Origin of the sequence: Streptomyces uncialis (genome assembly GCF_001905345.1) — a bacterium.
Classification (GTDB): domain Bacteria; phylum Actinomycetota; class Actinomycetes; order Streptomycetales; family Streptomycetaceae; genus Streptomyces; species Streptomyces uncialis.
Window position 1 is genome coordinate 805,878 of record NZ_LFBV01000002.1, and the last position, 54,161, is coordinate 860,038.

Annotated in this window: 59 protein-coding genes and 3 pseudogenes (2 of these 62 cut by a window edge); 32 read left to right on the plus strand and 30 right to left on the minus strand. The window is 71.4% G+C overall.

The window, feature by feature from the left end; translation table 11 throughout:
• Both AB852_RS11730 and AB852_RS11735 read right to left on the minus strand, forming a co-directional pair.
• On the minus strand, positions 1-351 hold the start of the coding sequence (locus AB852_RS11730) for a class I SAM-dependent methyltransferase (protein ID WP_073787743.1). The gene continues 516 nt to the left of window position 1, outside the view; only the first 351 of its 867 coding nucleotides appear in the window; it begins with the start codon at positions 349-351; the stop codon falls past the left edge of the window.
• 295 nt (positions 352-646) lie between these two features.
• Entirely contained in the window at positions 647-1,363 is a 717-nt protein-coding gene (locus AB852_RS11735) for a hypothetical protein (protein ID WP_073786767.1), read from the minus strand.
• A gap of 390 nt (positions 1,364-1,753) precedes the next feature.
• Between AB852_RS11735 and AB852_RS11740 the strand changes: the two genes are divergently transcribed.
• Complete coding sequence (locus AB852_RS11740) at positions 1,754-2,059, plus strand: bifunctional ornithine acetyltransferase/N-acetylglutamate synthase (protein ID WP_073786769.1); 306 nt, start codon at positions 1,754-1,756, stop codon at positions 2,057-2,059.
• Positions 2,060-2,181: 122 nt separating this feature from the next.
• Here AB852_RS11740 and AB852_RS40660 read toward each other — a convergent pair whose 3' ends face one another.
• Entirely contained in the window at positions 2,182-2,355 is a 174-nt protein-coding gene (locus tag AB852_RS40660; RefSeq protein ID WP_245876724.1) for a hypothetical protein, read from the minus strand.
• Between AB852_RS40660 and AB852_RS40665 the strand changes: the two are divergent.
• Positions 2,336-2,578, plus strand: a pseudogene (locus AB852_RS40665) (arginase family protein); the annotation flags it as partial. The gene AB852_RS40660 and the pseudogene AB852_RS40665 sit on opposite strands and share 20 nt — an antisense overlap.
• Here the strand turns inward: AB852_RS40665 and AB852_RS40670 are convergent.
• Positions 2,510-2,959, minus strand: coding sequence for a peptidase inhibitor family I36 protein (locus AB852_RS40670; protein WP_073786771.1), 450 nt, complete (start codon positions 2,957-2,959; stop codon positions 2,510-2,512). The pseudogene AB852_RS40665 and the gene AB852_RS40670 sit on opposite strands and share 69 nt — an antisense overlap.
• 45 nt (positions 2,960-3,004) lie before the next feature.
• Between AB852_RS40670 and AB852_RS39670 the strand changes: the two genes are divergently transcribed.
• Positions 3,005-3,316, plus strand: coding sequence for a hypothetical protein (locus tag AB852_RS39670; protein ID WP_178390966.1), 312 nt, complete (start codon positions 3,005-3,007; stop codon positions 3,314-3,316).
• A 194-nt stretch (positions 3,317-3,510) separates the two neighbouring features.
• Here AB852_RS39670 and AB852_RS11755 read toward each other — a convergent pair whose 3' ends face one another.
• The 5 genes from AB852_RS11755 to AB852_RS39685 form a co-directional block, all read right to left on the minus strand.
• Positions 3,511-4,515, minus strand: a complete 1,005-nt coding sequence (locus tag AB852_RS11755; RefSeq protein ID WP_073786773.1) for a CU044_5270 family protein — start codon at positions 4,513-4,515, stop codon at positions 3,511-3,513.
• Positions 4,512-5,156, minus strand: coding sequence for an RNA polymerase sigma factor (locus AB852_RS40675; protein ID WP_079184596.1), 645 nt, complete (start codon positions 5,154-5,156; stop codon positions 4,512-4,514). Before AB852_RS40675 ends, AB852_RS11755 begins: the two co-directional genes overlap by 4 nt.
• 416 nt (positions 5,157-5,572) lie before the next feature.
• Positions 5,573-5,785 (minus strand): hypothetical protein, encoded by a 213-nt coding sequence (locus AB852_RS39680; RefSeq protein ID WP_178390992.1) that lies wholly within the window; start codon positions 5,783-5,785, stop codon positions 5,573-5,575.
• 315 nt (positions 5,786-6,100) lie between these two features.
• Positions 6,101-6,379 carry a hypothetical protein gene (locus AB852_RS11770; RefSeq protein ID WP_073786779.1) on the minus strand — a complete coding sequence of 93 codons (279 nt, stop codon included), beginning with the start codon at positions 6,377-6,379 and terminating at the stop codon, positions 6,101-6,103.
• Between the two features lie 397 nt (positions 6,380-6,776).
• On the minus strand, positions 6,777-7,028 hold the full coding sequence (locus AB852_RS39685) for a hypothetical protein (protein WP_178390967.1): 252 nt from the start codon (positions 7,026-7,028) through the stop codon (positions 6,777-6,779).
• A gap of 327 nt (positions 7,029-7,355) precedes the next feature.
• Here AB852_RS39685 and AB852_RS40680 point away from each other — a divergent pair, with 327 nt between their 5' ends.
• Positions 7,356-7,913, plus strand: a complete 558-nt coding sequence (locus tag AB852_RS40680; protein WP_245876725.1) for a hypothetical protein — start codon at positions 7,356-7,358, stop codon at positions 7,911-7,913.
• Here AB852_RS40680 and AB852_RS11780 read toward each other — a convergent pair whose 3' ends face one another.
• Both AB852_RS11780 and AB852_RS11785 read right to left on the minus strand, forming a co-directional pair.
• The gene (locus AB852_RS11780) at positions 7,914-8,144 is read right to left on the minus strand and encodes a hypothetical protein (protein ID WP_073786781.1); all 231 of its coding nucleotides are present in this window, start codon (positions 8,142-8,144) and stop codon (positions 7,914-7,916) included.
• A complete protein-coding gene (locus AB852_RS11785; protein ID WP_073786783.1) occupies positions 8,141-8,536 on the minus strand; it encodes a hypothetical protein in 396 nt (131 codons plus the stop codon). The genes AB852_RS11780 and AB852_RS11785 overlap by 4 nt, the downstream gene beginning before the upstream one ends.
• 185 nt (positions 8,537-8,721) lie before the next feature.
• On the opposite strand from AB852_RS11785, the gene AB852_RS11790 reads away from it, so the two are divergent.
• Together AB852_RS11790 and AB852_RS11795 are read left to right on the plus strand one after the other, a co-directional pair.
• On the plus strand, positions 8,722-9,489 hold the full coding sequence (locus tag AB852_RS11790; RefSeq protein ID WP_073786785.1) for an SDR family NAD(P)-dependent oxidoreductase: 768 nt from the start codon (positions 8,722-8,724) through the stop codon (positions 9,487-9,489).
• 26 nt (positions 9,490-9,515) lie between these two features.
• Entirely contained in the window at positions 9,516-9,887 is a 372-nt protein-coding gene (locus tag AB852_RS11795) for a MerR family transcriptional regulator (RefSeq protein ID WP_218623251.1), read from the plus strand.
• Between the two features lie 145 nt (positions 9,888-10,032).
• On the opposite strand, the pseudogene tpg reads toward AB852_RS11795, so the two are convergent.
• Positions 10,033-10,385 (minus strand): annotated as a pseudogene (tpg, locus tag AB852_RS40685) (telomere-protecting terminal protein Tpg); the annotation flags it as partial.
• A gap of 51 nt (positions 10,386-10,436) precedes the next feature.
• Between tpg and AB852_RS39690 the strand changes: the two are divergent.
• Positions 10,437-10,694 (plus strand): hypothetical protein, encoded by a 258-nt coding sequence (locus tag AB852_RS39690; RefSeq protein WP_073786789.1) that lies wholly within the window; start codon positions 10,437-10,439, stop codon positions 10,692-10,694.
• A 260-nt stretch (positions 10,695-10,954) separates the two neighbouring features.
• Here AB852_RS39690 and AB852_RS11805 read toward each other — a convergent pair whose 3' ends face one another.
• Positions 10,955-11,341, minus strand: coding sequence for a nuclear transport factor 2 family protein (locus AB852_RS11805; RefSeq protein ID WP_073786791.1), 387 nt, complete (start codon positions 11,339-11,341; stop codon positions 10,955-10,957).
• 486 nt (positions 11,342-11,827) lie between these two features.
• On the opposite strand from AB852_RS11805, the gene AB852_RS11810 reads away from it, so the two are divergent.
• Positions 11,828-12,064, plus strand: coding sequence for a hypothetical protein (locus AB852_RS11810; RefSeq protein ID WP_073786793.1), 237 nt, complete (start codon positions 11,828-11,830; stop codon positions 12,062-12,064).
• Between the two features lie 5 nt (positions 12,065-12,069).
• Here the strand turns inward: AB852_RS11810 and AB852_RS11815 are convergent, their stop codons facing one another.
• Complete coding sequence (locus AB852_RS11815; RefSeq protein WP_073786795.1) at positions 12,070-12,948, minus strand: alpha/beta fold hydrolase; 879 nt, start codon at positions 12,946-12,948, stop codon at positions 12,070-12,072.
• A gap of 137 nt (positions 12,949-13,085) precedes the next feature.
• Here AB852_RS11815 and AB852_RS11820 point away from each other — a divergent pair, with 137 nt between their 5' ends.
• Complete coding sequence (locus AB852_RS11820; protein WP_073787746.1) at positions 13,086-15,023, plus strand: AfsR/SARP family transcriptional regulator; 1,938 nt, start codon at positions 13,086-13,088, stop codon at positions 15,021-15,023.
• A 318-nt stretch (positions 15,024-15,341) separates the two neighbouring features.
• Positions 15,342-15,714, plus strand: a pseudogene (locus tag AB852_RS11830) (Tn3 family transposase); the annotation flags it as partial.
• A 53-nt stretch (positions 15,715-15,767) separates the two neighbouring features.
• On the opposite strand, the gene AB852_RS11835 reads toward AB852_RS11830, so the two are convergent.
• Complete coding sequence (locus AB852_RS11835) at positions 15,768-16,526, minus strand: SDR family NAD(P)-dependent oxidoreductase (RefSeq protein ID WP_073787748.1); 759 nt, start codon at positions 16,524-16,526, stop codon at positions 15,768-15,770.
• Between the two features lie 210 nt (positions 16,527-16,736).
• Between AB852_RS11835 and AB852_RS11840 the strand changes: the two genes are divergently transcribed.
• The 3 genes from AB852_RS11840 (at position 16,737) to AB852_RS11850 (ending at position 18,443) form a co-directional block, all read left to right on the plus strand.
• Entirely contained in the window at positions 16,737-17,084 is a 348-nt protein-coding gene (locus tag AB852_RS11840; protein WP_073786797.1) for a VOC family protein, read from the plus strand.
• Between the two features lie 59 nt (positions 17,085-17,143).
• Positions 17,144-17,884: a class I SAM-dependent DNA methyltransferase gene (locus tag AB852_RS11845; RefSeq protein ID WP_073786799.1), complete on the plus strand. Its 741-nt coding sequence runs from the start codon at positions 17,144-17,146 to the stop codon at positions 17,882-17,884.
• A gap of 283 nt (positions 17,885-18,167) precedes the next feature.
• Positions 18,168-18,443, plus strand: a complete 276-nt coding sequence (locus AB852_RS11850) for a hypothetical protein (protein ID WP_073786801.1) — start codon at positions 18,168-18,170, stop codon at positions 18,441-18,443.
• Between the two features lie 211 nt (positions 18,444-18,654).
• Here AB852_RS11850 and AB852_RS11855 read toward each other — a convergent pair whose 3' ends face one another.
• The 4 genes from AB852_RS11855 to AB852_RS11870 all read right to left on the minus strand — a co-directional run bounded on the left by AB852_RS11855 (position 18,655) and on the right by AB852_RS11870 (position 22,175).
• A complete protein-coding gene (locus AB852_RS11855) occupies positions 18,655-19,398 on the minus strand; it encodes a class I SAM-dependent methyltransferase (RefSeq protein WP_073786803.1) in 744 nt (247 codons plus the stop codon).
• Positions 19,399-19,640: 242 nt separating this feature from the next.
• A complete protein-coding gene (locus tag AB852_RS11860) occupies positions 19,641-20,444 on the minus strand; it encodes an ABC transporter permease (protein WP_073786805.1) in 804 nt (267 codons plus the stop codon).
• 10 nt (positions 20,445-20,454) lie between these two features.
• Entirely contained in the window at positions 20,455-21,213 is a 759-nt protein-coding gene (locus AB852_RS11865) for an ABC transporter permease (protein ID WP_073786807.1), read from the minus strand.
• A 2-nt stretch (positions 21,214-21,215) separates the two neighbouring features.
• Entirely contained in the window at positions 21,216-22,175 is a 960-nt protein-coding gene (locus AB852_RS11870; RefSeq protein WP_245876726.1) for an ABC transporter ATP-binding protein, read from the minus strand.
• Positions 22,176-22,400: 225 nt separating this feature from the next.
• On the opposite strand from AB852_RS11870, the gene AB852_RS11875 reads away from it, so the two are divergent.
• Entirely contained in the window at positions 22,401-23,321 is a 921-nt protein-coding gene (locus AB852_RS11875; protein ID WP_073786811.1) for an isopenicillin N synthase family dioxygenase, read from the plus strand.
• A gap of 87 nt (positions 23,322-23,408) precedes the next feature.
• Here the strand turns inward: AB852_RS11875 and AB852_RS11880 are convergent, their stop codons facing one another.
• From AB852_RS11880 to AB852_RS11890, 3 genes are all read right to left on the minus strand, one after another.
• Positions 23,409-24,401, minus strand: a complete 993-nt coding sequence (locus AB852_RS11880) for a fatty acid desaturase family protein (RefSeq protein WP_073786813.1) — start codon at positions 24,399-24,401, stop codon at positions 23,409-23,411.
• 1,342 nt (positions 24,402-25,743) lie between these two features.
• Positions 25,744-27,258 carry a class I adenylate-forming enzyme family protein gene (locus tag AB852_RS11885; RefSeq protein ID WP_073786815.1) on the minus strand — a complete coding sequence of 505 codons (1,515 nt, stop codon included), beginning with the start codon at positions 27,256-27,258 and terminating at the stop codon, positions 25,744-25,746.
• The gene (locus tag AB852_RS11890; protein ID WP_073786818.1) at positions 27,255-28,358 is read right to left on the minus strand and encodes a sugar phosphate nucleotidyltransferase; all 1,104 of its coding nucleotides are present in this window, start codon (positions 28,356-28,358) and stop codon (positions 27,255-27,257) included. Before AB852_RS11890 ends, AB852_RS11885 begins: the two co-directional genes overlap by 4 nt.
• A gap of 207 nt (positions 28,359-28,565) precedes the next feature.
• On the opposite strand from AB852_RS11890, the gene AB852_RS11895 reads away from it, so the two are divergent.
• The 5 genes from AB852_RS11895 (at position 28,566) to AB852_RS11915 (ending at position 33,993) form a co-directional block, all read left to right on the plus strand.
• Positions 28,566-28,937: an ectoine synthase gene (locus tag AB852_RS11895; protein WP_245876756.1), complete on the plus strand. Its 372-nt coding sequence runs from the start codon at positions 28,566-28,568 to the stop codon at positions 28,935-28,937.
• Between the two features lie 9 nt (positions 28,938-28,946).
• Entirely contained in the window at positions 28,947-30,386 is a 1,440-nt protein-coding gene (locus AB852_RS11900) for a condensation domain-containing protein (protein WP_143201217.1), read from the plus strand.
• A 103-nt stretch (positions 30,387-30,489) separates the two neighbouring features.
• Positions 30,490-31,968, plus strand: a complete 1,479-nt coding sequence (locus AB852_RS11905; protein WP_245876757.1) for an amidase family protein — start codon at positions 30,490-30,492, stop codon at positions 31,966-31,968.
• Entirely contained in the window at positions 31,952-33,298 is a 1,347-nt protein-coding gene (locus tag AB852_RS11910) for an ATP-grasp domain-containing protein (RefSeq protein WP_073786824.1), read from the plus strand. Before AB852_RS11905 ends, AB852_RS11910 begins: the two co-directional genes overlap by 17 nt.
• Before the next feature lie 245 nt (positions 33,299-33,543).
• Positions 33,544-33,993, plus strand: coding sequence for an SRPBCC family protein (locus tag AB852_RS11915; RefSeq protein WP_073787753.1), 450 nt, complete (start codon positions 33,544-33,546; stop codon positions 33,991-33,993).
• 181 nt (positions 33,994-34,174) lie between these two features.
• Here the strand turns inward: AB852_RS11915 and AB852_RS11920 are convergent, their stop codons facing one another.
• Positions 34,175-34,678, minus strand: a complete 504-nt coding sequence (locus AB852_RS11920; RefSeq protein WP_178390994.1) for an STAS domain-containing protein — start codon at positions 34,676-34,678, stop codon at positions 34,175-34,177.
• Between the two features lie 427 nt (positions 34,679-35,105).
• On the opposite strand from AB852_RS11920, the gene AB852_RS11925 reads away from it, so the two are divergent.
• Positions 35,106-36,128 (plus strand): GAF and ANTAR domain-containing protein, encoded by a 1,023-nt coding sequence (locus tag AB852_RS11925; protein ID WP_073786829.1) that lies wholly within the window; start codon positions 35,106-35,108, stop codon positions 36,126-36,128.
• Positions 36,129-36,175: 47 nt separating this feature from the next.
• On the opposite strand, the gene AB852_RS11930 is transcribed toward AB852_RS11925, so the two are convergent.
• Complete coding sequence (locus AB852_RS11930; RefSeq protein WP_079184529.1) at positions 36,176-36,445, minus strand: hypothetical protein; 270 nt, start codon at positions 36,443-36,445, stop codon at positions 36,176-36,178.
• 456 nt (positions 36,446-36,901) lie between these two features.
• Here AB852_RS11930 and AB852_RS11935 point away from each other — a divergent pair, with 456 nt between their 5' ends.
• The 6 genes from AB852_RS11935 (at position 36,902) to AB852_RS11960 (ending at position 42,786) form a co-directional block, all read left to right on the plus strand.
• Positions 36,902-37,624 carry a helix-turn-helix domain-containing protein gene (locus AB852_RS11935; protein WP_073787769.1) on the plus strand — a complete coding sequence of 241 codons (723 nt, stop codon included), beginning with the start codon at positions 36,902-36,904 and terminating at the stop codon, positions 37,622-37,624.
• Between the two features lie 243 nt (positions 37,625-37,867).
• Positions 37,868-38,941 carry an iron-siderophore ABC transporter substrate-binding protein gene (locus tag AB852_RS11940; protein ID WP_073786831.1) on the plus strand — a complete coding sequence of 358 codons (1,074 nt, stop codon included), beginning with the start codon at positions 37,868-37,870 and terminating at the stop codon, positions 38,939-38,941.
• Complete coding sequence (locus AB852_RS11945; protein ID WP_073786833.1) at positions 38,938-39,981, plus strand: FecCD family ABC transporter permease; 1,044 nt, start codon at positions 38,938-38,940, stop codon at positions 39,979-39,981. The genes AB852_RS11940 and AB852_RS11945 overlap by 4 nt, the downstream gene beginning before the upstream one ends.
• Positions 39,978-41,033 carry a FecCD family ABC transporter permease gene (locus AB852_RS11950; protein ID WP_073786835.1) on the plus strand — a complete coding sequence of 352 codons (1,056 nt, stop codon included), beginning with the start codon at positions 39,978-39,980 and terminating at the stop codon, positions 41,031-41,033. Before AB852_RS11945 ends, AB852_RS11950 begins: the two co-directional genes overlap by 4 nt.
• Positions 41,030-41,992, plus strand: a complete 963-nt coding sequence (locus AB852_RS11955; protein WP_079184531.1) for an ABC transporter ATP-binding protein — start codon at positions 41,030-41,032, stop codon at positions 41,990-41,992. The genes AB852_RS11950 and AB852_RS11955 overlap by 4 nt, the downstream gene beginning before the upstream one ends.
• A 167-nt stretch (positions 41,993-42,159) precedes the next feature.
• The gene (locus AB852_RS11960; protein WP_073786837.1) at positions 42,160-42,786 is read left to right on the plus strand and encodes an MSMEG_1061 family FMN-dependent PPOX-type flavoprotein; all 627 of its coding nucleotides are present in this window, start codon (positions 42,160-42,162) and stop codon (positions 42,784-42,786) included.
• Positions 42,787-42,849: 63 nt separating this feature from the next.
• Here AB852_RS11960 and AB852_RS11965 read toward each other — a convergent pair whose 3' ends face one another.
• The 4 genes from AB852_RS11965 to AB852_RS11980 form a co-directional block, all read right to left on the minus strand.
• Entirely contained in the window at positions 42,850-43,260 is a 411-nt protein-coding gene (locus AB852_RS11965) for a VOC family protein (protein ID WP_073787771.1), read from the minus strand.
• 10 nt (positions 43,261-43,270) lie between these two features.
• Positions 43,271-43,711: a helix-turn-helix transcriptional regulator gene (locus AB852_RS11970; protein ID WP_073786839.1), complete on the minus strand. Its 441-nt coding sequence runs from the start codon at positions 43,709-43,711 to the stop codon at positions 43,271-43,273.
• Between the two features lie 381 nt (positions 43,712-44,092).
• On the minus strand, positions 44,093-44,932 hold the full coding sequence (locus AB852_RS11975; protein WP_079184532.1) for an ABC transporter permease: 840 nt from the start codon (positions 44,930-44,932) through the stop codon (positions 44,093-44,095).
• Positions 44,929-45,864 (minus strand): ATP-binding cassette domain-containing protein, encoded by a 936-nt coding sequence (locus AB852_RS11980; RefSeq protein WP_073786842.1) that lies wholly within the window; start codon positions 45,862-45,864, stop codon positions 44,929-44,931. Before AB852_RS11980 ends, AB852_RS11975 begins: the two co-directional genes overlap by 4 nt.
• Before the next feature lie 291 nt (positions 45,865-46,155).
• Between AB852_RS11980 and AB852_RS11985 the strand changes: the two genes are divergently transcribed.
• The 4 genes from AB852_RS11985 to aac(3) all read left to right on the plus strand — a co-directional run bounded on the left by AB852_RS11985 (position 46,156) and on the right by aac(3) (position 50,315).
• Positions 46,156-47,403 (plus strand): sensor histidine kinase, encoded by a 1,248-nt coding sequence (locus tag AB852_RS11985; protein ID WP_143201218.1) that lies wholly within the window; start codon positions 46,156-46,158, stop codon positions 47,401-47,403.
• Positions 47,400-48,047: a response regulator gene (locus tag AB852_RS11990; RefSeq protein WP_073786846.1), complete on the plus strand. Its 648-nt coding sequence runs from the start codon at positions 47,400-47,402 to the stop codon at positions 48,045-48,047. The genes AB852_RS11985 and AB852_RS11990 overlap by 4 nt, the downstream gene beginning before the upstream one ends.
• Before the next feature lie 316 nt (positions 48,048-48,363).
• On the plus strand, positions 48,364-49,344 hold the full coding sequence (locus tag AB852_RS11995; protein WP_073786848.1) for an alpha/beta fold hydrolase: 981 nt from the start codon (positions 48,364-48,366) through the stop codon (positions 49,342-49,344).
• A 122-nt stretch (positions 49,345-49,466) separates the two neighbouring features.
• Complete coding sequence (gene aac(3) / locus AB852_RS12000; RefSeq protein WP_073786850.1) at positions 49,467-50,315, plus strand: aminoglycoside 3-N-acetyltransferase; 849 nt, start codon at positions 49,467-49,469, stop codon at positions 50,313-50,315.
• 108 nt (positions 50,316-50,423) lie between these two features.
• On the opposite strand, the gene AB852_RS12005 is transcribed toward aac(3), so the two are convergent.
• Positions 50,424-51,131, minus strand: coding sequence for a TetR/AcrR family transcriptional regulator (locus AB852_RS12005; RefSeq protein WP_073786852.1), 708 nt, complete (start codon positions 51,129-51,131; stop codon positions 50,424-50,426).
• 223 nt (positions 51,132-51,354) lie between these two features.
• On the opposite strand from AB852_RS12005, the gene AB852_RS12010 reads away from it, so the two are divergent.
• Positions 51,355-52,404 carry a saccharopine dehydrogenase family protein gene (locus AB852_RS12010; protein WP_245876727.1) on the plus strand — a complete coding sequence of 350 codons (1,050 nt, stop codon included), beginning with the start codon at positions 51,355-51,357 and terminating at the stop codon, positions 52,402-52,404.
• Between the two features lie 365 nt (positions 52,405-52,769).
• Complete coding sequence (locus AB852_RS12015) at positions 52,770-53,480, plus strand: class I SAM-dependent methyltransferase (protein WP_079184533.1); 711 nt, start codon at positions 52,770-52,772, stop codon at positions 53,478-53,480.
• A 143-nt stretch (positions 53,481-53,623) separates the two neighbouring features.
• Here AB852_RS12015 and AB852_RS12020 read toward each other — a convergent pair whose 3' ends face one another.
• A protein-coding gene (locus AB852_RS12020; RefSeq protein WP_079184534.1) for a cytochrome c biogenesis CcdA family protein crosses the window boundary here: on the minus strand, positions 53,624-54,161 show its 3' portion. 452 nt of this gene lie beyond the right edge of the window; only the last 538 of its 990 coding nucleotides appear in the window; its start codon lies beyond the right edge, outside the window; its stop codon occupies positions 53,624-53,626.

The following is a 54,161-nucleotide window of genomic DNA, read 5'->3' on the forward strand; positions in this document are numbered from 1 at the left end:
CTGGGCGAAGGCCGCGACGGTGAAGGTTCCCAGTCCTGCCGGGAGATCCTCGGCCCGGGCCCGGACCCACCGCGCCTTCCCGGTCACGCCGCACTCGGCTGCTGCGCGGGTGGCTTCGGCGATCATCCCGCTGTCCGGGTCCACGCCGACGATCTCGCTGAACAGGTGCGCCAGGCTCAGGGCGAGGGTGCCCGGTCCGCACCCCACATCGATGAGGCGTCCCCGCCCGTCGAGTCCCAGAACCTCGGCGAGCACGTCCGTCAGCCCGGGGGCGTAAGGGAGCCTCCCGCGCCGGTAGTAGGTGGCCGTACCCGAGAACAATGTGTCGTCCCATTCCCAGTCGGCAGCCATGCCCACCCACCACCCCTCCACAGAGATCACGTGCCTGTTCGGCAGCCGGACAATTCCACAGCTTGACAGGAGTCGAGGGACCTGCTTCACGGAAGCGGTCTCGCGGCCCGCAGAACCACCTGCAGAGAGGATCCTGGGCTCCAAGGGCGAGCGGGGACCATCCGCCACCGAAAACCAGCACGGTGACGGGCAGAGAACCACCCTCACGCGGGCGGGGACGGCTTCTCCCCAGACCCAGGACGCCGTCAGATGCCTCTGAGCTGGGGGGAGCTACCCCCGCGTGGGCGGGGCGACCTCAGTCCGCCAACAGTTGCTGCTTGACTTCGGCGATCTGAGGGCCAGCGTCCGTAGCCGGGATCTTCCACCGGTAGGCCGCGCCGTCACCGTCCACGTACTGGAGCGTGCCGCCCTTCGCCTGTGCCGCGGTCAGGTCGAACACGGTGCTCTGCCACTGGAATGAGCCGGGCTGGATGTCGCCCCCGCCATCGAACCTCTCTGTTTGAACGGTGATCGAGTCTCCGCTGTTCCAGCCGATGGCCTCTCCGTCGGGGGCGACCCATTCCCAGCCCTTGCCAGTGATGGGAGCGGGGACCGCAGCGGCGGCACCCGTGGTCGGCCTGGCCTTGACGGTGATGAATACGAAAGTGCCGTGCTCGGAGGTACCACCACCTCCCTCCTTCATGTAGACGACGCTGGTGGGAGTGATCTCCAGGACACCACCCTCGCCGCCTATGGTCTCCGCCGATCTGCCGAGCGCGAGCGGCTCTCCAAGTGCTGCGCCTGCGCTGGCTGAGCCGTCAGTGGCGACCTCGTCCGAGCAGTGTGTGTTCCATGTCAGCTGGTCGATGTTCTCGGCCGTGCAGTCGACTTCGGTGCCCTTCTTGTCGGCGGCGGGCGGCGAGCTGCTCTGCGGCTTCTCCCCAGCGTTACTGTCCCCGCTGTCCCCGCCGCAGGCGGTGAGTGGCGCGGCGAACAGGAGTGCGGCAGTTGAGACGATGATGCGAGTACGCACGGGATTCCCCCAGATGTGACGATCCCGCCACGGTAGGGCGGGCGTGCAGGAGGTGTGTTCATCGTGATCGACCTGTGACAGGTGCGGCGCGAAGGCTGGAGACCAGGGACGACCTCCAGCTCTTCCTGTCGGAACGGGCCGGCTCGTCGGCCGCGCGGTCGTCACCGAGCGCGGGACAGTCCAGTGGCTGTCGCCCGGCAGCAGTGGACGACGAGTCACATGGGCCGATCTACCCAACAGAGCTACTCCCGCGTAGCGGGGCCGACTCGTTTCCTGACCGCACGGCGAGGTGGAGTGCCTTTGGGATGGCACTCGACGGACAGCCCACACTCAAGTGCAACTACATGCCTCATAACGCATGATCATGCATTAGCTCAAGACTCTGACCTCTTGGCGTGGCCGACAGGCTTCCGGGCCTGCACAGGGCACGGCGGACTGCGCGAGCACGGCGACGACATCTCAATCGTCACCGGCGACACCGACATCGCGCCGGGCAGCGTCACCGTGAGATTCGGCGACGCCGAGGTGTACCCCGGAGAGCCCGAGGCCGACACCCTCGACAAACTCGTCGGCATCATGCGCCAGGACGAGGTCGACATCGTCATCACACTCGGCGTCGGGGAGGCCGAAGCCACGGTCTACGGCTGCGACCTGTCCGCCGGCTACATCCGCATCAACGCGGACTACACGACATGACCGGGCTCGACCGCAGCAACGGATCCCATACCGTTGTCTTGATTCCTCAGTGGCAAGGGTCGGCTGTACGCAATCCTCAACTGCTGGCTGAGGGTGCGCAACGGCTGAGCGCGCTGCTCTCCTCAGCGCGACGCACCGTCGTCGACATCGACCCCCGCCCCGGACAGGACCAGGACGGCGTACGCCACCTCGATGTGCTGACCCGATGTGCTGACCCGCTCGCTGGAAGCAACCAGGGCCGCACTGGGCCGGAGCGACGACGACACACTGCTCGCTGTGGGCGGCGACTGCGGCATCGAGCTCGCGCCTGTCGCCCGCGCCGTCGCTCGCCACGGCGACAGCCTGGCAGTCGTCTGGTTCGACGCCCACGCGGACCTCAACACCCCCGACACCTCTCCCTCGGGGGGCTTCCACGGAACGGTGCTGCGCACCCTGCTCGGCCAGGGGCCGTCACCACTGTTGCCCAGACCTGAGGAGCGCCTTTCCACCCGGCAGACAGTGCTCGCGGGCGCTCGTGCCCTCGATCCCGCCGAGCTGGACTTCATCGAGTCCGAAGGAATCCGCACCCTGTCCGTTCAGGCTCGTCTGAACGTAGTCGGCCTTGTCGTTCCAGTTGCCGCCGGTGGGATAACCGGCGCTGGAGAACTTGCAGCAGTAGCCGTTGCCGAGAGCCATGTACGGGTCGGGCAGTGCGGTGCGGCTGTCGTAGACGAGGGCGCCGCCGATCCTGCGATTCACGCATCCGGAGCTGGCTTCGTCCCGGAAGTTCCAGTCCCCGAGTTTCTTCGTTCCTCCGGCGGACCACTTGAGCATCCGGCCCGAGTAGTTCGAAGGTGCGAACAGGCAGACCTGTCCGTAGACGCAGTCGGCGATCGCGTTGGGTCCAGCCTCGTTCGGCACCGGCGGCTTGGACGCAGCTTTCGAGGCCGGGGAGATCCTGACGACGTGCTGGTTCGCCTCTGCGGCCGTCGTGTAGCAGTAGACCTTCGCGTTTGGGTCCTCGATACATGCCTGGGCTCCCTGCCACCCGTCGGCGAGGTTGATCTCTCTGCCCTCGTAGGTAGCGATAACAGGCTGGCTCTGATCGAGGATTTCTTGGAGCCGAACCTCTTCCTCCGGCGTGAGAACCCCGGTCCCGGGGCCGGGCCCTCGGTCGGAGTGCTGGCGGTTGCCGAACCGGCCAGCGCGAAGAGCGCTGTGGCCACAGCCGCGGCGGTCACCGTTGATCGTGAGAAGCGTATGCCCATTGCCATGTGATCCCTGTGCTCGATTAAGGGGGACTCGTGAATCACACAGGATCAACCAGCCTCTCACTATGGGCTGTTGGTGAATGAGCCGCAGAATGTCGCACCGGGTACGGTTGCGCGGTGCCGGTACCCGTGCGCGCCGATCTGTCCAGCACGGGCACGGGTACCAGGACCAGGTGACAACCAGCGTCGTGGACGAGCCGGCTACTGGAGGGTGTGGCCGGCCTTGTCCACGACGCCGGTCTTCATCACGGCGATGGAGGTCACCGTGTCGCCCGCTTCACCCCAGGCGTTGTCCTCCAACAGGACAGTGCGTTCACCGAGCAGGCGCATCGTGCTCCGGTCGAAGATCCACTCGGTGCGTTCGCCGTCGTGGTTCCGGGCGACGGCCACCCCGGTCCGGCCCGCCGCGTCGACGGCCTCGGGGACGGTGAAGACACCGGGGATGAGGGCGGCGGCGCGGTAGAGCGCGGCGACGGTATCCGGGGGTGCCGCCGAGCCACGGAGCAGATCGCCGATCGTGACGAACGCCTGCTGGTCGGGGCCGGTGGTAGAACCCGAGCCCGATCCGTGGTTGCGCTCGGCGTCCTCACGGATCATGTCGAGCAAGGCCCGCGAGTCAGTAGGCAGACCGGCCAGGAATTCGAAGGTCGGAGCGTTGAGACTGCCCTTGCCGGGCGATTCGGGGATCAGCGTGTCCTCGCCGCCCTTGCGTTCCAGGGTGCGCCCACTGCCGTCCACGGATGTCCACTGCTCCAGGTTCTGGCTCGTGCGCTCACGGTCCATCCGCCCGTCCTGGTTCTCCGACAGGGCGGTGCTGTGGCCGATGGTCCTGACGTACGTGTACCCCTGGGGCGGCGCCTTCGGAAGTGGCCGTGCGTCGGCCGCGAGTGCGGCCTTCTCCAAGAGCCGCACCGATGCCGCGGACGCCGGCGGCACATCCGGTCGGGACTGCGCACCACTGAGCCCGAACGTCAGAGCGGCCGCCGTCGCACCAGCGGCCGTGAACGTCGCCCACGCGACGGCCATGGGCCGGCCCGGCCGCAGTACCGCGGTGACACCCCTCCGCCCGGAGGGACGGCCGATCTCGTTCAGAAGATGATGCCGACGCACACGTACCCGCTCCGGATCCAGCTCAGGAAAGGACACCGCGGGCAGTACCTCCGAGGCCTCTTCGATCTCCACCCGCTCCTGCCGCTCCCGATTCATGATGCGTTCCTCCCCCGGAACGGACGTCCTTGCGGTGTCCGGTCGGCTGATGTGCGTTCCTGGCCGGCCCGTGATTCTGGTCGCTGTGGGTTGTCCAGTTCCTCCGTGGTCAGCCGACGCAGTTTCTCCCGTGTCCGGGAGAGCCGGGACCGTACCGTTCCCGTGGGAACACCCAGTGCCTCCGCGGCGTCGGCATAACCCAGACCGGACCACACGACCAGCGCGAAGACCTCGCGCTCACCGCGCTTCAACCGGTTCAGCGCCCGGGTTGCCGCGGCCAGCCGCTGACTGTCGACCATCTGGCCGACCACCGCTTCCGAGAAGTCGGGCATCGGCTCCGCAGGCGGCAGACGGGCCATCGCAGCCCGGTGCCGCCGAGCGGACCGCGCGGTGTTCCGAAGGACGTTCGTGGCGATACCCAGTAGCCAGGCCCGTATGTTCCGCACGTCCTTGCGCAGCTTGTCGCGCTGCCGCCACGCTTCGAGAAACGTGAGCGACATGACGTCCTCGGCCAGAGCCCGGTCGCCCGTGGTGCGGGCCGCGTGCGCATAGATCACCCGGGAGTGCTCGTCGAAGACCGCAGCGAACGCTGCCTGATCACCGGACCGGATCCGATCCCTCAATTGCGAGTCCACGCCCAGAAGTGTCCGCACACGCAGACCAGTTCCACCATTCGCCGAAGAAATCTGCCCCCGAGCTCCGCGTCCCAGGCAGGGCCGGATGCCTTCCCATGCCGTACCGACGGCATCCGCTGCGGCGCCGATCGCGGTGTCCCTGCTTCCTCCAGCCACCCTCGCAGCAGGGCCGGCCGCCTCATACGCGCGCGCACGACCGGCCCCGCAGCGCGGAAACAACCTCACGAGTTCGACTTCGACGCAGTCGGTGTACACCCGGTACGCGCGGGAGGCGGCGGCCTGCGCCAAGGCGAGCCAGCGGAGCGCTCCGGGGTCGCTGCCCTCGAACTCCTTGCCGACCTGGAGCGGCCGTTGGGCGAGGGGGCCCGCTCGGCCTGGAGGACGGCCTGCCGGCATTGGGCGGTGAGGCCGGCCATGTCGCGCTAGGCCTTAACGCTGTAGACGACGCGGTAGGTCATGCCTCCCGCCCCCGGCGACACCGGGCCGGTGAGAGGTTCGAAGGTGATGGGGTCGTAGTCGGCCCAGACGGTCCCGGGCGGGATGGGGTGGGCGGTGCCGCCCTCGGACTCGGCGGTCGCGGCCTGGATCTCCGGGTGGACGAGGGCCATCCACACCACCCGGTACTCGGTGACCACGTTCAGCACCTCGGCGAACGGCGCGGCCTCCAGCTCCGCTGTGAACGCCGTCAGATGCTGCGGCCACGGGACGAGAGCGGCCTTGAGCGCGGCGATACTCTGCGGCCCTCGTCCTCACCGAGTTGGTGCGGCGAGCGGGTCGGTGTCGGCTCTTCGCCGGTATGCGGACGTGGCTCAGTCATCGAAGGGTTCTTCCCAGCTTGGCGGCGGCAACCCCTCAGTCTCGCTCCTGCGCGGGCCCGCGCTCGGGGTCGTCACCCGGTCGGATGACAAACATGGCGCGCTTCAAGATCTACGGGACCGGGCCGCTCGGCTCTACGGCTCAGGGATGACGGTCAGCCGAAGGTGATCGACGCCGTCGAAGTCCTCTGCCTGGACCTCGACGGCTGAGGTGTCGAAACGAAGGGTGAAGCAGGGGTCCGCGTCGATGAGCTGCTCCACGTGCTCGCGAAGGCCGTGGTCGAGAGGGGGCGAGAACACTGCGTCCCACTCGCCCATGTTTGCGGTGGCCGTCGCTCTGACCGGGATCCGAGCCAGGCAGGTGAACGGGCTGGCCCACCACTCCAGATGCGCCGCCCTCTCGTAACGCTCCATACCCCGAGCGTAGACGCCACTACTCCCCCTCGGGGCTGCTCGTCGTTCCGGGCATGGGGCCGGGTGATCTGAGTGATGCCGAGTGCCCGCGCCCGGCTCGCAGCGGGCGGGGCCTGTAGTAGGGGCGCACACCAGGCGCAGGGTGGTGCCCGGGTGACGGTGCACCGGCCCAAGGTCGGCGAAGGAGGATGACTCCCGCCGCGCGGCGGGAGTGGAGCTGCCGACGGGCTCGATCGCGCCCATATCCGACTGCACGAGCTGGGCCTGGTGAAGATCGTGCACCCGGCCAACGGTGAGCGGGCGGACCTTGTTGTCATCACAGAGGCCAACCGCGCCGCACTCCCGTAGAGAGCGCTCCCCGAGCGGCGTCCGGCTCGCCGTACGGCCGGAACGGCCGTCAACCGGCGGCGCGCAGGATGCCCTCCTGGAGGCGGTTGTCGTGCGCCGAACCGGTGACATTGGCACAACCGGAGCGCAGGTCAGCGCCATGGTGACGGGAGGAGACAGGTTCCGGACGGCGGGACTCCAGCAGAATGACGTTCGAAGCGGTCACGCTCGACATGGCCACCCTCGACTTCCCCACGGCCGCCGACATCGGCACCCTGAGCGGCGCGCCCCTGCGCTCCTGGGTGGACACAGGGATCGACACGGTCGCCGCGAGCGTGGGCAAACCCGCCGAGCGGGTCCGGTCCCGGCTCACCAAGACCACCGGCGCCAAGGACCTCACGGCCGCCGACGAAGAGGATCTCCGCGAATGCCTGCGTGTTCTGCGGGCCTGGGCCAACAACCCCGCCTCCTACATCCCACCGGCCCGGAAGCCGAAGGTCGAGCGGCCCGAGGGTATCGGGCCGCTCCCCGTTCCCCGCGTCATCAAGCAGGCCCACACGGACACGGTCTGCGGGCTGTGCGCCGACCCGGTCAAGACCGGCGACCTCACCGGCCGGATACGTGACCCCAAGCACAAGCTGTTCACCCGATGGGCTGGCTGTGCGCCCGCTGCCTGTACGAACGGCGCGAGAAGCCGCGCCGCCGCGACGTCGTCCTGCGGATCTTCCACCACCTCTTCGCCAGCAGTGCCGTCGGCCTCAACGCTTATGAGTGCTGCATCCTGCACGCCTGGCTCACCGAAACCGAGGCACCCGCCGCCTCCACCGCGTGGCGGAAGGACCCGCTCGACACCACCCTGGTCCGGCTGGAGACCGCTGTCACAGAGGGCAAGGGGGCCACCTGGATCGCGTTCCCCACCGCCCACACGGTCATCGCCGCCCTCACGGCCGCGCCCGGAGGTTCCGCGGCGGAACGCGAACTCCTGCACGCTGTCGCCCAGCACCTGGACGAATGGCATACCAACCCCCGCGGCGTCGACGTCCGCAGGTACGGGACCGGCCCCCGCTGCCGCGCCCAGGTCCTCAAGGCGACGGACCGCCCGACCGTGCTCTCCGAACGTGGAGGACCCTTCGACCTCCACCACACCCCGCCCCCCACCACCGAACAGGAGAGCGGGACGGACGCCAGCGTCGCCGACGATGCCTGACTACAGCACCCCGCCTACGGCGTCGCCGCTGCTGCGGCCGAACATGGCGAACACCCGACTCAGCTCGTGAAGGTTGTGCGTGAACGCCGCAGTGAGGAAGGCCGCCAGTGCGAACACCGCGAGGGGGATGAACAGCAGCCCCGCCCCTTGCGCGCCGACCGCGGGAGCGAGGACGAGGGACGCCAGCGCGGCGACACCGGCGATCGTGAACACCCGGCGCAGCCCGTTCACGTCCCCTGCCTCCGGGCCGCTGACACGGCCGCGGTCTGCGTCTCCTTCCCCGTCGTCTCCAGTCCGACCTCAATGGTCAGCAAGGCCAGGATGAGGAAGCCCACCACGAGCGAACCCTCGACAGCTGCCATGCGGGCTTGGCCCGCGAGCTTCTGGAGTGCCTTCCAGGTGGTGCGGGACGGCCGGGTGCAGGCGGCGCGGATGTCGTCCCACGGCACCGGATCGGTGTGGCCGAGCTCAAGAGCGGCGGCCCGCGCCCTGCCGATGCGCTCCTCCGCCGCTCTCGCGTAGTGGGCCAGCAGCCGGTCACGGTATCCGGGGCGCGGCACGGGGGCCGGTGGCACGGGGACGGTCGGCGGGTCCGAGGTGGTGGGCGGCGTGGTCAAGGCCATTGCCCTCTCTCCTGGTTACCGGTGTCACACCCCGGGTGAGGGGATCGGTTGCGCGCCCAGGCGCACAACCTCCAACTGCACGGTGATGCCGGACGCCGACCGGACACCAGAACGAGCTGAGGCAGGAGTACAGCAATCGCCCGTCAGGCGCTGCTTGACCTTGCCGCTGGCGGCAGGGTTGAACGATGACCGGCATGAACAGCACCGAACCGCAGACAAGCAGGATCGTCGTCGTCACCGGAGCCGGCACCGGGATCGGCCGGGCCACCGCCCGCGCCTTCGCCGCCGAGGGCGCCCACGTGGTCGCGATCGGGCGGCGAGTCGAGCCGCTCAAGGAGACCGCTGCCGAGAACGACAAGATCACACCGCTGACCGCCGATATCACCGCCGAGGGCGAGCCCTGCCGGATTCTTCAGGACGTACTGGAGACACACGGCCGGCTGGACGTGCTGGTCAACAACGCCGGCATCGTGCGCAGCGGTGCCCTCGGCACGCTGACGCCAGAGATGATCGAGACTCAGCTCGCCACCAATCTCGTCGCCCCCACACTGCTGGCTCAGGCCGCGCTACCGCTCCTGGAGGCGTCACGCGGGGTGATCGTCAATGTCAGTACATCGGTGGGGCAGCGAGCCTGGCCGGGCAGCTCGGTCTATGCGGCGACCAAGACCGCTCTGGAGCTGCTGACCCGCAGTTGGGCGGTCGAGCTGGCACCCCGCGGGATCCGAGTGGTGGCCGTCGCCCCCGGCGCGATCGACACCCCCATCGGCGAGCACCAGGGCCTGACGCCGGAGCGGATGGCCGCGGTGCGGGAGTGGCAGCTGGCGCACACCCCGCTGGCCCGGATCGGCCGCCCCGAGGATGTGGCCTGGGCGATCACCCAGCTTGCCGCCCCGAATGCGTCGTTCGTCACCGGAGTGGTACTCCCGGTCGACGGCGGAGCGGTCGTGGCGTGATAGGAGTGTCCCGGGAGGTGGGGCGGGTGCGGATCGGTGAGCTGGCCAGGACAACCGGGACGACCGCTCGTGCGCTGCGGCACTACGAGCAGGCCGGGATGATCTCTTCCGAACGGGCCTCCAACGGCTACCGTGTCTACGACGAGCGGGCCGTAGTGCGAGTCCGCAACATCCGCCATCTGCTGGCCGCCGGGCTCACCCTGGACGACGTGCGGGTTTTCCTGCCGTGTCTGGATGGCGATGTGGTTGCGGCACCGCCCTCGGACAGGGGCCTGCGGGTCGCGCTGGAACGGCTGGCGATCCTCAACCAACGGATCGCCGCCCAGACCGAGACCCGCGACCGGCTGGAAACCGCATTGCGACGGGCAACCGGTGGCCGAATCCGCCCAGTAGCCTGACCACCCGCCTCGTCGCACAAGCCGGAGGAACCCGGCTTCGTTACGCGCTCAACGGCCACTCAAAGGGACAACAAGCCTGACGTGGTGGCAACTGCCGTGCCTCGACTCATCCGGCCGGTTCGGGTCCTCGCTGTACCTGACCAGGTCAGAGGTCGAATTTCATGTGGTCCATGTCCTTGAGCTCCACCAGGAGTCCGGCCGCGCGGCGCCCGCCGTCCTTGAAATAGCGCTCCTGGAGCGCCTCGGCGGCGATCTGCTGGGAGCGTGCCCTCGCTCGCGCCCTGCTCCTGGGCGGCGAAGAGCCGGCCCGCGTACTCGGGCGGCAGGGCCTGGGTGATGTGCCGGATGCGGGATTCCTCGGTGGTGCCGGGGGCTGCGGTGTAGCCGATGCGGGGCCCGGGTCTCGATGATGATGATGCCGCCGGTGGTGGCGGCGTTCTTCGTCGCCTTCGCCCGCACCTGGGGCTGCCATCGCTTGTTGAGCTCCCCCTTGAGGCGTCCGCAAGTGGAACATGAGCCGGTTACATCGCGTCGGCGAGGAGCCCGCCCGTGTCTGTCCCGTTCCGCATCCGGTGCTGCCTGTGCGCCAGGAACATCCCGCTCGCCGGGGACGCCCATCTGCTGGACGCCGCATGGCAGCGCCGGTACCCGGCGATGACCGGGACGATCGCCTGCGGCCCGTGCGCCACCGGGACACACTGGACCTGCACCCGGCACGGCAGGTTCGTCGACGGTCACATCCCCTCGCCCAACGAGGGCCCGGACACCGACGCGAGCCACATCCTGCGCTCGGGCACCCACCGGTGACTGGTGCTGACCAACCCCTGCTCGGGACTTCTCCGCCGCGAGCAGACACGTGCTCGACCAAGTGCTGACTGTGGTCGCGCTTGCCGAGACTTGCAAGCGGGACGAGTCCTCGTGAACGCAGCCAAGCCCCTACGCCGACGCCACTGACCCGTCGAATGCTGCTCAAGCCTGCCCCGACCGATGGCGATTGTTCCTGCACACCATGTGGAGCGGGGCCGGGTGCCCCGGCTCGTTGCGGTCGGCACCCGGGCCCGGTCGGCTCAGCCGAAGACGAGGCGGAAGATCTGGTTGTAGATGAAGAAGCCGCCGGGCTGCCCGGGGATCGGGGCCAGGTTGAACGTCTCGGTGAAGAGCATGGGTTTGTCGAAGGCGTTGTCGATGGCGAGGCTGCCGGTCACGGTGACCAGGACACCGTTGCCCGGTGCCGGCTGCGAGTCCTGCGAGGCGATCTGGTGCTTGACGACCTTCAGTTCAGGCTTCTTGAGCTGCTCGACGATGCTGCTCGCCCCCTGAAGCTGGCTGCCTTCCCAGGTGAGCATCGACTCCGGCCGGTAGAGACTCGCGAGGCCGTCCCTCGCTTCGTAGTTGTCGAAGGTTGTGTAGTAGTGACCAGCGAACGCGCTGGCGATGCTGTTGAAGTCTGACATGATCGGAAAGTATCAGGGTGATCACTCTACGTGCCCTCGTTTCACGCAATCTCGGCCAGCCCCGCCCTCCCCAGCCCGCGTCGCCGTAGGCCATCGCGGCAACAGCCGCGGGCCTCCCCCGCCACCCGGTCAAGATCAAGTGACAGAACCCCGATGGTCGTCAAGATCACTTGTCGACCGGTCGAGCTCAGAGGACGACTCTGCGTCAGCGCGACAACCGGAGAGGCACCCCGGCCCCGGTTGCTCCCAACTGCCAGGTTCCGGGAAGCGCTTTGAGCAGGCAAAACAGGGGGGACCTCTCAGCTCACCCTGGGAGGAACGGATTACCGCGTCCGGGTCTGCCCCCGCCAGGAGCCCGGCGAACGGCATCTCGTCGTCGCGGACCGGGGCGCCGGTCGCGGCGAGCGCGGCCAGGAGCTCGGCGCGCGCCGTGACGGTCTCCGGCAGGCGGGCGACCGCGGCCTCGCGGGCGGTCGGGTCGGCGTTGTGGCCGGAGCGGTCGGCGAGGGCTTGGGCCAGCCAGCCGTCGACCGCAGTGGCGTGGTGGTCGCCGCGCTGGACCAGGACGTCGCGGGCGGCCTCCGCCCTGGTGAGCGGCGCCGGGTGCTGCCGGGCAGCGCCCAGGGCCGCAGGCAGGCGGGCGGTTCACCGGCCACCGGGTCGCTGGGCCGTCCGGTGGCCGGGAACGTGGGGCTCGCCCGCCGCCTCCCGTGGCCCGGATGAAGGGCTCAGCGGAGCAGCAGGTCGCGGATCGCTTCGGTGATCTCGTCGGGCGCTTCCTCGGCCATGAAGTGCCCCGCGCCGGTCAGTCGGTGGTCGAGGTCCGGTGCCCACGCGCGCCAGACCGTGGCGGCGTCGTAGCCCAGTCGCGCGCCCCAGTCCTGCTGGACGACCGTCACCGGCATGGCCAGCTGGGAACCTGCGTCCTGGTCCGCCTGGTCGTGTGTGACGTCGATGCCCGCCGAGGCCCGGTAGTCCGCGACGATCGACGGCACGGCCTCGGCGCTCGCCCGCAGGTACGTGGACCTGACCGGTTCCGGCATGGCGGCCGGGTCCCTGGCCCAGGCGTCGAGGAAGGAGCCGAAGAAGGCGTCGGCACTGTTGGCGATCATCGTCTCCGGCAGGCCCGGTGGCTGCGCCATGAGGAACAGGTGGTACCCGACCGCCGCCGGGACACCGTGCAGGACGTTCCACATGTCCAGGGTCGGCACGACGTCGAGGATGCCCAGGTGCGAGAGGACCTCGGGATGGTCCAGTCCCGCCCGGAAGGCGACCAGAGCGCCTCGGTCGTGGCCGACCAGGGCGAAGCGCTCATGGCCGAGCGCCGCCGCCAAGGCGACGACATCGGCGGCCATGGTGCGCTTGGAGTACACCTCAGGGCCGGTGCTCACCGGCTTGTCGCTGGCGCCGTAGCCGCGCAGGTCGGGACAGATCACCGTGTGCTCGCCGGCGAGCCGTTCGGCGACGTGCCGCCACATCAGGTGGGTCTGGGGGAAGCCGTGCAGCAGCACGACCGGGCTGCCATGGCCGCCGACGGCTGCGGCCAGCTCCACTCCGTCGGCGCCAGGCAGACGGACGTGGTCGAAACCGGGGATGGTGAGAGTCATGAAAGGCCCCTTCCTGGGGTCGGTGGACCGGCGAACGCGTTGGTCCGGGGGGTGACGGAATCAGCGTGGGTGACGGCGATCAGCAGCCGATCAGTACGCTGCGACGCCGCCGACCCGCGGCCCGCAAGATGGAGGGCATGCGAATCGACGTACTCGGTGCCGTGCGTGCCCTCCACGACGACGGCACCCCGGTCGACCTGGGCGGACCCCGCCACCGCGAGGTACTCGCCCGGCTTGTCGCCGCCGGGGGACGGATGGTCCCCACCGACACCCTCGTGAACGACCTGTGGACCGAGCCCCCGGTGCGGGCCGTGGGTGCGCTGCGTACGTTCGTCGCCGCGCTGCGCCGTGCCATCGAACCCGGCCGGCCGCCCCGCACCCCGCCGCGCGTCCTCGTCACGGAAGGCCCCGGCTACGCGCTGCGCCTGCCGCGCGACAGCGTGGACGTCCACCGGTTCGAGGACGCCCTGGTCCGCGCCCGGCGCACCCCCGCCGGGCTGACCGGCCTGGACGCGGCCCTCGCGGCCTGGCGCGGCCTTGCCTACGCCGACGTGACCGGTTCCGTGTGGGCTCAGCGCGAGCGAACCCGGCTGGAGGAGCTGAGGCTGGAGGGGGTGGAACTGCGGGCCCGCCTCCTCCTCGACTCCGGTTCAGGAGCCGAACTGGTCGCCGAACTGGGGGCCCACGTCACCGAGCACCCCTGGCGTGAGTCGGCCTGGGGGCTGCTGGCCCGCGCACTGCACCGGGCAGGCCGTCAGGCAGACGCACTGGCCACCCTGCGCCGCGCCCGCGAAATGCTCGCGGACCAACTCGGGCTCGATCCCGGTGCCGACCTCCAGCGTTTGGAGACCGACATTCTCCGCGGAGCTGCGACCCTCCAGCCTTCACACACTGTGTGGACCGCAGGCGTACGACTCGGCCCGCGTACCACCGTCGAACTGGCCCGGACCCTGGCCCTGGCGGGTGGTCACGCCCTCGTCCACTCGCGGCGCGACCGCCTGGCCGCCGTCCAGGCGGCGGAGCGCACCGGAGACACCGCTCTGACCGCCCGCGTCATCGGCGCCTACGACGTGCCCGCCCTCTGGAGCCGGGCCGACGACCCCGAGCAGTCCCGCGCCGTCGTCACGGCGGCCGAGCGTACGCTCACCGCGCTCGGCACCGGCGGCCCCGCCGGACTCCGCGCCCGCCTGCTGGCCACCGTCGCGGTCGAGAGCCGCAGCGCCGATCTGCCCGCCACCGAACGCGGACGCGCCGGGCAGGCGGCGCGCGAGGCCGAGGCGCTGGCCCGGGAGCTGGGCGATCCCGCCCTGCTGGTGTTCGCCCTCAACGGCGTGTTCCTCCAGTCCTTCACCCGGCCCGGCCTCGCGACGGCACGGGACCTGATCGGCACCGAGATCCTCGACCTGGCCACCCGGCACGAGCTGCCGGACTTCGTCGTGCTCGGCCACCTCATCCGCATGCAGTCCGCCTCCGCTCTCGGCGACCTCGACACCGCTTCCGGACACGCCGAGGCCGCCGAGCACCTCGCCGTCAGCACCGAGGCCTCTCTCGTCCCCGTACTCACCGGCTGGTTCCGGGCCCGGGTCACGGCCGCCCGCAGCACCGAACCGGGCGGGCCGACCGCCGCCACAGCCGCGGCGCGGTACCGCGCCGCCGAACACGCCCTCGCCGAGACAGCGGGCATGCCGGGGCTGCACCGCGGCCTGTTCGCCTTCGCCCTCCTGGGCCTACGCCTCCTGCACGACCGTCCCGCGCCCACCGATCCCGCCCTCGACTGGGGCCCGTACCACCCCTGGGCACTCCCCTTGGTGCTGCTCGCCCGCAACCAGCACGAGGAGGCCCGTACCGCCCTGGCCATGACGCCCGAGCCACCCCTTGATCACATGCAGGAGGCACTCTGGTGCCTGACCGCCCTCGCCGCGGCCCGCCTCGGCGAACGCCCGGCCGCCGACCGCGCGGCAACAGCCCTGCGCGCCGCCCGCACCGAACACGCGGGCGGCGCGAGCGGGATGCTGACTCTGGGGCCGGTGGCACGGTACCTGGCAGAGGCGGAGGCCTGCACCGACAAGAAATGACCCACGCCGTCCGCGAAACCCGCCCCCCATGCCCGCCCCATGCGGACCGCGACGGTGACCACCCGGGTGCTCAGCACTCACCGGGCAGCGATTCGGCGCGGCGCTCTACGCGCGGGCGCAATCGGGCACGGGAGCTGGGCGCCGAGATCATCGAGATCGTCGTCCTGTCCTCCAACAAGGACGGCCTGCGGTTCGCATGCGCGCACGGATTCCTCAAGACGGAGCGGTACCTCCTCCCCGGCGACACCGTCGCGTCCGTCATCCCGGCCGCCACCAGGAACAGCGCGATCTCAGAAGCCAGGTACGCGGTGTCGAGGGCAGCTCACCGTGCGGGAATCACGCCCCAAGCTCGCCCGCGACGTGTGCCACGGCAAACGCGGCACCATCCACCAGGCGTACCGCGACGGGATGGCGGACCAGCTCGGCGCGCTCGGCCTGGTCCTCAACGCCATCGTGCTCTGGACCACCCGCTACGTCGACGCCGCCGTCGTCCAGCTCCGCGCCGAGGGCCACGAGCTGCGGGACGAGGACATCGCCCCGGCTCTCCCCGCTCAAGCACCGCAACCTGAACCTGCTCGGCCGCTACAGCTTCACCGTCGGTGTCCCGGCCGTCGGTGTCCCGGCCGTCGGCGTCCTGCGCCCGCTGCGCGACCCGGACGCGACCGAGCTGGATGAAGACGAGACGGGCGCGGAATGTATCCGGCGCGCCGTTGCCTGTGGCCCGGGACAGGCGCGCCCGGTCGGTCAGAGGAGGGCGCCGCCGGAGACCTCGATGCGCTGGGCGGTCATCCAGCGCAGGCCCTCGGACGCCAGCGTGGCGACGGCGTCGCCGATCTCCTCGGGTTCGCCGACGCGGCCGAGCGCGGTCTGCCCGGCCAGACCCTGGCGCACACCGGCGTCATCCCGCATGGCACCGCCGTTGAAGTCGGTGGCGGTCGGCCCCGGGGCAATGGAGTTGACCCGGATACCTCGGGGGCCGAGTTCTGCGGCAAGAGTGCGGCTCAGAGCCTCGACGGCGGCCTTCGAGGCGGAATAGACCGAGGTCGCGGGACTGGTGTGGCGAGTCAATGACGAGGAGACGTTGATGACCCGGGCGCCCGGCGCCAGCATCGGCACAAGCGACTGGATGAGGAAGAACGTGCCCCGCACGTTCGTTCCGAACGCCGTGTCGAAGTCGTCGGCCGTGACAGCTTCCAGCGGACCGAAGACACCAACCCCCGCGTTGTTGACCACGATATCGAGCCGCGAAGCCCCCCAGCGCCCCAGCAGTGCGCTCACCTCGGAAGTGAAGGCTCCGAAGGAGGAGATGTCGCTGATATCGAGACGCACGACAGCGGCCGTCCCACCCGCAGCGTGCACGTGCTGCGCCGTCTCCTCGGCCCCGGCCACATCACCGCGATGAGTGACCACGACCCGCACCCCGCGCGCCGCCAGCGCGATAGCCGTACTCCGGCCCAGACCACGGTTCGCACCGGTCACCAAAGCGATCCTGTCGGCTGTCATCAGCTGCTCCCTCATCACACGGCACCAGGTAGGTGCACCCACCGGGGCCGTTCCGTCGCCACCGCGCGCCTTACGGGCGAGCACGGTCCGGACACCGGCCTTCCCGCATCGAACGAGCTGTGCCTACGGCGAAGTCACGTGCGGCGGCGGACGCGCCGTAGTACTTCTGGGGGAAACAGAGCCGTGTTCGTTCTTGGTCTGGAGTCGTCGATGGCCGTTCGTCGTGTCGTGCCCAACATCCGGTCGGAGGCCGCGCGGGAGAGCAAGGAGTTCTACGGCCTGCTGGGCTTCGAGGAGGTCATGAACCACGGCTGGATCATGACGCTCGCGTCCCCGTCCGCCCCAGCGGCGCAGATCAGCGTCATGACCGACGACAAGACCGCGCCCGTCACGCCGGACATGAGCGTCGAGGTGGACGACATCGACGCGGCGTACGCGGTCATGCGGGCGAGCGGCGCGGAGATCGTGCATCCCTTGCAGGACGAGGAGTGGGGAGTACGGCGGTTCTTCGTCCGCGACCCCAGCGGACGGGTGGTCAACGTACTGGGCCACCGCTGACGGCCGACGCGGAAAAATGCTTCGACAGCGCCACTCGGCACACGGCAAAGTGGCCGCCCGTGACCAGCAGCGAACTGTGGAACCGCGCGACCGCCGACCGCTACGACACGGACGAGGCCGAAACCTCCTCGCCTGCCGCTCTTCAACCCGCCCTCGCGTTCCTGGCGGAGCTCGCCGGGGACGGCCGAGCGCTGGAATTCGCGATCGGGACGGGACGCGTGGGCGTTCCCCTCCGGGAACGCGGCGTACCGGTGGTGGGCATCGAACTCTCCGAGCACATGACGGCGGTGCTACGGCGCAAGGTGGACGAGGACACCCTCCCCGTGTTCGTCGGGGACATGGCCACCACCGTCGTCCCGGGTGGGTTCACCCTGGTCTATCTCGTCTACAACACCATCACGAACCTGCTGACACAGGACGAGCAGGTCGAGTGCTTCCGCAACGCCGCGCGCCATCTGGAACCCGGCGGCCGGTTCGTCATCGAGCTGGGTGTACCGCCCCTGCGGTCTCTGCCGCCCGGCCAGGTAGCGGTGCCGTTCGACGTGTCCGAGCGGCATCTCGGCTTCGACACCTTCGACCTCGTCGAGCAGATCCTGGTCTCGCACCACTTCACCCGTGAAGGCGAGGACGGCCGTTACCGCCGCGACAACTCCCGCCACCGGTACGCCTGGCCGGCGGAGCTGGACCTGATGGCACGTATCGCCGGGCTCGAACCGGAACGCCGTGTCGCGGACTGGGACGGAGCGCCGTTCACCCAGGATTCGGCCAAGCACATCTCCGTATGGCGCAAGCCGGCCTGATCACGGGCCAAGCGCCGCCCGAATTGGTCCGGACCTATCCGGAACCGAACGCCCCCGGCCTGCCGTCATGACGGCTGTGATGGCTAGGGCAAGGCCGGACACCCGAGAAGCACCCCACCCCTTCACCTCACACGCACATTATCGGCCGGATCATCCGCATATCAGCCAATCAAGCATGGAACATGCGCTTCCTGTTGATTCGTTCGGTGCCCGGGGACAGTGTTCTTCTCGCCACCAGGGCAGGGACCCCGGCGGCGAGGACGACAACGGAGGGCTCAACCTCATGTCTGTTCGCAAGGTGTTCGCCAGTGTGGCCATCGTGGCGGCCGTGGCCGGTGCCGGACTCATGACCGCTTCGACGGCCCAGGCCGCCCCTCAAACCGCCGCGGCGCAGTCGGCGGTCGGCCCGACGAGCTGGGTGCCCCGAGGCGACTACGCCTCCCGGGGCGAGTGCAACATCGCGGGCGACTGGTTCGTCCGGTGGGGCGGCGCGTCCCACTACACCTGCTCCTTGAACGCGGCCACCCAGCGGTACGACCTGGCCATCTGGCGCCCCTGACATCCCGGAAGCACCGGTCGCGGCCCCTCCGGCACACAGCACCCACGGCCGGACGACGTCAGCCGCCGGGTCGTGCCGCTGCCCGGTGTGCCCTGCCGTGACGATGGACTGCTGCCGCCCTGACGAGGCGACAGCAGTCCAACCGGGCATGCCGTCTCTCGGACGAACTCCCCGCATCACGCCCACTGTTACGGCGCGGACGCCTTCGGGGTCAGTTGTCGGCGATGATCAGGCGGTAGCCGACATCGATGGTGTCGAGCGTGAGCAGCTCGCCGTGCTGAGCGTGCCAGGTGCCTGTCTCCAGGTCGTTCGCGAGGCGGGCCAGACCGGGTGCGACGGTGTCCTCGTCGGCTTGGGTGAGCAGCGAGATTCCCGCACGTACCCCCGGGTCGAGATAGGCGTGGGGGCGGCGCCAGTAGGCCGCGGCGAATCCGTCCACGCAGTCGTGCGGGATGAGGACGGGTTCCTGACGCGCTCCTCCGAGCAGGTCGGCCAGTCGGTCGGTCGGGGCGGCGCGGGTGTCCTCGAACGCGGCGGCCTCGGGCAGATAGTCGGAGAGCAGCCAGAACCGCTCCCGGAAGACGCGCTGGTCCCACGTCAGGATGACGACACGGCTACGGGCGACCCGGCGCAGTTCGCTGATCCCGGCGGCCAGGTCGCTCCAGTGGTGGACGGTGAGCAGGGCCATCACGGCGTCGGCGGCGCCGTCCCGCAGCGGCAGGCGTTCCGCTACGGCCTGGACGGCGGGCGCGAGTCCGGGCGGGCGTTGGGCGATCATCACCTGGCTCGGTTCGACCGCGAGCGTGGTGCGTGCTGGTTCGTAGGACCCGGCGCCGGCGCCGACGTTGATCACGTCGGTGACGTCCCCGAGCGCGGCGTGGATCTGTGCGGCGATTCGTGGATCGGGCCGACGTGTATGGGCGTACGTCGCACCGAATGAGTCGTAGGTGGCCATGCGCTCAGTATGCGAACCGGGCCAGGTCCCGGCACCGCCCGTAGGTGAGGTGACGGGCTTGCGCCAGCGTCCTCCGGGCGGCGAGCCTCACGTACGGAAGCCACCGCGGCGCCGGAGGCAAGTGGCGTACAAGCAGGCCCACTTCGTGAGGGCGCGGCACACGGGACGTGCGTCCGCCGGTGGGCGGACGCACGTCCCGTGTCGGTGACCGGTCGGCGTACCCGTGGTGCGCCGCGGCCGGCTCAGTCGTACACGATGGTGTGGATACGACGGGCGGCGAACACCAGACACAGGCCGGTGGCGGCCACCAAGTAGCCCGCGTTCCAGAGCAACTGTGGTGCCAGGTCACCGATGCAGATACGGCGGATCAGTTCGACCGCGTGGTACAGCGGCGTGAGTTCCACCAGGATCTGCGCCGGGACCGGGTAGTCCTCGGCTGGCGAGAAGGTGCCGGAGAACAGGAACAGCGCCATCTGGGCCGTGGTGAGGGCGTCGAAGTCGTGCCATCCGCGCATCAGTGTGCTGGCCGCCAGGCCGATCGCGGCGAACGCGACCACCGCCAGGACGGACGCGGGGAAGGCGAGCAGCGCCCAGCCGACCGAGACGGTGTCCAGCAGCACCATGGCGATCAGGAAGAGACCGCAGTACACCGTCCCGCGAATGGCGCTCCACACCACTTCGGCGACGGCGACCTCACGGGGGCGGACGGGCGTGACAAGGACCGCCTCGTAGACCTTGGACTGCCGCAGTTTGGCGAAGAAGGCGAAGGTCGTGGTCGAGAACGCCGCCGTCATCGCCGAGGTGGCGAGCATCGCGGGAGCGACGAAGTCGGGGTAGGAGACCTCGTGCCCCCGGTAGACGATGTCCTTCGAGATCAGGCTGCCGACCCCCAGACCGATGGACAGCAGATAGAACAGTGGCTCGACCAGGCCGGCCAGGACGAGAAGCCAGGCCGAGGGCCCGGTCTGCATGGCCCGCGCGTTGCGTTTCACCACCGCGGCGGACCGGGTTGCGGAGAAGCGACCGGCGATCGCGTTCGTGAGCATCGCGACTCCCTCAGCTTGCGAGCCGACGGCGGAATGCCACCTCGGCACAGATCCAGCCCGCCACAGCCCAGAGCAGCAGGTATCCGATGTGCCAGGCCACCGGCCAGGCGGGTGATGTCCCCAGCATGGCGCCGCGGGACAACTCGACGCCGTGCCACAGCGGTGACGCGTAGGCGAGCTGACGGAAGCCCTCGGGGAGTTCACTGACGGGGAAGAAGACGCCGGCGAACAGTGTGGTGGGGATGACGACGAAGCGGGTCAGCAGTTCGAAGTATCCGTCGTTGCGGATGCACGCGGCGAACGCCATGGTCGGTCCCGCGGCGCCCAGCGCGAGCAAGGCGCAGATCAGGGGCACGGTCCACACCCATGGTGAATGCAGCGTGCCGAACACCCACGCGATGGCCAGGAAGGCGACGACGGCCATTGTCACCATGACCAGCACGTACATGAGCCAACCGGCGATCATGTCCCGGATCGACACCCGTGTGCCGCGCATGGTGTGGAAGCCGCCGACCCACTCGAAGTCGGTGTAGACACCGTACGTCGATTCGTTGGCCGCGATCTGGTAGACCGTCGCGGCCAGGATGCCCGGCGCGATCCAGTCCAGGTAGGCGAACCCGTCGACCTCGCCGACGTATCCGCCCACCCCCGCGCCGATGCTCACCAGGAACAGATAGGGCAGGGCGAAGAAGGAGAACACCGACGCTTTCCAGAGCCGGCGGTACAGAAGCATGTGCCGTTCGAGTACGGCGACCGAAGGCTGAACCATCACTACTCCACCAGAGCTCGGCCGGTGAGCCGGAGAAAGACGTCTTCGAGCGTGGACCGGCGCACGAGCACACTCGCCGGCTGGAGACCGCGGCGGTGGACCTCGTTGACCACCGCGTCGCCGTCACGCGCGTAGACCAGGACACGGTCCGCCAGCGGGTCGACGCGGTCGCCGATGCCGTCGAGCTTTCCCGCGTAGGTGTCGGCCGCGTCGTAGCCGAAGCGCAACTCGACCACCTCGGGGCTCGAATGGGTCTCGATCAACGCGCGCGGTGACCCTTCGGCGGCGATCCGGCCGCCGTCCATGATCACGAGGCGGTCGCACAGCTGCTCCGCCTCTTCCATGTAGTGCGTGCTGATCACCAGGGTCGTGCCGCGTTGCTTGAGCCGGAACAGCCGTTCCCACAGCAGGTGCCGGGCCTGGGGGTCCAGCCCGGTCGTGGGCTCGTCCAGCAGGACGATGTCGGGCTCGTTCGCCAGCGACCGTGCGATGGTGAGCCGCCGCTTCATCCCTCCGGAGAGGGACTGCACCCGGTCCCCGGCCCGGTCCTCCAGCCGTGCGAACTCCAGCAGCTCCGCCGCCCTGGCGCGGGCCCGTCCCCGGGACATGCCGAAATACCGCGCGTATGTCGTGATGTTCTCGACGACTGTCAGATCGAGATCGAGATTGTCCGCCTGGGGGCAGATTCCCAGCCGTTCGCGGATACGGGTCTGCTCCCGCGCCGGATCGCGGTCGAGGATTCGCAGTTCGCCGCCGGAGGGCGCGCTGACACAGCTCAGCATCCGCATGGTCGTGGTTTTCCCGGCACCGTTGGGCCCCAGCAGGCCAAAGGTCTCCCCTCCGTGTAAGTCGAATTCAATGCCGTCGACCGCGGTGAAATCGCCGAAGCGTTTCACCAGGTTCCGGGCCCGCACCAGGGTGCGACCAGCCCGGCCATCACCGCCCATGGGTCCGCTATTCATCACGCTGTCCTCCGAAAAATCCCGCACCTGTGCGGCGGGCCTCACCGGCAACCTACAGATTTCAGACCCGAAACAACAGTCCACACCGGCGCAGGGGTTCAGCGGCCCCGGAGCGGGCAGGCCGACAGGCGTTCACCCGGGATTTCAGCGCTGCGTCACGGCGGCGAATTCAACATCGTGACGGCCTACTTGTTCGGCCGGTGAACCGGGTCATACAGTGTGTCCATGCGAATTCCCACCATTGACCTCGAATTATGGGCCGACGGCGGTGCTGAATCCCGCCGCGCGATCGGCGAGACGGTTGACGAGGCCCTGCGTACAGCGGGATTCCTCCTGGTGACGGGCCACGGTATCGGAGCCGGGCCACGAGCGGAGATCCGCGCGGCGGCACGGAAGTTCTTCCACCTCCCGCGGGCGGCCAAGCAGGCGTACGCGGTGCAGGTGGGCGGACGCGGGTGGCTGGGGCCCGAGGCCGAGGCCAACGCGTACGCGGAGGGCGGGGACGGCCCGCCGGACCTCAAGGAGTCGTACTCGTTCGCCTCGAACGATCCGACAGGTGACCCCGCGATCGACGACGAGTGGTTCGGGCCGAACGTGTGGCCCGACGAGGCACCCGGGTTGCAGCCTCTGGTGGAGAAGTACCTCGACCAGATGCGCGAGGTGTCCAACAGGGTGCTGGAAGTGCTCGGGGTGGCGCTGGGCGAAGGGGTGGACCACTTCACGGCCCATACCCAGCGGGCGACCTGGGGCTTCAACATCAACTGGTACCCGGGCGTGGACCGGGTCGGACCCGCGGCGCCGGGGCAGTTCCGGATCGGCCCGCACACGGACTTCGGGACCGTGACCCTGCTGGACCGCCAGCTGGGAGTCGGCGGTCTACAGGTCCACACCGACGAGGGCGGCTGGGAGGACGCGCCCTACGACCCCGACGCGTTGACCATGAACATCGGGGATCTGATGGCCCGTTGGGTGGACAACCGCTGGCGGGCCGGCAGACACCGGGTGCTGCCGCCGCCGGTGGACCTGCCCAGCGAGGAGCTGATGTCGCTGGCCTACTTCTACGACTGCGACATGGGGACGGACGTGCGGGGTGTCGACGCGCACGAATTCCTGCGCGAGCGGCTGAACGCCATCACCGCCGACTAGCGCCCCCGGCAGGCGGACGGAGGTCCGGCCGACCCGTCGGGTCGGCCGGACCTCCGTCCGGACCTGGGCCGGTCCGTACCGCCGGAATCACTTGGCGGCCTTCTCCAGCGGGTAGTAGAAGCTCGTCGCCCGGCCCTCGGTCAGCTCGGGGGCGTCCGCTTTCGCCCGGCCGCTGAGCACATCGGACAGCACGCGGATGTGGAAGCGGATGTAGGAGGTCTCGGTGCAGGCGAGATGTTCACGCACCCGCTTCGAGATCTCGTGCAGATTCCAGGCGGGAATCCCGGGATAGAGGTGGTGCTCGGCGTGGTAGTTCGTGTTCCAGTTGAGGAAGCCGAACCACTTGCTCCGCGTGTAGACCGAATTGGTGTTGCGCCAGGGGTTGTCGGACCGCTCCGCGTAGTAGTGCTCGGGCATGATGGCGAAATTGTTCACGATCCAGGCGACGGCTGTCGGCATGATGTACAGGGTGAGCATCACCATGGGCCACAAGACCGTCAGGACGGTCATCGAGAGAATCCACACCAGGAGAATCCAGGTGTCACGCTGGATGGCGGAGCGGGCCCGGTCGCTGGTGACGAAGTAGGGATACCGGTGCCACAGCGAGGCCGCCGACATCCGGAGAAACCCCAGGAAGTACTCCAGGTTCAGCATGGCCATGACGTACTGGCCCAGAGTGGTGATGGTGCCGTCGGGTTCCGGGTCCTCGACGGTGTGGGTATTGCGGTGGTGATGCATATGGAACACCCGGTACAAGGCACTGTTCATACCGAGGAACGTGCCGGCGACCCGTCCGGCGAGCTGATTCCCGCGGAATGTGTTCATGAACGTGCCGTGCGAGGCGCAGTGCAGCACATTGTGCAGCGACGCGACCACGAAGCCGGCCAGCACCCAGCTGAGCCCGGTGGCCCACCAGGTGTCGATGACGAAAGCACCTGTCACGGCGATCGCGTACAGCAGGACGTGCACCGACGCGCGGCGCATGGCCAGCGCGCTGGAGCGGCGGGTCAGTTCGCGCAGTTCGGCGGAGGAGAAGACATCGTTCCGGTCGGGGTGGACGTTCTCCTGCGAGATCGTCATTCCTGAACCTCCAAGAGGGTCGAGGCAGCGCATGGCGGAGGCCATGGTTCAGGCCGTGTCCTCAGCCAGGAGGACACGAGCGTGGTGACCCGGACGGCGATACCGGCCGGGGCGGGCCCGGTGCGTCATCGGGGCGCCCGGGAGAGGGATCTGGCGCGACTGTCGTCCACGAAGCCCCTTGCCCGGCGGGAGATCGACGGCAAAGGCTTCGTCCATAACGGGTCACCCGTCACTCGTTCCAGTCACGACCAAAAGGGGCCTTGCGGCTGAGACGTCTCAGCATCCGCGTATGCGTCGCTTTCCCGTCCCGGGCCGACCGGACAGATCCGGTTCGCCCGCACTGGAATCGACGCCGCGTATCGCGACACGATCGCGGAATCCGCTCGACGGTCCGCGGGCCTCCCTCACGAAACGCCCATCGGCGCTCCGTTGCGCCGTGCCCACCGTCAAATCGTCCTCCGAACACCGCGTCCGCGTTTCGGCCTCACTCGCAAACTACAGATTTCGAAACTGAAACAACACCCCCCATCCGCCTTCGGCCCGCCCGCCGGGCCCCCGGCGCTCGGACCAGCGCCTCTTGCCGGTGAATTCCTGGCGTCGCGCTCCACCAGGGTCCGCTTCCCGGACCCGCTTCCCGGGTCGCACGATCCGGGGCGTACGGGAGGCTCGAAGGCGGCGCGAACACCGGGCGGCTCGTGGTGAGGGCCGCCGGGCTGGGCTGCCTTGGCAAGGCATCGACCAGCGGAAACAAGACAGCCCCCGCAAGGGGGCGACTCCTCCCGGGCCCGACGCCCGGCGCTTCGGGGTGGTCCTGAGGTCGCGGACATCGCTCCCCGGGCACGCTCGCACGCGGCGTCGTCGGATGTCGCCCGCGGGCGTTGACACACCTCGCCGCCATGGCGCAGCGGATTCGGCACGCGGAAATTCGTCAACGAATCACTCTCGCGTCACCCGTGAAAAAGACGTCGGGTCGGTACCGACGCCCATGCTTGCTCCACGGGCCCGGGATTCCGATTCCTCGGTGACCCATCGGGAACACGCAGATCTCGCCCGAACTCCTTACGTGAGCTCCCGTGCACGCGGCAAGGGTATTGCCCATGGCAAAGAGATCGGCGACAGGCGGCCGGATGAATGCGGTTCCGCCGGTCATCCGCATGTGGGCGGCCACCGATGATTCCAGGCGCTCGATATCCGCTCTCCCCGGCGCGCGCGGTTTCGTATATGGCCCGCGTCGTGAACAACGCCCGTGAGCAACGCCCGTGGGCGGGCGGCCCCGGCCGTTGTCCCGGGTGTCCTCCGGCGGGTCGTCGGCCGGAGGAGTGCCGGCCGACGACCGTCGTGGTCAGCCGGTGGCCGTCCCCTTGCCGGCCGTCACGGTCTCCCGGAGCCGGTGCCGGTCGATCTTGCCCATGCCGGTGCGTGGCAGCGCGGTGAGGACGTGCACCCGGTGCGGCACCTCGTAGGGCATCAGGCGGGCCCGGCAGAAGGTGAGGACATCCGCGGCGTCGTTGTCCGGACGGAGCACCAGGGCCGCGTGGACCTCCTCCTCCCCGGTCCGGCTGGGTGCTCCGAACACCAGCACCTCGCTGACCCCGGGATGTTCGGCGACCACGTTCTCGACCCGCCGTGGACTGACCTTGCGCCCGCCGACGTTCACGAACGCGTCCTTGCGTCCGACGACGAAGACATGACCGTCCTCGTCCACCTCGGTGAGGTCTCCGCAGGCCAGGTAGCCGTCCTCCATCGACGGTGGGCCGCCGCCGTCCTCGTAGCCCTCGAACATCGTCGAGGTGCGCACCAGCAGATGGCCGCGTCCGTGGGCGGCCGTGCGGGAGCAGCCGGTCCGCACCCGCCAGTCGACGCCCGGGGCCATGACCCCGGCGCTGTCCTCCGGCCACGGTTCGTCGCGGTCGTGCCGGCAGGCGATCAGGCCGGTCTCCGTGCTGCCGTACACCTGGTGCACGGGGACTCCGAGCCGGGCGGCGGCGGCCTTCGCCGAGTCGCTCGTCAAGGGGCCGCCGGAGGACAGGGCGACCCGTACCTTCCCGCGCGGTCCGGTCCGTGGCAGCACGGGGGTCATCAGCTGATACACCAGCGGTGTGCCCAGGAGTACCGTGCTGCCCGCGTCGAGGGCCTCCAGCACCACACCGGGCCGGAACCGGGTCATGGTCCGCAGTCCGGCGCCGGAGACCAGCGCCGTCGCCAACGCGCCCACCAGGCCGAAGGAATGCGCCAGCGGCACCATGGCCAGCACCGTGTCGGCGGCGGTGATCCGGTGGATGTCCCGGTACAGGGCACCGCCGGTGAGCGTGTTGCCGAGTGTCTGCCGGGTGATGCGGGGTTCTCCCGTGCTGCCGGAGGTGAGCTGAAGGACCGCGGTCGCGGGGTCCTCCCGTCGCACCACGGTGCCCGACGGGGCGGGGACGCTCACCAGCTCGTCGAACGTGCGGTGCGCGAGACCGGGAACGGGCGAGATGTCGGACGGGCCGACGAGACCCGCCGGCGGCAGCCGGTGGATGACCGAGCGGGCCTCCATCAGGTGCGAGTTCTCGCGTTCCACGAGCAGGGTGTCGGCCCCGGCGAGGAACAGCCCCAGCATGGTCGCGACGCAGGTCGGCGTGTTGTCCACCAGGACGACCACCGGTCCCGCCGGGCGTTCCCAGGCGGTCGCGTTCGCCGCCGCGGTCAGGGCGGCATCGTGGAGTTCCGCGAAGGTCATGTCCTGCCAAGCGGCGCTGCCCCGGGTGCTGATGGCCACCGCGTCCGGGGCGCGTTCGGCCCCGGCGCGCAGACAGCCGGTCAGGGTGGGGGCCGCGGAGGAACCCCCGGCCGGACGGGGTGACTCGCCGTGGGTCATCGGCCCGACCGGCTTGCCGCGTGATGCGACCGGACGACATCGGCCAGGGCGTCCGGGCTGGCGTCGTCGAAGACCGCGAGCAGCAGCTCGGCGTGGAGCCGGTCGGCCGCCACGGCGTCGTCGGGTTCGAAGCGCTCGGTGAGCCGCGCGATCAGCTCGACGGCACGCAGCGAGTCACCGCCGAGGAGGAAGAAGTCGTCCGCGGGGCCCAGGGGCCGGCACTCCAGAACCGTTCCCATGTCCTGGGCGATCTGCGAAGGCACGTCGTTCGTCGCGGGATCGTCGTTCGTCACAGACCCGTTCGCCTCTCTCGATGTGTCGCTGGGGTACAGGCGGAGCTCCGGTGGCCTCGCCCCTTCGGGACGGTCCTCGGGTGTGCTCCGGTCCGGGGTCCTGGTGTTGCGCAGATACAGGTCCGGGTTCTCCGCGAAGCAGCGTTGCGCCTCTTCGTACCTTTCGGGCGTTCCGATGTCATGCCATCGGTCGCTGAAGGAATAGGCGTGGACCCGGCGGCCGCTTTCCATCATCGATCCCACCAGGTCGGGCATGTCGACGACTTTCCCCGGGGTAATCGCTTCGAGTACGGCCGGATCGGCCACATAGATTCCCGCGGAGATATCGAGATGCAGCGTCGGCTTCTCCCATATCCCGGCCACCTGGTCGCCCCGGATGTCGAGGACGCCGAAACCTATCGGCATGGGGCGGCGGAACGACGCGACGGTCAGCACTCCCCCGCTGTCCTTGTGCACCCGGTAGAGCTCGGCGAAGTCGAGCGCGGTCAGGACGTCGCCGTTCATGACCAGCGCCGGCTCGTTGAAGTCCGCGACCTGGGCCAGTGGCGCCGCGGTCCCCAGGGGCCGCGGGTCGGTGCTGTAGTCGATGCGGACGCCGAGCGTCGCCCCGTCGCCGAACTCGGCCCTGATCTGGTCCGCCAAGTGGGAGACACACAAGGTGATATGGCTGAATCCGGCGCCTCGGAGCCTGCGGATGATGACTTCGAGGATGGAGTACCGACTCAGCTGGAGCAGACCTTTGGGCCGGTTTTCGGTGTATGGCCGGAGGCGTGTCCCCTTCCCTCCGGTCAGGATGATCGCTCGCACGAGAGCCTCCCTGTGCCGCCATCGGCATCGCGGCGGGATCAAGCCTCAGAGGCGGGACCCGGTTGGGGGAAGGCTCAAACGGCCGCCCCGGCAGGCCTAGCCAGGTGGCCATGCCCGTAGAGTCCGTGGATTTACTCGTACCGCATTCCATAGACTCGACGCCGACCCTCGCAGAAAATCCAAATCCTGGGCAGGTGAACCTTGCTGGTGCGCTCGGTTGAAGAAGTCGTGGGAAGCGAATGCGACGTGGACTGGGGTAACGGGACGAGCAGACGACTTCTCGTTCAGGCGGATAATTTGGGGTTCAGCCTGACCGAGACATATGTACAGCCCGGCAGCGAGTCGTATCTGCGGTACGACAACCACCAAGAGGTCTGCTATTGCGTGAGCGGATCCGGTTCCGTGGAGACGGAGGACGGCGTTTTCGAGATAAAGCCCGGAACGCTGTACGCCCCCGGTGTCGGTGAACCGCATGTGCTGCGCTCGCAGCACGGTATGACGCTGATGTGCGTCTTCTCGCCGGCCTTGCACGGATCGGAGACACACCTGCTCACGCCCGGTGTGCATTCGAGTTACTAGGGGACGGCCGTGGCTGAAACGATCCAGTGTGAAGTGGCCTTCACCGGCGGGCGGTTCGCCGCCGGTCCGGCGACATGCGCGCAACGGCATATGTGGAATCTGATCCAGCAGCGGATGCCGGACTCCGCGTTCTACAACCAGATCCACTGGGCCGCTCTGCCGCCCGGCGGCACGCTGTCCGATGTGCGCGAGGTGCTGGGCGAACTGGTCGGCCGCCATGAGTCGTTGCGTACGGTCTACCAGGTCGGCGGGGACGGCGGGCTGCGCCAGCGGGTGATCCGGTCGGGGTCCTTCACGGTCGGGACCCTGAAGGCCGCCGACGAGACGGATGTGTGGCGTGTCATCGACGCGTGGGGCGAGGACACCCGTCGCGTCGCGTTCGACCACGCCGTGGATCTGCCGTTCCGGGCCGCGATCGTGTGCCGGGACGGCGAACCGGTCCAGGTCGCCCTCTGTGTTTCCCATATGGCGGCGGACCTGATGGGGCTGCGGGTTTTCGAAGCGGAGATCGCACGGCTGTCGGCCGCCCGCGCGGAGGGCCGCGCCGCCGATCCGCCGCCCGAGTTCCGGCAGCCCCTGGAACAGGCGGCGTTCGAGGGCTCCGAGCGGGGCCTGCGTCTGCTGGCACGTGCCGGTCGCTACTGGGACGAACAGCTGGCGGGGATGCCCGCGACGATGTTCCCCGGTGCGGCCACGGTGCCGGAATCCGCTCTGCCGCCCTTCCACAGCGCTGTCCTGGAGTCACGGGCGGTCGCGCTGGCGCTGCCGGTGCTCGCCGAGCGCTACCGGGCCGGCAGCTCGGCGGTGCTGCTCGCCGTGGTGTCGGTGCTCCTGGGGCGGCGCGGCGGTCTTCGGCGGTGCGGGCTGCGGCTCCTCGCGGCCAACCGCACCGAGGGAGTACTGCGCGGCACGGTGTCCAATCTGCATCAGGAGGTGCCCGTGACCGTCGACCTGAGCGGGGAGACCGTCGCCGATGTGGTTCGCTCGGCGCGTGTCGCGGCGATGCGGGCGTACGCCAACGGTCTGTACGACCCCGACCAGGCCGAGCGTGTCGTCCAGGGGCACGAGCGCGCACGCGGCGAGCACATCGATCTGTCGTGCTGCTTCAACGACGCACGGGCCGTCCGGGAGGACCGGCCGGGGGCGAGTCCCGCGACACCGGCGGAGATCCGTGCGGCCATGGCCTTGAGCACGATCGAGGACGACGACCTCCACGAGGCGGAGCGGTTCTTCCTGGTGGTCCACGACGACGTGCCCGACCGCGTCCGGCTCGTCCTCGGCGCGCAGCCCCAGGTGCTGTCCCCGGACGACGTACGGGCCTTCCTCCATGCCGTCGAACGGCTGCTCGTGTCCCTCGTCGCGGACGAGATGTCGCTCGCGGACTGCGCCGCGGTCGCCGGGGCGGCCGTGGCGGACGGCACCTGGCGCTCACCTCGTCTCCATGCGTAGCGGGAGCCGGCCGGCTCCCCCTCGGGAGCCGTCGGGGGCGGACCGGCCGGTCCCAGGGCCCGGGGGCGGGGCCCCGACGACAAGAGGTGGTGGCGCGTTGGGCGTGGACGAGGAGCTGTGCTGGTGGCCGGCGGTCAGAGCCGCCAAGGCGATCGCCGCGCGGGAGGTCTCGGCGCGGGAGTACCTTGCGGCGCTCCTCGCCGCGGTCGAACGGCACAACCCCGGGCTGGGGCTGGTCGTGACCCTGAGCGAGCAGGCGATGTCCGACGCGAAGGAGGCGGACGCGGCGACCGCGCGCGGTGATCTGCTGCCGCCCCTGCACGGTGTCCCCATGACGGTCAAGGACTGCTTCGCGACCGCCGGTCTGCGTACCACCGGCGGCGCCGCCGCGTTGTCCGGCCATGTGCCCGTCCGTGACGCCGACGCGGTGGCGGCGCTGCGCCGGGCGGGATGTGTCGTCTTCGGCAAGACGAATCTGCCAGAGTTCTCCGGCGATGTGCAGGCGTACAACGAGCTGTTCGGCACGGCGCGCAACCCATGGGGGACCGGCTTCTCCACGGGAGGTTCCTCAGGGGGGTCGGCGGGGGCGGTCGCCGCCGGGTTCACCCCGGTCGAGCTGGGCTCCGACGTCGCCGGTTCGATCCGTGTTCCCGCGTCGCACTGCGGTGTCTTCGGGCACAAACCGAGTTTCCGTACGGTGCCGACGTACGGGCATGTCCCGCCGCTGCCGTTCGCCCATACGGTCCCCGATCTGACCGTCGTGGGTCCGCTCGCCCGTACCGCGGACGATCTGAGCGCCGTGTTCGACGCCGTCGCGGGGCCCGACTCCCATGACGCGCCCGCCTGGCGGCTCGAACTGCCGCCGGCCCGCCCGGTCAGGAGGGTGGCGGTCTGGTTCGACGACCCGTACTGCCCGGTGGACGCGGAGGTCCGCCGGGTGCTCGAAGACGTGGCGGACCGGTTGGCCGACACGGGTGCCGTGGTGGAGCGGGCCACCCCGAAGGGCATCCGGCTGGACGCGAGCGACCGGGTCTTCCGCGCGCTGCTCGCGCCGGTCGCGTTCGGCCGTTACTCGGTGCGCGACGCCGAGGGGATCGTCCGCGGCGAAGGGGTCCCGGGCGCGGATCTCGGTGCCGAGCACGTCGGGCAGACCCATCGGGCCTGGGCGGACGCCGATGCCGCCCGGGCCAGGATGCAGCTCCGCTGGGGGCGGTTCTTCGAGGAGTACGACGCGATCCTGCTTCCGGTGGCCCCGACCGCGGCGCAGCCGCACGACCACCGTCCCTTCGCCGAACGGGACATCCTGGTGAACGGCGGTCGCCGTCCCTACTGGGACCAGATCGTCTGGGCCGGGCTGACCGGTGTGTGCCATCTGCCCTCGACGGTGGTCCCCGCCGGGCGGACCGGCCGCGGACTGCCGGTCGGTGTGGCGGTCGCCGGGCCGTATCTCGGTGACCGCACCACGCTCGCGCTCGCCAGGACCCTGGAACAGGCGCTGCCGCCCCTCGGCCGGCCCCCGGTCCTCGTACCCCTCTCGCGCAGTACGTCTGGGAAGGCGGAAGAGCATGCCCGAGACCATTGACCTGGTCATCCCGAACATCGTCGAGTTCAATCTGAAACGCCCGCTCCTGGATCTCGACCCGGGGGTGGAACGCGACCTCCTGGAGCACGGTACGAACCTCGCCGACCAGTGCGTCTTCTGGAGCGACGAGAACCGTGTGCTCGTGCTCCCGGCCGGCTACTCGCCGGAGTGGCTCGCCGATGTCCACGCCGGTCTCGGCGGCTCCGTTCCCCCGGTCGTCTCACCGGCGCCGACCACCGGACGGCTGGTCCACGACCTCCTGGAGGACGACCGGGCACTCGCCGCGCTGTACGAGGCGACCAGCGGAGCGCGCGTGGTGCGGTTCGTGTCGTGGGGGGCGGCACCCGAGCTGTACGCGCTGGCCTCGGTGCTCCGCAGCCAGGGGCGGGAAGTCCTGCTGGACATCGCAGAATCCCGGCACTACTGGTCGTGCGAGTACCTGGAATCCAAGCTGAGCTGCACCGATCTCGCCACGCACATCCCGGGGTTCCGGGTGCCGCGGGGTATCTCGGTCGCCAGTTGGGACCAGCTCAAGGGCGCGGTCACGGCGATCGCGGGCGGCGGCGGGAGGGCCGTGGTGAAGAGCATGTACGGCGTCGGCGGCTACGGTTCCGCCCTCGCGCGGAGCGAGGGCGACGGGATGGCCCGCTTCTGGGAGACGATGAGGCGCGAACCCTTCTTCGGTACCTTCCCGCTGACCGTGCAGGACTACGTCGAGCACGCGGCCGACTGTCCGGCGGTGGACATCCTCGTCGATGACGACGAGGAGCCGCGGCTGGAGTACAGCATGCTCGGCGTCGACGGACTGCGGTACCGCAGTCTGACCCTCGGCCCCGGTGTCCTCGAACCCGCTCTGGAGAAACGGCTCGCCGAGCTGAGCACCACCGTCCACGCGTTCGTCCGGTCCCTCGGGTACCGGGGCTGGTTCTCGCTCGACTGCCTGCTCGGTGCCGACGGAGAGCTCTACGTCACCGAGATCAACGCCCGTCGTACGGGTGCCATGCACGGGATCGCGCTCGCGGAGCGCTGGGCCGACGACAGCCCGGCCGTCTACAGCCATGACGCCCTGCCCCTGCGGCTCACCGGTATCGCCTCGTACACGGAACACATCCGCCCGGTGTTCGAGGAACTGTGGGCGAAGGGCGTCCGCGCCTATCCGACGACCGTCCGCGCGCTGGCCCGGCACCGGCCTTCGCTGGGCATCATCGTGTGCGCCGAGAGCGCGGCGGAGGCGGAGCGCATCGGCGGCGAGGCGCACCGGGCCGTCAACGCCGCCATGGCCGAGGCCGGAACCCCGTTCAGCAGGCCGACCGCGGGCAGCCGCTCGTAGCGGCGGCGACCGGGGCGGCGGCAGCGGCTGGGGGGGGCGGCTCGTGGTCATCGCGGCTCGTGGGCTACGGCTCTCGTGGGCTACGGCTCTCGCGTGGTCGAGGGGTCCCGGCCTGACGGCGGTGCCCCAGATCGTCGCGGGACGGGTTCCCTGACCCGGCGGCGCCGGCCGGGGTGTGGGAGGCGATCGGCCGGGTACCCGATCGTCTGTCACACGTTCGGAACGACGACGTAAAGGGAGCGATGATGTCGAAGATCGAGGAATCCGTCGAGGTCGCCGTCCCGGTGAGCACGGCCTACAACCAGTGGACGCAGTTCGAGGAGTTCCCGCGGTTCATGGACGCGGTGGAACGGATCGAGCAGCTCACGTCCACGCTGACGCACTGGGTCACCAAGGTGGACGGGGTGAGCCGGGAGTTCGACGCGGAGATCACCGAGCAGCGGCCCGACGAGCGGGTCGCCTGGACCACGGTGGCGGGTGAGATCCGTCAGGCCGGGGTGGTCACCTTCCACCGGCTCGACGACACCCGGACCAAGGTCATGCTCCAGCTCGACCACGATCCGCAGGGCATCACCGACACCGTCGGCGACAAGCTCGGCTTCGTCCGCCGCCAGGCCAAGGGCGATCTGAAGAACTTCAAGGAGTTCATCGAGGCGCGCGGCACCGAGACCGGCGCCTGGCGCGGCACCGCCTGACCGCCTGACCCCGGCGGGGACACCGGTGAACACCGCGTCCCCGCCCGGTCCTGAGGGCCCGGCCCGCCCCTTCCCCCGGGGGCGCGGCCGGGCCCTCAGGCGTGTGCCGTACGGGCGCGCGCCTCCCGGGGGTGCGCCGTCCTGCGCCGTCCTCCGGTCGGCCTGCTCCGGCGGCCGTCCTTCAGTCGGCCTGGACCAGGGCGGCCACGAGGAGCGAACTGAGGATGGTGCCACCGGCGACCGTGAGCATGGACATCCTCAGGACGCGTTCCCAGTAGCCGTGCAGCACCTCGCTCAGCCGGGCCCCGGCCGGGGCCGGGCCCCCGCGGATGCCGCAGTCGCCTCCTCCGGTGGCGGACAGCAGGGGGGAGCCCGTCAGCCGCATGAGCCGGTCGATGAGGGGCTGTCGGGTACCGCAGAAGGAGAAGGGCACGCCGGCCCGGGCCGCCGCTTCGGCCGCGCTCTCCAGGTGCCGCAGCCCGGCACAGTCCATGAACCGCAGGGCGGTCAGGTCGACCCGGATACCCGCCGGACGGCAGGCCAGGTTGAGCTCGACCACGGTGTCGAACTCCGCACCCGATTCGAGGTCCAGTTCTCCCGACAGACGGATGGTGGCCCATTGCGCGTCCGCCGTCCGCCCCGGGGCGAATGTCGTCCGGTGCGCGAAGACCGGGCGCCGGATCACGCGTCCGCCCGGGTGCGGCGGGGACGGGTGCACAGCGCGGCGCGGGGAGTTCTCATGGGGCCGGCTCCAGGCAGAACAGGGTCACGTAACGGGGGCAGGGTGAAGGGGAGCGCCTGTCGCGGTACGAGGGCTCGTCCGTTCACCGGGCGGACCGTCCGGTCCGGCCCCGCAGGTGTGCCTGCTTTCCGAAGCACGTGTTCCGAATCTGCCCGGGTCCCACCCCGGCAAACCCATCCTCCCGCGGGTGCCCGGCGACCCCGCGGACGCCCTCGCACGCATCTCGGCCTGCTCCGCGCGCGTTTGGGTCGGGGCGTTCCGGCCCATGCTTGGGAAACGGGGGATTACCGTGGCAGGCTGCGCACTGGCCTCCGGCCGCGATGAAGAGTTGTCTTGCGTCCCGTGGAGCGACCGAGCTATGCATATGGAAATGCGGGAGAGCCCGCACAATCACCCCGCTGTTCCCGGTGTACCCGGTGTACCCGCAGTTGCCGCTGTTCCCGGTGTTGCCGCTGTTCCCGCGGATGAACAGCGGGATCAGCGGGACGGGACCGTTCAGCCCGCAGAGTCGGACGCCGGGTCACGGAATCGGCTGCTGGCCCGCGACGCGATATCGGCGGCGCAGGACGTCCTGCTGGAGCGTTACCGTCTCGCCTCCGCGCAGACGGCGTTCGACCTGCTGCGCGAGACCTCGCAGCGCCTCAACATCAAGATGCATACCCTCGCCGACGCGGTGGTGCGCGTGCCCGGCCCCGGTCCCGGGGCGGATCTGTGGTTCCCCGGCCGGGGCCGGAGCGCCCCGCCGCCTCTGCCGCTGCTGGGGATCGACCAGGATCGTCCCGTGCGGCTGCCCGAGGTGCTGAAGGCCGCGATGCGGCGGGTCCTGGACGTCACGGAGACGGACATGGGCAATGTCCAGCTGGCGGCCGGGAACGGCGTCCTCAGACTGGAGAGGCACACCGGTCTGGACCGCCAGTTCACCGACTTCTTCGCCTTCGTCGGCAGTCCGAGCTCGGCGACGTCCTGCGGGTACGCGGCGGAGCAGCGGCGGCAGGTCACCGTCCGCGATGTGAGCACCGCGGACCTGTTCGACGAGGAATCGCGGCGGGTCATCCTGCGGGCCGGGAGCCGCGCCTGTCACAGCGTCCCGCTGGTCGACCCCCATGGGGTCCCGCTGGGCATGATCTCCTCCCATCACGAGCGTCCGCTGAACGATTTCAGCGCGGCGCGCATCGGTGCCTTGCGGGAGACGGGTACGGCGGTGGGCCGGTGGCTGTCCTGGTACCGGCGCACGACTGTTCTGGACGCGCTGGAGGACCTGCACAGGAGAGCGAGCGGTGCGGCCTCCGCCGGGCCGCCGTCATCGGCGTCCTCCGGGGCCGCCCCGGGACCGGCGGCGGAGGACTCCGCCCGGCGCCGGACGGACGGCCGGACGGACGGTGTGCGGCCGTAGCGTCCGGCGCTGTGCCGCCCGCCGGGCGCGGGCGGCGGTCCGGCGGGTCAGCCCGTCGGTTCGTCGGGAACGGGGTGCTCGGGGTGGACGCGGCCGTCCCGGGGGTCGTCCTCGGGTTCCGGGCCGGTTGCGTCGGTGCCGGGGGGTTCCTCGTCCTGCTCCGGTCCGTCGGGGGCGATGATCGCCAGCGGGTCGTCGTCGTGGTCGCCGTCCGCCTGCTGGTCCTCGGGGTCGCGGGGCAGCGGCACCTTCGGCTTGTCGCCCTCCGCCCGGTCGCTCGGCTCTTCCCGGTCGCTCGTCCGTTCCTGGTCGCTCATGCGTGGGTCACCTTCCTGTGGCCCGGCCGACGGGCACCGCCGTGCCGATATGTACGGCGTCCCGGCCCCTGCGGGCGGGACCGGTCCCGAACGGCCGTTCTCCGTTCCGCCCCGCCTGCCCCGCTCCCCCTCGGCCATGCCTTCCGGTCCGGGTCGTTCCGGGGTGGCGGGTCACGTGACCGGGCCGCGGGCCGTCGTCCGGGCCGCGGGCCGCCGTCCGGGCCGCGGGCCGCCGTCCGGCCGGGGCGGGAGCCGTCCTAGGGTGTGGGGATGCCGCTCCCCCGTCCTGAGGCCACGCCCTGTCCGGCCGCCGACGCGGTCCGCTCGCCGGACCCGGCGGCTCCCGGGCCGCGTGCGGGTGCCGGGCCGCGTGCGGGTGCCGGAGCCGACGGGGTCGTACCGGTGGCGGGGCGGGAGACGCGGTCGCTGCCGGTGGTCGCCGCGGGGGCGGTGGTGATGCCGTTCGCCGTCCAGTCGTACGACGAGGTCGTCGCGCACGACACCACCTGGGGCGAGCACTCCCATCCGTTCCACGAGCTGCTGTGGAACGGGCGCGGCGCGTCGACCGCGGTGGTCGGGGCGCGGGTCTGGACGATCACTCCCGCGCTCGGTCTGTGGATGCCGGCGGGCACCCTGCACTCGGGTTCGGCGGTGGCGGGGACCTGGTTCCGGGCGAGCTTCTTCGGGTTCCACACCACACCGTCCATCTCCCCGGCACCGGTGGCCGTGGAGATCACCCCGCTGCTGCGGCTGCTGCTGGAGCGGCTCGGCGCTCCCGGGCTCTCCGCCGCCTCACGGGCGACCACCGAGGCGATGGTGCTCGACGTGCTCGAACCGTCGCCGCGCGAACTGCTGGTCCAGGCGCCCGCGTCGGCGCTGCTGCGGCCGATCGCCGCGGCGCTGCGGGCAGATCCGGGCGACCGGCGCACCCTCGCGGACTGGGCAACGGAGCTGGGGGTGAGCGGCCGGACCATCAGCCGTGCGTTCAACGCGGAGACGGGGACCAGCTTCGCGCGCTGGATCGCCTCGGTCCGGGCCCAGCACGCCGTCGCCCTGCTGAGCCGGGGCTGGGACGTGGAGGCGGTGGCCGAAGAGGTCGGGTACCGGTCGGCGAGCGCCTTCGGGGCGGCGTTCCGGCGGACGACCGGGCTCACCCCGGGCACGTTCCGGGTGCTCTGAGGAGCGTTCCCCGACCAGGGGCGGGTCCCTCGCCCCCGTACGCGCGGGCGGGCGTCCCGATCGCTACATCGGCTGTCCAAAAGGGCTGGTTGCGACACCGCGCGGCGTTCTCCTACAGTTCAAAGGCAAGCCTTACCTAAGTGCTTGCGTTCAGTTCGGTGCACACACTCCACGACGGCATCCCGGGACCCAGTACGTGCGAGGACCGGCACCTGGCATCCGGACAGTGGGGTTCTCACCATCATGCGTTCATACCGTCTGCGGCTGTTCAGCACGGCCGCCGCACTTCTGACCCTCGCGGCCTGCGGCGGTCCCACCGATGCCGGGGGCGACGGCGAGGACGGCGCGGAGAAGGATTCCTCTTCGTCCGCCGAGCCGTCCGGGAAGTCCTCCGGCACGTTCCCGCTCACGGTCGAGCACGCGCTGGGCAAGGCCACCCTCAAGGAGAAGCCGAAGCGCGTCGCCACGGTGAACTGGGCCAACCACGAGGTGCCGCTGGCCCTCGGCGTCGTCCCGGTCGGCATGGCCTCGGCGGACTTCGGTGACGACGACGGCGACGGGGTGCTGCCCTGGGTGGAGAAGAAGCTGGACGAGCTGGGCGCCAAGACCCCCGTCCTGTTCGACGAGAACGACGGCATCGACTTCGAAGCCGTCGCGGACACCGACCCGGACGTCATCCTCGCCTCCTATTCCGGTCTGACGAAGCAGGACTACGCCACCCTCAGCGAGATAGCCCCCGTGGTGGCGTACCCGGACGCCCCGTGGGCGACCCCGTGGCGGGAGATCGTACGGAGCAACAGCAAGGCCATCGGGCTCGCCGACGAGGGCGAGAAGCTGATCGGGGAGCTGGAGGGCGACATCAGCCGGACCGTCGCCAAGTACCCGCAGCTCAAGGGCAAGTCGGCGATGTTCATGACCCATGTCGACCCCGGTGACGTCAGCAAGATCGGCTACTACACCGCGCACGACACCCGGACGCTGTTCTTCGAGGACCTCGGGCTGAGGATCCCCGGCAGCGTCGCCAAGGCGTCGAAGGGCACGGACAAGTTCGCGCTGACGCGCAGCGCCGAGCAGGTCGACGTGTTCGACGACGTCGACATCATCACCGGCTACGGCGACGGCAAGGGCGCGCTGACGAAGACGCTGCGCGAGGACCCGCTGCTGTCGAAGATCCCCGCGGTCGAGCGCGGCTCGATGTATCTGCTGCCCGGCAGCTCGCCGCTGGCGACGGCGGCCAACCCGACGCCGCTGTCGATCTCGTGGGTGCTGGAGGACTACGTGGCCGCGCTCGCCAAGGCCGCGGACAAGGTCAAGTGACGACCGTCCCCGCCCGTCGGACACCGGACGCCGCCGTGGTGCGGCGTCCGGTGCGTGCCCGGCCGCTGTGGCTCCTCGCGGCGGTCGTCGTGCTGGCCGCGCTGATGGTGGCCTCCGTCGCGTTCGGTTCCCGGGCCGTCGGCTGGTCCGACGTCTGGGCCGCGCTCGGCGGTTCGGACACGACCCTGGAGCAGGCCGCCGCCGTCAAGCGGATACCCCGCACGGTGCTCGCCGTGCTGATCGGGGCGGCGCTGGGTCTCGCGGGCGCCGTGATGCAGGGGGTGACGCGCAATCCGCTGGCCGATCCGGGCATCCTGGGCGTCAACATGGGCGCGTCGCTCGCCGTGGTCACGGCGGTCGCGTTCTTCGGGCTCTCCTCCCCCGTCGGGTACATCTGGGTCGCGATGGCGGGGGCCGCGCTGTCGGCCGCATTCGTGTACGGCGTCGGTTCGCTGGGCAGGGGCGGCGCCACACCCCTGAAACTGGCGCTCTCCGGGGCGGCGACCTCGGCCGCGTTCGCCTCGCTGGTGACCGCCGTGGTGCTGCCGCGCAACGACATCGCCGGGAGCTTCCGGCTCTGGCAGATCGGCGGGGTGGGCGGCGCCTCCTTCGACCGTATCGGGCAGGTGCTGCCGTTCCTCGTGGTGGGGTTCGTGATCTGTCTGGTGTCGGCCAAGGCGCTGAACTCGCTGGCGCTCGGTGAGGAACTCGCGGCGGGCCTCGGCGAGCGGGTCGCCCTGGCCCGGGGCACGGCCGCGCTCGGCGCCGTCGTGCTGTGCGGCGCGGCGACCGCGGTCGCCGGGCCGATCGCCTTCGTCGGTCTCGTCGTCCCGCACGCCTGCCGGCTGCTCGCCGGGGTGGACCACCGGTGGCTGCTGCCCTTCTCCGCGCTGCTGGGCGCGGCACTGCTCACGGCGGCCGATGTGGCCGGGCGGGTGGTCGCCCGGCCCGCCGAGGTCGATGTGGGCATCGTGACGGCGCTGATCGGCGCCCCGTTCTTCATCTGGATCGTCCGCCGGCAGAAAGTGCGTGCCCTGTGAGCGCCGTCGTCCTCCCCCCACCGCCGTCCTCCACCGCGGCCGTGGCACGCGGCCGGGCCCGCCGGGCGGTTCGCCGTCGCACGGTCACCCTGGTGCTGGCCGGGTCCGTGGTGGCCGTGTTCACGGTGACCCTGATGGTCGGGCGGACGTACTACCCGCTCGACGACGTGATCCGGGTGGTGCTCGGTGAGCGGGTGCCGGGGGCGTCGTTCACGGTCGGGCGGCTGCGGCTGCCGCGGGCGGTGCTCGCCGTGGTGGCGGGCCTGAGCTTCGGGCTGGCCGGTGTCACCTTCCAGACCATGCTCCGCAATCCGCTCGCCAGCCCCGATGTCATCGGCATCAGTTCGGGCGCGAGCGCGGCGGCGGCCGTCGCGATCGTCACGCTGTCCCTCGGGGGTTCGCAGGTGTCGGGCGTGGCGATCGCCGCCGCCCTCGCCGTGGCGCTGCTCGTCTACACCCTGGCCTTCAAGGACGGGGTGGTGGGCACCCGGCTGATCCTCATCGGGATCGGTATCGCCGCGATGCTCGACAGCCTGATCGCGTATGTGCTTTCCCAGGCCGCCGAGTGGGATCTCCAGGAGGCGATGCGCTGGCTGACAGGCAGCCTCAACGGCACCACGTGGAACGAGACCGTGCCCGCCGCCGCGGCGCTGGCGGTGCTGGCCCCCGTGCTGCTGTCGCGGGCGCGCGATCTGTCGTCGATGCAGCTCGGGGACGACACCGCCGCCGCCCTCGGGGTCCGCGTCGAACGCACCCGGATCACGGTGATCGTCGCCGCGGTCGGGCTGATCGCGTTCGCCACGGCGGCGGCCGGGCCGATCGCCTTCGTCGCGTTCCTGTCCGGGCCCATCGCGGCGCGGATCACCGGGTCCGGCGGTTCGCCGCTGGTGCCCGCCGCGCTGGTCGGCGCGCTGCTGGTGCTGGTCGCCGATCTCACCGGTCAGTTCGCCTTCGACACCCGCTTCCCGGTCGGCGTCGTCACCGGTGTGCTCGGCGCTCCCTATCTCGTCCACCTGATCATCCGCACCAACCGCGCGGGAGGCTCCCTGTGACCACGACCCACTCCCTGGCGGCCGAGGGGCTCACCCTCGGCTACGGCGACCGCGTCGTCGTGGAGTCCCTGGACCTGCCGGTGCCGCCGGGCGGGATCACGGCGATCGTCGGTGCGAACGCCTGCGGCAAATCGACGCTCCTGCGGTCCATGTCCCGGCTGCTGGCGCCCCGCGCGGGCCGTGTCGTCCTGGACGGGAAGGAGGTGCACCGGCTGCCCGCGAAGGCACTCGCCCGCACGCTCGGGCTGCTGCCCCAGTCGCCGGTCGCGCCGGAGGGGATCACCGTCGGTGACCTCGTCGGCCGGGGACGCCATCCGCATCAGCGGGTGTTCTCGCGCTGGAACGCCGAGGACGACGCGGCCGTGGCGGCGGCGCTGGAGGCGACGGACACCACGGCCCTCGCCGACCGCTCCGTGGACGAACTGTCCGGCGGGCAGCGCCAGCGGGTGTGGATCGCGATGGCGCTCGCCCAGCAGACGGACATCCTGATGCTGGACGAGCCCACCACCTTCCTCGACGCGAGCCACCAGGTCGAGGTGCTGGACCTGCTGACGGATCTGAACCGCGTCCGGGGCACGACCGTCGTGATGGTCCTGCACGACCTCAACCTCGCCGCCCGGTACGCGGACCACATCGTCGCCCTCGCCGGGGGACGGCTGCACGCCGCCGGGACACCGGACGAGGTGCTGACGGAGGAGAACGTCCGCGCGGTGTTCGGTCTGCGCAGCCGCATCATCGAGGACCCGGTCTCCGGCCGGCCCCTGATGCTGCCCATCGGACGGCACGGCGTCAGGCCGGAGGGGCGGGAGGGGCCGGTGCCCGCTCGCGCGGAGCGGGAGCGGGCGGTACCCGGTCCTGCCGAGGGCAAGCAGCCGGTACCCGGTCCGGCGGAGGGCGATCAGCCGGTACCCGCACCCGCGCAGGGCCATCGGCCGGTGCCCGCGGACAACTCCGGCTGATGGCTTGACGGCCTGATGGCCTGACGGCTTGACGCGGCGCCGGGGTCCGAGCGCCGCACACCACGGCGCCCCGGTCACGGACACCGGGGCCACCCAGCTCACCCGCGCGGCCCGCGCACCCCTCACACCCACCACCGGGAGTCGACTTGCCCAGCAGGACCGCCGCCATGACCGACGAGCACGACGCGGCCCCGTCCGCCGGGACGGCCGGTGTCCCGGCCGGAGCGGGCGGGACCGCGTGTCCCGTCGGCGCCCCTTCACCGGACGGGAGCGACTGCCGGTCCGGGTTCACCGAGGTGGGCTCGGCCGCGGAGCTGCGGGAGATCCTGGGCGAACCGCATCCGATCGTCATCGACAAGGTGCACACCCGGCTCGACGCGGACGACCTGGATGTCCTGGCCCGCTCCGCGTTCTGCCTGATGGCCACCTCCGACGCACACGGCTCCTGCGATGTCTCCCCGCGCGGCGACGTGCCCGGCTTCACCCATGTCGTGGCCCCCGGGACCCTGGCGCTGCCGGAGCGCCGGGGCAACCGGCGGGGCGACAGCCTCCACAACATCCTCGGCAATCCGCACGCCGGTCTGCTCTACCTCGTGCCCGGGAGCCAGGACGTCCTGCGGATCAACGGCAGGGCCCGGGTCCTGACCGACGCCCCGTTCTTCGACGCGATGGCCTCGCGCGGCCGGCGTCCCGACCTCGCCGTCCTGATCGAGATCGACGAGGTCTACCGGCACTGCGCGGCGTCCCTGAACCGTTCGGGACTGTGGGACACCACGACCTGGGAGAGCGTCTGACGCGGTCCGCGCCGCCCGGGCCCGCCGCACCGGGGTCCGGTGCGGCCCGTCGGACCGGGCCCGTTACGCCTTGGCCGCCTGCTGGATGCGCACCATGTTGCCCGAGGGGTCGCGGAACGCGCAGTCGCGCGGGCCCCAGGGCTGGTCGATGGGCTCCTGGAGCACCTCGGCGCCCGATGACCGGACCCGCTCGAAGGCCCCGTCGACATCGTCGGTGCTGAAGACGATGTTCGGCAGGACACCCTTGGTGAGCAGGGCCTGCATGGCGTCGCCGTCGGCCTGGGAACGGCCCGCGTGGGGTTCCGAGAGCACGATCTCCAGGTCCGGCTGGGTCGGGCTGGCGAGGGTGACCCAGCGGAATCCGCCGGAGGCGACGTCGTTGCGCGCTTCGAGGCCGAGCGCGTCCCGGTAGAAGGCGAGCGACTCGTCGGGGTCGTTCACGGTGATGTGGCAGTACTGGAGTGCGATGTTCATGCCGACCACGTTAGGCAGCGGTGGCGTCGCCCGCTTCTCGAATCCTGCTCGGCGGATTCTTCGTCGGGCGGGTGCGCAGTTTCGCGACGCAGGCGGGCATCGCCGCCACCGCGCTGTGCTCCTGCCCCCGGTACGCGCTCGGCGGCTGCCCCACCAGCTCGGTGAACCGCGAGCTGAACGAGCCGAGCGAGGTACAGCCGACGGCCATGCACGCGTCGGTCACGCTCATACCGCCGCGCAGCAGCGCCATCGCCCGCTCGATCCGGCGGGTCATCAGATAGCTGTACGGGGTCTCGCCGTACGCCGCCCGGAACCGCCGCGAGAAGTGCGACGGCGACATCAGCGCGTGGCGGGCCATCGTCGGCACGTCGAGCGGCCGCGCGTACTCGCGGTCCATGAGATCCCGGGCACGGCGCAGATGAGCGAGGTCGGCGAGCTCTTCCGGGGTCATGCGAACGACGCTATCACCGGGTCCCCGGGGGCGGCGGTACGGCGGGTGAGCGGTGGCCGGGGCCGCGGACGGCGGCGGCTCTCGGGTCGTACGGGGAGGGGGCGCCGGTCGTAGGTGGCGGGGTGCCGGGTCGTACGTGGCGGGGCTCGGCGGGGTGTCGTTCCGTGCGGGGCGGACGACGTTTCCGGGCCGCCGCGGGGAGGTGGCGGGCCCTGGAGGGAAAACGCTTGTGCCGACGCCCGCCGAGGGGAGACGAACAGCGGCGGCGAAGGCTACCCTTACCCACGGTCGTCGGTGGTCAGAGGGTATGTCCGGGCCGACGGCGGGGGAGGTCCCGGGCCCCGCGGGGGATGCGGGACCCGGGACGGCCCGCGCGGCGGATCAGGCGTCGCGGGTGCGCAGTACCCCGTATCCGACCGCGTTCGCGGCCAGGGCCCAGAAGCAGAGCAGCGCGACCGCGCCGGTGGTGCCGTACGCGTCGGACTCGGCGATGCCCATCAGGGTCATACCGGCCGGGCCGGGCAGATAGTCGGCCGTCCGCGCGAGGAACTCCACCGACAGGGTCTGGAGGGTCATGGGCAGGACCAGCAGCACGAGGAAGCCCACGGTGACCGTGCCCGCGACACTGCGCAGTGCCGTGCCGATGCCGATGACGATCACCCCGACCGCGCCGAGGTAACCGCCGACCGCCAGGGTCCGGCCCACGACCGCCCCGGCGGTGACCGGGTCCGCGGCGGCGCCGAGCGAGGCGACGGCCGCGGCCAGCGCGAGCGGGGTGAGGAGCAGACCGGTCACGAACAGCACCGGGAAGAGCACCAGGCTCTTGGACAGCAGCATGCGGTGACGGATCGGCACCCACTGGAGGGTGGTGCGGATGCCGCCGGTCGCGTACTCGGTCGCGATGACCATGGCCGCGAGGGCCAGCACCGCGAACTGCCCCATGAAGACCGCCCCGGTGGCGACATTGTCCAGCGGCGCGGTCGGCAGCGCGGTGCCGCTGTCCGGCGCGGACCGGGCCGAGACACCCGCGATCACCGTGTAGGTGATCAGCAGGGCGGCCGTGGCGGCCAGGCACACCCAGGTGGAGCGCACACCCCAAAGTTTGGTCCACTCGGCGGCGACGGCTCCCGTCAGCCCGCCGCGGCTCCCGGTCCCGCCGGTACGCCGGCCCGCCTTGCGGGCGTTCGTGGTGGTGGTCGTCGTGTCGTGCTCGGGTGTCATCGATCAGTCCCGTCCGCGTTCCGGGCGGTGCCGTACTCGACACTGCCGGAGGTCAGTTCCATGTAGGCCTCTTCGAGCGAGGGCTCCTGGAGGCGCAGTTCGTGCAGCCGGGTCCCGCTCCGATGGGCGAGGTCACCTATCTGCCCGGCCGTGGCGCCGTGCACCACGAGCGTGTCGCCGTCGGCGCTCTCCACGGCGAAACCCGCCGTGGTGATCATCGGCACCAGATCCGCCCGGCCCCGCGCGTCGGGGACCCGGACCCGGACGGTGCCCAGCGCGCTGCGTCCGATCAGCTCCGGGACCGGGGTGTCGGCGATCAGCCGTCCCCGGCCGATGACGACGACCTGGTCGGCGGTCTGCTGGAGTTCGCTCATCAGATGGCTGGAGAGGAAAACGGTGCGGCCCTCGTCGGCGAGGGACCGGGAGGTGCGGCGTATCCAGCGCACCCCGTCGGGGTCGAGGCCGTTCACGGGTTCGTCGAAGATCAGCACTCCGGGGTCGCCGAGCAGGGCCCCGGCGACCCCCAGCCGCTGGCCCATCCCGAGGGAGAACAGCCCGACCCGCCGTCCCGCGACGGCCGTCAGTCCGACCGCGTCGAGCACCTCGTCCACCCGCCGCCGGGGGATGCCGTTGCTGCGGGCCATGGCCAGCAGATGGTTGGCGGCGGTCCGTCCCGGGTGCATTGCCTTGGCGTCCAGGAGGGCGCCGACCTCGCGCAGGGGGCGGCGCAGATCCTCGTAGCGGCGTCCCGCGACCAGGGCGCGGCCCGCGGTCGGGCGGTCGAGGCCGAGGATCATCCGCATGGTGGTCGACTTCCCGGCGCCGTTGGGGCCGAGGAAGCCGGTCACCCGGCCGGGGTGGACGTCGAGGGTCAGTTCGTGCACGGCGTGGACCGTGCCGTAGGTCTTGGTGAGTCCGTGCAGGGTGATCATGTCGCCGTCCCGTCGTGGCGCCGGTCCGCCGGGAGCGGGCCGCTCAAAGGCGTTGCCAGGGGCGGGTGTCGATGGCTACGCACCGGTGGTCACCGCCGTCCGTGGGTCGTGCGCGGTGGCTGTCGTCCGTGTCATGGCAGCGAGTGTGGAAGGGCGGACCGGGCCGCCGCATCGGCGGGAAGTCCATGGCGGGACCGCACTTGGGCGCGGGCCGGTCTCCTCCTTGCGTGGGGGGTGGGGAGCGACTTCCGGCGGACGACCTGTGCCGCGCGACGCCCTTAGGCTCGGCGGGTGACCAGTCGATCCAGCACCGCCGCCGGCCCCCGACCGGGCACCCCGCTCCGGGGGCGCTCACGGGGGCGGTTCGGCCGCTGCGGCCCTTGGCCGTCGGCGGTGCTGCTCATGGGCGGGGCGTTCGTCCCGGCCCAGGGCGGTCCGGTCCTCGGGGCGGGGCCGGGGATGTCCACCCCGTGGGGGCTTGTGCTGGCCGGAGCGGTCGGGGCGGGTTCGGCGCTCTCGGTCCTGGCGCTGCCCAGGCTTCGCTCGGCGCCGGTGACGCCGCTGGTGGTCGTGGGGTGCGCGGGCTGGGTAGTGGCGTCGGTCTGGACGACGCTGTGCGCGGCCTCGTACCTCGTGGCCGCCACGGTGCGGGAGCCCGCGCGCAGGATCGCGTACGTGGCGGGGGCGGTCGTCCTCGTCCTGCTGCCGACGGCGGCCGGGCTCGCGTTCGCGAGGGCGGAGGTCAGCTGGGAGGATCTGCTGCCCGCGCTGGGTGGGGCCGCCCTGTTCGTGGGGCTGCCCTTCGCACTCGGGCTGTGGAACCTGGCCCGCCGGGACGTGGTCGAGGGGCTGCGGGAACGCGCCGCGCAGCTGGAGCGCGAGCAGGCGGCCCGCGCCGCGCGGGCCCGGGTGCGCGAACGCACGCGGATCGCCCGGGACATGCACGACGTGGTCGCCCACCGGGTCTCGCTGATGGTGCTGCACGCCGGGGCGCTGGAGGTCAACGCGAAGGACCGGGCGACGGCGGACGGCGCGGAACTCATCCGGACCACGGGCCGTGAGGCACTGGCCCAGCTCCGGGACGTGCTCGGGGTGCTGCGGAGCTCGGACGGCGAGGAGCCCGCGGTCGGGCCGCCGCCGACGCTGGTGGACCTCGCACGACTCCTCGACGAGTCGAGGGCCGCCGGGATCATGGTCACCCGGCGCGACGAGGGCACCCCGCGGCAGTTGCCCCCGCTGGTCGGGCACGCGGCCTACCGGGTGGTGCGCGAAGCGCTCACCAATGTGCACAAGCACGCCCCAGGGGCCCGTACCGAGGTGCTGGTCCGCTATCACGGGACCGGGCTGGAGATCGCGGTCCGCAACGGCGCCGACAGCGCTGCCGAGCCACTGCCGGGCAGTGGCATGGGACTCGTCGCGCTGCGCGAGCGTGTCGAGCTGCTGGACGGCGAGTTCACCGCGGGCGCCCGCGCGGACGGCGGATTCGTCGTCCGCGCGCGGATGCCGCTCCCTCCGCCCCGGTCGGAGACACACGGATGATCCGGGTCCTGATAGTCGACGACGAGGCGCTGGTACGCGCCGGGCTGCGCATGATCCTCGGACCGGCCGAGGGGATCGAGGTGGTCGGGGAGGCCGCCGACGGGAGCGGGGCGGTGGCCGCGGTGGCCGGGCACCGCCCGGACGTGGTGCTGATGGACGTACGGATGCCCGGGACGGACGGGCTGACCGCGCTCAAGGAGGTGCGTCGCGCGGCACATCCGCCGCATGTCGTCATGCTGACGACCTTCGACCTCGACGACCATGTGCACACGGCGCTGCGCCACGGCGCCGCCGGGTTCCTCCTCAAGGACACCTCACCGCGTGATCTGGCCGCCGCGATCCGCACCGTCGCCGAGGGCAGCGCGATGCTCGCACCCAGGGTCACCAAACGGCTGATCGACGTGTTCGCCGGGCTGGAGTCCGCCGACGCGGTCCGCGCCCGGGAACGGCTGTCGGTGCTGACAGGCCGTGAGGAGGAGGTGGTACGGGCCCTCGCCCGGGGTCTGCCCAACGCCGGGATCGGGCGGGAACTCGCCATGGGGGAGAGCACGGTGAAGGCCCATGTGAGCAGCGCCCTGGCCAAGTTGGGCCTGTCGAACCGGGTACAGGTCGCGTTGCTCGCCCGGGACGCGGGGTGGGGCTGAGCGGACGGCTGCACGGCTGCCACCTGCGGGTGAGGGTTCCGGGAGTACCCAGTTCCCGCGGTGGGCCCGGAACCGCGCAGGGTTTCTCCCAGCTGGGTCCGGGTGCGGTGGCCGGGGTGTGGGCGGCTGCCGTCGGACGGTCCGGACGGGACGGGCGGGCCTGGCGCGGTCGGGATGCGGCCTTGCGGGTGAGGCGTCGCCTACCGGGGTTGCCGGTTCGGCAACAACTGTCGCGTGGGGGGCGGGGTTCCGCCGATGATCGGGAGAGCGGGCGTCCGGCACGGGCGTCCGGAGGAGCGAGGGTCCTGGAGGATTCATGTCGCGGCAGGCCATGGACGTCACCCACCGGCTGGTCCCGTCGGGGGCGGGGCGGACGCATCTGGTGGAGCAGGGCAGCGGGCCGATGGTGCTGCTGGTGCACGGGTTCCCGGAGTCCTGGTACTCCTGGCGGCATCAGCTGCCGGCGCTGGCGGCGGCAGGTTACCGTGCCGTCGCCATGGACGTCCGGGGCTACGGGCGGTCCTCCCGGCCGGCCGCCACCGACGCGTACCGGATGCGGGAGCTGGTCGCGGACAGCGCGGCGGTGGTGCGCGCGCTGGGCGAGGAGTCCGCGGTGATCGTCGGGCACGACTGGGGGTCGGCCGTCGCGGCGAACTCCGCCCTGCTCAGGCCGGACGTGTTCCGCGCGGTGGGGCTGCTCGGCGTCCCCTACACACCGCGTGGCGGTCCGCGGCCCAGTGAGGTCTTCGCCGGGATGGGCGGGGCGGACGAGTTCTACGTCTCCTACTTCCAGGAGCCCGGCCGCGCCGAGGCCGAGATCGAGCCCGATGTGCGCGGCTGGCTCGCCGGTCTCTACGCGGCGCTGTCCGGCGGCACGATGCCGGGGCCCGGCGCCCCCGACCCGCACTTCGTGCGGCGTGGCGGGACGATGCGCGAGCGGTTCCCCGCCGGGCCGCTGCCCGGCTGGCTCAGCGACGCCGAACTCGACTTCTACGCGGCGGAGTTCGAGCGGACCGGGATGCGCGGGGCCCTCACGCGGTACCGGAACATGGACCGGGACTGGGAGGATCTCGCGGACCTCGACGGCGCCCCGGTCACCCAGCCGTCCCTCTTCATCGGCGGTGGCCTCGACGCCTCCCTGGTGTGGTCGGCCGAGGCGGTCGCGGCGTTCCCCACGACGCTGCCCGGCCTGCTCTCGTCCACCGTCCTCGACGGCTGCGGCCACTGGGTCCAGCAGGAGCGGCCCGCCGAGGTCAACCGGCTGCTCACCGACTGGCTGGCCGCGCTGCCCGGGTGAGCGGGGCCCGGGGGCAGGGTGAGCCACGGGCCGGGGCACGGGAGGGTTCCGGCCAGGGAGTGCCGCCACCGGGACGAAAACCGCTTGCCGCCGCGGCCGGGACCGGCGATAGGTTCACGATCATGGATGAGACCACCCTGCTCGAAAGGTCCGGCGGTCCGGTCACCCGGCGGCGGATCGCCCAGGACCTGACCGCGCTCGGACTCGGTGCCGGGGACACCGTGATGTTCCATACCAGGATGTCGGCGATCGGCTACGTGGCCGGTGGACCGCCCACCGTGATCAGCGCCCTGCTGGACGTGGTGGGCGCCCGGGGCACCCTGATGGTGACCTGCGGCTGGAACGACGCGCCGCCCTACGACTTCGTGACCTGGCCGCAGGAGTGGCAGGACGCCCTGCGCGCCGGACAGCCCGCCTACGACCCCGTGCTGAGCGAGGCCGACCACAACAACGGCCGGCTGCCGGAGGCGTTGCGCCGCTGGCCGGGGGCCGTCCGCAGCAGGCATCCCGACGCGAGCTTCGCCGCGCTGGGCGCGCGGGCGTCGGAGCTGACGGCCGACCACCCGTGGGACGGCCCGCACGGCCCGGGCAGTCCGCTGGCCCGGCTCGCCGCGCACGGCGGACGGGTGCTCCTGCTGGGCGCGCCCCTGGACACCATGACACTGCTGCACCACTCCGAGGCGCTGGCGAAGGCCCCGGGCAAGCGGTTCGTGGAGTACGAACAGCCGGTCCTGGCCGGCGGCGAGCGTGTGTGGCGCCGCTTCCATGACATCGACTCGGAGGAGGGCGCGTTCGACTACTCCCCCGCGGTTCCCGAGGACGCGGAGCCGTTCGAGGTCATCGCGCGGGACATGCTGGCCGCGGGGATCGGCCGCGAGGGGCGGGTGGGCGCGGCGCGGAGCGTCTTGTTCGAGGCCGCCGAGGTGGTGGACTTCGGGGTCTCGTGGATCGAGGAGAAGCTGAACGGGTAGCCGGGCGCGGGGCGTTCCGCCGGAGGCCACCGCTCCGGGGCCCGGCGTAGGTACCCGGCCCCGGCCCCCGGCTCCGGCCCCAGCCCCGGCTCCGGCTCCGTCCTCGGGTCAGGGCAGGAGCTGGCGGGTGAGGAGGTCTGCTGCCCAGCGCTCCCAGCGGTCGGGGGACCAGCCCTGGGTGGTGACCAGCAGCCCGTAGGTCTCCGGGCCGAGGACCGTGAACATGATGTCGGCGGCGGACCGGGCGTCATGGCCGTCGCGCAGCGGGCCGCCGGGCTCGTCGGGCGCACCGGCCTCGCTGGGCTTGCCGGTCTCGGCCGTCTTGGCCGTCTCTGCGGTCAGGGCCGTCTCGGCCGCCTTGGCGGTCAGGGCGTGCGCGAAGTGGAGCTGTACGGTGTGCCGTTGCTCCAGATTGGTCCGCCACAGCGCGGCGAGTTCCGGCTCGGCCGTGGCCGCCGTGCGGACCACCTCCAGGACGGGCGCGGCCCGTTCCAGCACCCGGCGGGCCCCGGCGGCCTGCCGGGCGAGCTGAGCGGCCGGGTCGGGGTCGGCGACGACCTCGCGGGCCCAGGGGCGGTCGAGGGTGGCGGCCGGGTCGGCGTCCCCGGCGATCGCGGTGTCGAGCACCTCCCCCAGCAGAGCGCGTTTGGTGCCGAAGGTGAAGTACACGGTCTGCACGCCCACTTCGGCGGCGCGGGCGATGTCCTCGACGGTGGCGCCCGTCCAGCCGCGCTCGACGAAGAGCCGGGCGGCGGCGTCGAGCATGCGCCGCCGGGTGCGGCGGGTCTTCTCCGCGCGGGTGAGCGGTGCGGTCATCGGTGTCTCCCTCGGGCCTGCGGTCACGTCGGCGTGCGCCCGGGGCCGGGCGGGTGGCGCGGGACGGGGCGGGGCCCGGTCGCGGTGCGGTGACCTGGGGTGGATGGCCCCAGGGCCAAGGGTGGGTTGCCCTAAGACCAGGAGTGGGTGGCCCTGGGGGCCGGGATGGATGCCCGGACCCCGCCTTTCACTGTAGTGACACTACAGTGTGTTTCACTGGAGTATGACTACAGCGAATCCCGGTGGTCCGGCCGGGCGGATTCTGGTTCCCGGCGGCTACGGAGCGGTCGGGGCGACGGTGACCGGCACGCTCCGCGACTGGTTCCCCGGCCGGGTGGTGCCCGGCGGACGGGATGCGGCAAAGGCGGAGCGGCACGGCGGGGTCCGGGTCGACGTGGGCGACCCGGCGGGGTTCGGCGCCGTCCTGGACGAACTCGGCGATGTGACGCTGGTGGTGCTGTGCGTCGAGCCCCCGGACCAGGGCATCGCGCGGGTGTGTCTGGAACGCGGTGCGGGGCTGGTCGACATCGGTGCCACCCGGCGGCTCCTCGACGGTGTCACCGCGCTGCGGGACATCGCGGTCGGCTCGGGCGCGGCGGCCGTCCTCAGTGTGGGGGTCGCGCCGGGGCTGACGAACCTCCTCGCGCGCCGCGCCCACGAGGAGGTCGGCGGGGCGGACCGGATCGACCTCACGGTGCTGCTCGGGTCGGGCGAACGGCACGGCGCCGACGCCGTGCGCTGGACCGTGGACGGGCTCGCCGCGCCGACCGCCGCCCGCCCCCTGCGGATCTCGCTGCCCGGCCACGGGACCAGGACCAGGACCGCGTACCCGTTTCCGTTCTCCGACCAGCACACGCTGGCGCGGACCCTCGGGGTGGCGGAGGTGACCACCCGGCTGTCCCTCGATTCCCGGGCGCTCACCGCGCTGCTGTTCGTCCTGCGCCGCACCGGGGCGCTGCGCGCCGTCCGCCGGGCGGGACCGCGACGGCTGCTCACGGAGGCGTTCCGCCGGGTGCGCCTGGGGGGTGACCGGTTCGTGGTGCGCGCCGACGCCCACCGGGGCGGCAGACATGCCGCGTGGGCCGCCACCGGCCGGGAACAGAGCCGGTTCACCGCGCTGATGGCCGCCCACGCGGCCCGGGAGGTGCTCAGCGGCGCCGTTCCCCCGGGCGTCCACCACATCGAGGAACTGCCGGTGTTCGCGAAGCTGCCCGAAGCGCTGACCGGTGCCGGGCTCACCGTCCGGCGGCTGCTGCCCGGGGACATCCGTTGACCGCCGACCCGCGCGGCACGGCCGCGCACCACCGGGACGGCACCGGCCCTCGGACCGGGACCGGGCAAGGTACCGGACCCACGCATCCGCACTGGCGGGACGGCGGCCCGCGCGCGTACACCGACGCGGGCGACGCCTGGGCACACGCGGCGGACGACGTCATGGCGGTGGCCCTCGCGGAGTCGGTCGTACCGGGGGCCGTGGGAACGGGGGCGGCCGGCAGGAGGACCGCTGGTACGGGTACCGCCGGTGCGAGGGCGGCGCGAACAGGGGCCGCCGGGACGGGGACAGCGGACGCCTGGGCAACGGGTACGGGTACGGGTACCGGGACAGATGACGCCTGGGCGCACCGAGCGGGAGCCGGGGTGACGGGGTCGCGGGTCCTCGACGTGGGCACCGGCTCCGGGCCCGCCGCGCTGGCCGCCGCCCGCGCGGGCGCCACCGCTGTCGGGCTGGACCGCGAACCGGGGCTGCTGCGGCTCGCCGGGGACCGGGCCCGGGACACCGGGCTCGGCGGCCGGACCCGCTTCGTGGCGGGGGACGCGACGGCGTTGCCGTTCGCGACGGACAGCTTCGACGTGGTGGTGTCCACCTTCGGGGTGATGTTCGCACCGGACCCGGCCCGCTGCGCCGCCGAACTGGTCCGGGTCTGCCGTCCCGGCGGGCTGGTGGCGGTCGCGTCCTGGACCCCTGACGGTGTGATGGGCCGTATCGCGCCCACCGTCACCCGCCGGCTCCCGGCGCCCCCGTCCGGTCCGGTCCCCACCCGCTGGGGTGACCCCGAGCACGTCCGCCCCTGGTTCGCCCCGCTGCCGGTGACCGTTCGTACCCGGGTGTGCGGTGTCCGGGTCGCCTACCCCTCCGTCGCGGCGGCCGTCCGTGTCTTCGAGAACAAGCCCGGCCCGCTGCGCGCGCACCGGGCCGCCCTGGAGGCGGCGGGCCGGTGGACGGCGGCACGGGCCGCGCTGTCGTCCCTGTTCGCCGAGCACAACACGGCCACCGACGGCCGCCTGGTGTGGGACGTCCCCTACCTGTTGGTTCTCGCGCGGGTGGGCGGTACGGCTCCCCGTGCGTGAACCGTCATGGGGGTCCTGGCCGTCCGGGTCGTCCCGGTCCTGAAGCAGACGGCCAGGACGACCCGGGTCAGGTCCCCTCACGACCCGTCCGGACCCCGGGCAGAGTGGGTCACCGGACGCCGACCGAGCGCCGACCGGACGCCCTACGGCACCGCCCGTCCGACAGGCTCCGACGACGTGCCGGTCCCCGGCGCACCGGCCGGGTCGGACGCCCGCGCCGGGTCCGGAGCATCCGGCACACCCGCGAGGTCGGGGACGCCCGCCGACTCCGGGGCATCCGCCGCGCCCGGGTCGCCGGAACGGGTACGGGAGCCGCCCGCCCCCGGCCGGAGGAACAGCATCAGCGCCGTCACCACGGCCACCGCCGACACCCCGAACAGCAGGGTCCGGTCCGACACCGCGCCACCGATCCGGGAGACCTGGCCCTCCAGCGCGACCTCGGTCCCCGTCCCCAGCAGCGACGGCAGGGCCGACGTCCCGTCGAACAGCAGGAAGAGGGCGCCCAGCGCGATGAAGAACACCCCGCCGGCCAGGGACGTCGAGTGCACGGTGAACGGACCGGCCACCAGGGGCCGGCCGCGCAGCCAGCGCTTGCGGCCGAGGTCGAAGCGGTCCCACAGCAGCGCCAGCACGAACAGCGGCAGCGCCATGCCCAGCGCGTACACGGCCAGCAGCAGACCG

Bases quoted from the DNA above. Each gene is read 5' to 3' on its own strand.
- AB852_RS11925 (WP_073786829.1), top strand. From the start codon at position 35,106: ATGCGGGAGAGCCCGCACAATCACCCCGCTGTTCCCGGTGTACCCGGT.
- AB852_RS11805 (WP_073786791.1), bottom strand. From the start codon at position 11,341: ATGTCAGACTTCAACAGCATCGCCAGCGCGTTCGCTGGTCACTACTAC.
- AB852_RS40680 (WP_245876725.1), top strand. From the start codon at position 7,356: ATGGGCTGGCTGTGCGCCCGCTGCCTGTACGAACGGCGCGAGAAGCCG.
- AB852_RS11875 (WP_073786811.1), top strand. From the start codon at position 22,401: ATGCGAATTCCCACCATTGACCTCGAATTATGGGCCGACGGCGGTGCT.
- AB852_RS11990 (WP_073786846.1), top strand. From the start codon at position 47,400: ATGATCCGGGTCCTGATAGTCGACGACGAGGCGCTGGTACGCGCCGGG.
- AB852_RS11855 (WP_073786803.1), bottom strand. From the start codon at position 19,398: ATGGCCACCTACGACTCATTCGGTGCGACGTACGCCCATACACGTCGG.
- AB852_RS11970 (WP_073786839.1), bottom strand. From the start codon at position 43,711: ATGACCCCGGAAGAGCTCGCCGACCTCGCTCATCTGCGCCGTGCCCGG.
- AB852_RS11915 (WP_073787753.1), top strand. From the start codon at position 33,544: ATGTCGAAGATCGAGGAATCCGTCGAGGTCGCCGTCCCGGTGAGCACG.
- AB852_RS11870 (WP_245876726.1), bottom strand. From the start codon at position 22,175: ATGAATAGCGGACCCATGGGCGGTGATGGCCGGGCTGGTCGCACCCTG.
- AB852_RS11975 (WP_079184532.1), bottom strand. From the start codon at position 44,932: ATGACACCCGAGCACGACACGACGACCACCACCACGAACGCCCGCAAG.
- AB852_RS11980 (WP_073786842.1), bottom strand. From the start codon at position 45,864: ATGATCACCCTGCACGGACTCACCAAGACCTACGGCACGGTCCACGCC.
- AB852_RS11965 (WP_073787771.1), bottom strand. From the start codon at position 43,260: ATGAACATCGCACTCCAGTACTGCCACATCACCGTGAACGACCCCGAC.
- AB852_RS11930 (WP_079184529.1), bottom strand. From the start codon at position 36,445: ATGAGCGACCAGGAACGGACGAGCGACCGGGAAGAGCCGAGCGACCGG.
- AB852_RS11835 (WP_073787748.1), bottom strand. From the start codon at position 16,526: ATGACAGCCGACAGGATCGCTTTGGTGACCGGTGCGAACCGTGGTCTG.
- AB852_RS11815 (WP_073786795.1), bottom strand. From the start codon at position 12,948: ATGACTCTCACCATCCCCGGTTTCGACCACGTCCGTCTGCCTGGCGCC.
- AB852_RS11995 (WP_073786848.1), top strand. From the start codon at position 48,364: ATGTCGCGGCAGGCCATGGACGTCACCCACCGGCTGGTCCCGTCGGGG.
- AB852_RS11820 (WP_073787746.1), top strand. From the start codon at position 13,086: ATGCGAATCGACGTACTCGGTGCCGTGCGTGCCCTCCACGACGACGGC.
- AB852_RS12005 (WP_073786852.1), bottom strand. From the start codon at position 51,131: ATGACCGCACCGCTCACCCGCGCGGAGAAGACCCGCCGCACCCGGCGG.
- AB852_RS11940 (WP_073786831.1), top strand. From the start codon at position 37,868: ATGCGTTCATACCGTCTGCGGCTGTTCAGCACGGCCGCCGCACTTCTG.
- AB852_RS11935 (WP_073787769.1), top strand. From the start codon at position 36,902: ATGCCGTTCGCCGTCCAGTCGTACGACGAGGTCGTCGCGCACGACACC.
- AB852_RS40660 (WP_245876724.1), bottom strand. From the start codon at position 2,355: ATGCCGCAGTCGCCGCCCACAGCGAGCAGTGTGTCGTCGTCGCTCCGG.
- AB852_RS11885 (WP_073786815.1), bottom strand. From the start codon at position 27,258: ATGACCCACGGCGAGTCACCCCGTCCGGCCGGGGGTTCCTCCGCGGCC.
- AB852_RS11880 (WP_073786813.1), bottom strand. From the start codon at position 24,401: ATGACGATCTCGCAGGAGAACGTCCACCCCGACCGGAACGATGTCTTC.
- AB852_RS11960 (WP_073786837.1), top strand. From the start codon at position 42,160: ATGACCGACGAGCACGACGCGGCCCCGTCCGCCGGGACGGCCGGTGTC.
- AB852_RS11850 (WP_073786801.1), top strand. From the start codon at position 18,168: ATGTCTGTTCGCAAGGTGTTCGCCAGTGTGGCCATCGTGGCGGCCGTG.
- AB852_RS11860 (WP_073786805.1), bottom strand. From the start codon at position 20,444: ATGCTCACGAACGCGATCGCCGGTCGCTTCTCCGCAACCCGGTCCGCC.
- AB852_RS11865 (WP_073786807.1), bottom strand. From the start codon at position 21,213: ATGGTTCAGCCTTCGGTCGCCGTACTCGAACGGCACATGCTTCTGTAC.
- AB852_RS12010 (WP_245876727.1), top strand. From the start codon at position 51,355: ATGACTACAGCGAATCCCGGTGGTCCGGCCGGGCGGATTCTGGTTCCC.
- AB852_RS11910 (WP_073786824.1), top strand. From the start codon at position 31,952: ATGCCCGAGACCATTGACCTGGTCATCCCGAACATCGTCGAGTTCAAT.
- AB852_RS11785 (WP_073786783.1), bottom strand. From the start codon at position 8,536: ATGGCCTTGACCACGCCGCCCACCACCTCGGACCCGCCGACCGTCCCC.
- AB852_RS11840 (WP_073786797.1), top strand. From the start codon at position 16,737: ATGGCCGTTCGTCGTGTCGTGCCCAACATCCGGTCGGAGGCCGCGCGG.
- AB852_RS11755 (WP_073786773.1), bottom strand. From the start codon at position 4,515: ATGAATCGGGAGCGGCAGGAGCGGGTGGAGATCGAAGAGGCCTCGGAG.
- AB852_RS11790 (WP_073786785.1), top strand. From the start codon at position 8,722: ATGACCGGCATGAACAGCACCGAACCGCAGACAAGCAGGATCGTCGTC.
- AB852_RS11770 (WP_073786779.1), bottom strand. From the start codon at position 6,379: ATGGAGCGTTACGAGAGGGCGGCGCATCTGGAGTGGTGGGCCAGCCCG.